Raw genomic sequence first — 56,353 nt, 5'->3', positions numbered from 1 at the left:
GAGGATCGGCACCCGTCCGCTCGTGCTCGTCGGCGGTGCGCTGCCGGTCGTCGGCATGCTGCTGGTCGCACTCCTGGCGCCCGCGCACCTCACGGCCGGGGTGTGGGTGGGTCTCTGGTGCATCGGCTTCGGCTGCGGCGCGGCGGAGATCGGACTCAACGTGGAGGCCGCCGCCGTCGAACGGCGGCTCGGTCGTCCGGTCGTGCCGGTCCTGCACGCCTGCTTCAGCCTGGGCACCGTGGTCGGCGGAGCGGCCGGCATCGGGCTGACGGCCCTGCGCACCCCGGTCACGGCGCACCTGCTCACCGCGACCGTGGTGATGGCGGGTCTGGCGGTGTACGCCGCGGCCAACCTCCGTCCCGAGCACCGCGTCGACCCGGCGGACCCCGTCGGCACGACTGCACCGGCCCCGCGCCTCCGCTCGGTCCTGACGGTGCAGGTCCTGCTCATCGGCGTCATCACGCTCGCGATGGCGTTCGCCGAGGGAGCCGCGTCCGACTGGCTGCCGCTCCTCATCACGACCGGGCACGACGCCCCCGAGGTCACGGGCTCGCTCGTCTTCACCGGGTTCGCCCTGGCGATGCTGGTCGGCCGCAGCGCGGGGACCCCGCTCGTGGCACGGTTCGGCCGTGCACCGGTGATCCGAGCGTGCGCGGTCATCGGGACCCTGGGTGTCCTGCTGGTCGTGACGGCGGCGACACCGGTCGTGACCGCGGTGGGTGCCGCGGTCTGGGGTCTCGGCATCGCGCTCGGGTTCCCGCTGGCCATCTCCGCCGCCGGCGACCACCCGACGGACGGGGACCGCCGGGTCTCCGTCGTCGCGACGGCCGGGTACGTGGCGTTCCTCGCGGGTCCGCCGTTGCTCGGGTTCCTCGGCGAGCACCTCGGGCTGCAGGCGGCGATGCTCGTTCCGGCCGGGCTGCTCGTGGTCTCCGCGTGCATCGCGTCCGCGACCAGGACTGCGCGATCCGGACAACGTTCGAGGCTCCCCGGATGACGCGCCAGGATGAGACGGTGCTCGTCTCCATCCTCTACATGAGCCGCGCGAACGTCCCCTTCGAGGACGGCGACATGCAGGAGCTCCTGACGGCGGCGCGGTTGCGCAACACCGCCCTCGGCGTCTCCGGGCTCCTGGTCGCGAAGGGCGGCCGGTTCATGCAGCTGCTCGAAGGACCCGCGTGGAGCGTCGACGACCGCTTCGCCGCGATCTCCCGTGATGCCCGGCACGGTGACGTGAAGTCGCTCGTCCGCGAGGACATCGACCGCCGACGCTTCGACGGCTGGGCGATGGCGTACCGCGCGCTCGAGGACGCCGACGTCGAGCAGCAGGAGGGGTTCAGCCCGTTCCTCACCAGCGACCTCGACTTCCCGCCCGAGTTCGACCGGACGAGCTCCGCCTGGCTGCTGAAGTGGTTCCGTTCGCGGGAACTCACCGACTCCTGACCGTCGCCGGCGGTCCGAGCGTCACCCACTCCTCGTCACGTCGGTACCCGAGCGCGGCGCAGGCGGCGATGATCGCCTGGTTGTTGTCCGAGCCTCCGGTCCGGAATCGGACGACGGCGTCGTCCTCGAGCAGGGCCAGCACGGACGCGGCCTTCACGGCCTGGCCGACGCCCGCGCCACGGTGCGTCCCGTCGACCACGGTGAACGCGGTCTCGACGGTGTCGCCCTCGACGTCGACGAACGTCATCCCGACGAGCTCCCCGTCCGGCGTCAGCGCGCCGAACGCCCGCCGAGCCGCCGTGGGTGTGGCCGAGGATCGGGTCAGGGCGGTGTGCTGCGTGGCGACGCTCCCCGGGTAGTCGTGCACGGTGGCGGCGTCGAGCCGGAGGACGGCGTCGAGGTCGGCCGTGCCGAGTTCGCGGACCACGACCGGCGCGATCCGGTCGACGAGCGCGGTGAGCCGCGGCCGGTCGACGTGTGCGGCGTCGAGCTGCGCCGCCCATGACCGCGCGGTGATCCGCCACCCGGCGTCGAGACGTGCGGCGACCTCCGCGTGGTCGGCCGGCAGGACGGTGGTCTCCCCCATGCACCGAGCCTAGGCGCCGACGGGCTGGTCGCCGAAGAGCTCCGCGACGACGCCGAGCAGCCGCTCGCGGTGACGCGGGGCCGCGATGCCGGCGATCACGATCCGCCACATCGCCGCGACCGCCGGGAAGAGGTCCTGGCGGCCGGTCCGCACGGCGGACACGAGCTGCACCCCGGTGAACATCGGCACGACGGTCGCGCCGAGTTCCTCCGCGGACAGGTCCGTCCGAAGTTCACCGGCCGCGATCGAGAGGCGGAACAGGTCGCTGATCCCGCCGATCCACTGCTCGTAGAAGGCCGCCGTCGCCGCACCGAACTCGCCGCGTTCGAGGGAGAGCCGGATGCCCGCGCTCACGACGGGGTCGGTGAGGAGCATCCCGGCGATGCCCCTCGACGCCGCGACGAGCGCCACGGTGGGCGACGAGTCGACGTGGCTCACGACGTCGAAGGTCCTGACGTTCTGCTCGTCGATGACGCCGAGCGCGAGGGACACCTTCGTGGGGAAGTGGAAGTGCAGCGTCCCCTGCGGAACACCCGCCTCGCGGGCGACCGCCGCGATGGTCGTGGCGGCGTAGCCGACGCGCTCGAACTCGCGGGCGGCGGCCTCCAGGATCAGTGCGCGGCGTTCCACGCCTCCAGTGTGCCGGTCTGGAGGCGCGGGTCGGGCCCGACCCGCGCCTCCAGTCCGAGGGGTGCTCACCTCAGCGTGTCAGCCGTGCAGGCTGTCGGTCCGCTCCGGCGGCGTCTCCGGCTCGAGCCACACCTTCACCACGGGACCGGAGTGCGGGCTCGTCGACCGCGGGACCTCGACCTCGAGGGCCTCCACGGTCTGCGTCCAGGCGGCCTCGCCGTCGACGCCGAGCACCTGCACGCTCCTGATGGGACGGGTGAGCAGGCCGGCACCGCTGCCGAAGGACCGGATCCGGGCCGTCCCGTCCGCGGGGTCGGCGAGGAGGACCGCGTGGACGTACTCGCCGGTGACGTCGGTGCGGCGGGTGAAGCGGACGTCCTCGGCGACGTACACTGGCAGGTCCGCGTCGACGAACGATCCCGCCTGCACGTGGGTCGGCCCCTCGCCCGACACGGTCCACGGGCGCGTGCCGTAGATCGCCTCCCCGTTCACGACGAGCCAGCGCCCGATGTCCTCGAGCAGCTGCTGCTCCGGTTCGGGGATGGTGCCGTCCGGCTTCGGGCCGATGTTGAGCAGGAGCACCCCGTTCTTCGCGACGACGTCGACGAGTTCCGCCACGAGGTCCCGCGCGGTCTTGTAGTCGTGCCCCTCCACCCAGCACCACGCGGTCTTCGACACCGCGGTGTCGTTCTGCCAGACGAACGGCGGGGTGGCGCCCATCGCGCCGCGCTCGATGTCGTAGACCGCCGAGCCCTCGGCGAACGCCTGCCACTTGTAGTTGATGACGACTTCGCGGCCCCACTCGGCGGCGCGGTCGTAGTAGTACGCGGCGAGGGTCCGGAGCCACGGCTCGAACGCGGGCTGCTCGATCCACCAGTCGAACCACAGCACCTGCGGCCGGTACTTGTCGATCACCTCGACCGTGCGGAGCAGCCAGTCCTCCAGGTGCCGTTCGTTCGGCGCGGTCTCCTCCCGTTGCGCCGGGCCGTAGAAGTCGATGAACCGTGGATCGAGCACGTCCGAGTCGAACCGGGTCCCCCCGTTCATGAAGAACCAGTGCTCGGCCCGGTGCGAAGACGCACCCCGGACCATGAACGCGTCGTCGACCGCGCCGAGGAGGTCACCGAACACGTCGCGCTCCGGTCCCATCCGGGCCGCGCTCCACCGGGAGCGGTCCGTGTCGTACATCGCGAACCCGTCGTGGTGCTCGGCGACCGGCACCACGAACTGCGCCCCGGCGCGACGGAAGAGGGCTGCCCAGGCGTGCGGGTCGAACCGCTCCATGGTGAAGGACGGGATGAAGTCCTTGTACCCGAACCCGGACTGCGGACCGTACGTCGCCACGTGGTGCTCGAACTCGGGCGTGCCCTCCCGGTACATGTCGCGCGAGTACCACTCGTTCCGGAACGCCGGCACGGAGTAGACGCCTCAGTGCAGGAAGACGCCGAACTTCGCGTCCTGGTACCAGCGCGGCGGCGTGTACCGCTGCAACGACTCCCAGGTCGCGTCGTACGGCCCCGCGGCGATCACCGCCCGGACCGCCGCCAGCGCCTCCGAGTTGTCGTGGACGTCGACCGGTTCCGGCAGGGTCTCCGGGTCGATGCGGGGCAGGTCGTGCGGTGCGGTCATCACTCCTCCTCGAGTTGCACGAAACGTTACGCTCCAGTCAGCCGGAGCGCTAGCCTGTGTCGTGACGGTCGACCCGAAACGTTCCGTCTTCTGTTCGGCTCGTCGTGCTCCGGGTCGTCCGACCCGTCGCCCCGCTCCCGAGAGGACCACCCATGGACACCGCGACCACACGCACCCTGCGGACCGGCGCGACGATCCCCGTGATCGGCCTCGGGACCTTCGGTTCCGACCGGTACGGGCCGGAGGAGGTCGCGGCCGCCGTGCGCGGCGGACTGGAGGCCGGGTACCGGCTCGTCGACTGCGCGGCGGTCTACGGCAACGAGGCCGCGGTGGGCAGGGCGATCGCGGCGAGCGGTGTCCCGCGCGACGACCTCTTCGTCATGTCGAAGGTCTGGAACGACGCGCACGACCCGGACGCTGCCGTCGCTTCGGTCCGTCGTTCACTCCGGGACCTCGGCACCGACCACCTCGACGCGGTGTTCGTGCACTGGCCGTTCCCGAACCACCACGCGCCGCACGCCTCGGTCGAGGACCGCGACCGGACGGCGCGCCCGTACGACCACGCCGCCTACACGGCGCTGTGGCGTGCGCTCGAGGGGCTCGTCGACGAGGGGGTCGTGCGGCACCTCGGGACCTCGAACACCACCGTCCCGAAGCTCCGGCTGCTGCTCCGGGACGCCCGCGTGCTGCCGTCCCTCAACGAGATGGAGCTGCACCCGACGTTCCAGCAACCCGAGCTGTTCGGGTTCTGCGTGGACAACGACATCCAGCCCGTCGGCTACTCGCCGCTCGGATCGCCGTCCCGCCCCGAGCGCGACCGCACCGACGACGATCCGGTGGACGTGGAGCACCCGACCGTCCTCCGGATCGCCGAGGCCCACGGCGTGCACCCGGCCGTGGTGTGCCTGCAGTGGGCCGTCGCCCGCGGGCAGGTCCCGATCCCGTTCTCGGTCAAGCCGGAGCAGTACCGGGCGAACCTCGAGGGTGCACTCGCCGACCCGCTGACTCCCGACGAGCTCCGGGCGATGGCGGCGGTCGACCGAGGAGCACGGCTCATCAAGGGACAGGTGTTCCTGTGGCCCGGCGCCACGAGCTGGCACGACCTGTGGGACGAGGACGGCACGATCCCGGGCGGCCTCGCGTGACGGCGACCTACAAGGACCTGCAGCGCGAGACCGGGCTGTCGCTCGCGACGATCTCGAAGTTCTACAACGGCGGGACGGTCCGGGCGGAGAACGCCCGCGCCATCGAGCGTGCGGCGACGGCCCTCGGCTTCCTCCCGAACGCGTTCGCGCGGAGCCTGCGCTCCCGACGGTCCGGCACGATCGGGGTGCTCCTGCCCGCGCTCGACAACGACTTCCACCTGACGGTGATCGCCGGGGTCGAGAGCGCCCTCCGACCGACCGGCGGCAGCGTCATCGTGTCGTCGAGCCCGGACGCCGGGGCCGGAGCGGTCGACCTGCTGCGCAGCCGCATGGTCGACGGGATCATCGCCGTCCCCTCCCCGCACGACGTCGTCCCGCTCGCACGCGCCGCCGAGCACGTCCCCGTCGTGCAGATCGACTGGCGGGCGGACGGGCTCGAGACCGACGGGGTCTTCCTCGACAACGAGCGCGCCGGGGCCCTCGCCGCGCAGCACCTGGTCGACCACGGGCACCGGCGGCTCGGTGTGGTCGGTGGCGATCCCGCGGTGTCGACCATGCGCGGCCGGGTGCAGGGCTTCCGTGCCGCCGCCGCCCGGGCCGGGGTCGACCCGGCACCGGAGGCCGTGCTCACCGGTCCGCTCACGGTGGAGCACGGGCAGGCGGCGATGCAGCGGCTGCTCGTGCTGCCGGAGCGTCCGACGGCGGTCTTCTGCGCGAACCACGAGCTCACCATCGGGGCGGTGATCGCCCTGAACGAGTCCGGGCTGACCCTGGGTCGGGAGATGTCGGTCCTGGGGTTCGACGGCCGCGAGCTCGCGCAGGTGACGGTCCCGAAGCTCACCGTCATCGAACAGCCCACGCACGAACTCGCCGTACGGGCCGCCGACCGCATCCGGGAACGGCTCGCCGAGCGGACCGCCGGGGCCACTCCTCCGGCGCCGCCGGTCGACGTCGTGGTCGCACCGCGGCTCGTCGCCGGCGGGTCCGTCGCCCACCTCGGACCATCCACGACGACCCCGGAGGACTGATGCTGCGCTACACGCTGATCCACCGCCCGACCCTGAGCGCGCTGGCCTCGCTCGGCCACGGGTCGCGGGTGCTCGTCGCCGACGGGAACTACCCGTTCGCGACCGCGATGCACCCCCGGGCGGAGCTCGTGCACCTCAACTGGCGTCCGGGCGTGCTCGACGTCGACGAGGTCCTGACGACGCTCCTCGACGCCGTGCCCTTCGAGGCCGCGACCGTGATGACGGCGCCGCCGGACGCCCCGGTGACGGCGCACGACGGCTACCAGCGGATCCTCGGGCCGGACGTGCCGTTCGGGTCGCTCGACCGGTTCGCGTTCTACGACGCCGTCCGGGCGCCGGAGACCGGGCTCGTCATCGCCACGGGCGACCAGCGGTCACACGCGAACCTGCTGCTCGAGGTCGGCTTCGTCGCGACCGCCTGACCCCGTCGGCCGATCGCGCGGCGCCGCCGCTGTACGACGTCGCCGCTGTCGGACGACGACGGCACCGTCGCAGTCCCGCGTCCGCAACAGTCAGCGCCCGCAACGGACGACCCGGCCGCCGTCGTACGACGACGACGCTGTCGTCCGGCGGCGGCCGGAACTGAGCGTGCGAGCACCCGGCGCGCGCCGCGCACCCGGCCGCGGCCCCGATCAGGCGGCGTGCCTGCCCAGGGTGATCCGTTCCTCCCGGCCGGCGCCGAGGTCCCGACCACGGAACCACCGCAGCAGGAAGTCGGCGGAGGTCCCCGACAGCGACGCGGGCAGGCCCTCCCGGCGCTGCAGGAACCCGCTGAACCCGGGCTCGTCGAGGACGTCGGCGTCCGACGGCGAACCGAACGCCATCGCCCAGCCGTCGAACCGCCGGGACTCGATCTGCTCCCGCGACAGCGACTGCACCTCGGTGTGGCGCGGGTCGCGCTCGATGGCCGCGAAGCGGTCCTCGACGCTCCACGCCGGACCCTCCACCACCTGGAGGAAGCGGCCGTCCTTCGCGAGGAGCAGTCCGGAGACGCCGAGGGCGTCGTTGCGGAGCCGGGCCTCGCGGAGCATGGCGACGAGGTCGTGGTCGGTGAGCTCGTCGACGGCGACGGACATGTACACGAGGGAGGTGAGGGAGGTCATCGGCGCCAGTGTCGTTCCGGTCCGGAACATCCGTCAACGTGGTCGTCCACGGACCGCACCGGGCCCGTGGATGAACGCGTGTTCCGGACGGTCCGGGTCCCGGACGGTCCTGGTCGCGACCGGTGCAGGTCCCGTCCTTGCCCTTCCAGAGCTGCGTGAGGCCGGACTGGCAGTCGTCGTCCCGGAGGACGTCGCGATCGTCTCCTTCGACGGCGCCGCCGAGGCGGACTACACGAACCCCCAGCTCACGACCGTCCGGCAGCCGATCGAGGCGATGGCCCGCGCCGCCGTCGACCGCGTCCTCGGGATCGACGACACGGACGGCGGACACGGCGGCCTCATGCCGCCGGAGTTCGTCCTCGGCGCGAGCTGCGGCTGCAGCGTGCGTCGCTGACGCACCCACCCGACGGCCGGGAGGCCCGTGGCGGGCCCGCCACGGGCCTCCCGGCCGTCATCTGGTCACGCTGCGCCAGCGCGGCCGGTCGGCCCGCCCGGGGTGGACGCCGCGGCGGACCCCCGCCGGGTCAGACGCCCCGGACGGCGAGCCGGTCGAGCGGGACCGGCCGCCCGGTCGCAGCGACCACGGCTGCCGGCACGACCACCTCGTCCGTCTCGCGGTCCACGATCGCGAGGTCCGACGGCCGCGCGGACGGGTGGTGCCGGTCCGCCCACGCACCCAGTGCGAGCAGGACCGGGGCGAGGTCGCGGCCAGCGTCGGTGAGGACGTACTCCTCCCGTCCGCGTACGTTCGGGGCGTGCGCGCCGATCGAACCCCCGTCCAGCGAGCACGGTCGCGGACCGGTCGTGCTCAGATGCTGGAATCGCTCCTGCGGATCCCGGCACTGGCCGGCGGGGTCGGCGCCGGGTACCTCTTCGCGACGGCCGACGGGAACGGCTGGCTGATCGGCCTCGGCATCTTCGCCGCCGCGGTGTGCGTGGCGTCCTTCATCGGAGGTTGGGCCGCCGCCGATGCCGAGAAGGACCGGACCCTGGACGAGGCGATCGCGCGCAAGGACGAGTGGGAGCAGCAGCACGACGAGGACCGGGCGCGGGAGCGCTGACCGTCAGCCAGCCCGGGCGAGCACGGCGCACCCGACGGGACGCGCACTGCCACACCAGGGACGCTCTACATCTTGTAGAGTCTCCCTCCGTGCGGCACGAGGTCGCGCCCGACACCGGAGAGCCCCGATGCCGCACGCCCCCGCAGCCACGCGCACGCCCACGCCAGCACCGTCACGGCCACCCGCCAGCGCGGGTTGGTTCCCCCAACTCCTGCTGCGCCTGCACTTCCTCGCCGGACTGTTCGTCGGCCCGTTCATCCTCGTGGCGGCCCTCAGCGGTGCCGTGTACGCCGTCGCCCCGTCGATCGAGCGCGTGGCGTACGCCCACGAGCTCACCGCGCCGGAGTCCGCGACCACACTCCCCCTCGCCGACCAGGTGTCCGCCGCCGAGCAGTACGTCGAGCGCCACCACCCGGGCGACACGGTCACCGAGGTCCGCCCGGCCCCGGCGAGCGGTACGACCACCCGCGTGATGTTCACCGAGGAGGGCCTCGCCGAGTCCACGACCCGCGCGGTCTTCGTCGACCCGGGCACCGCCGAGGTCCGCGGCGACCTGCCGGTGTACGGCACGTCCGGCTCCCTGCCGTTCCGCACCTGGGTGAGCACGGTGCACCGCAGCCTGCTGCTCGGCGACGTCGGCCGGCTCTACAGCGAGACGGCGGCGTCGTGGCTCGGCATCGTGTCCCTCGCCGGCATCGCGCTGTGGGCGACCCGGATCCGTCGAGCTCGTCGCAAGCGCGAGCTCGTCGTGCCGGACAACCGCGCGCGCGGGTACCGGCGGACGTTCTCGTGGCACGCCGCGACCGGCGTCTGGGTGCTCCTCGGCGCGCTCTTCCTCTCGGCGACGGGCATCACGTGGTCGCACTTCGCGGGCGACAACGTGACCGCGATCCGGTCGGCACTGAGCTGGCAGGCGCCGGCGGTCGACACGGCCCTCGGCAGCGAGCCGACCACGAACGGCGCGACGAGCGGCGAGCACGCCGGCCACCACGGCGGCGCGGCCCCGACTGCTGCCGCGGCCGAGGTGACGCCGGACCAGTTCGACACCGTCCTCGCGGCTGCCCGTGGTGCGGACATCGACGCCGCCGAGCTCCGGATCCACGTCCCGACCGCCGCCGACCAGGCATGGCGCGTCGAGGAGAGCAAGCAGACCTGGCCCGTGGCGATGGACGCCGTCGCCGTCGACCCGCGCGATGCCCACGTCGTCTCGACCGTGCGCTGGGACGACTACCCGGTCATGGCGAAGGCCGCGAAGCTCGGCGTCAACACGCACATGGGCGTGCTGTTCGGGCTGCCGAACCAGATCGTGCTCGTGCTCGCCGCGCTCGGCATCGCCGCGATGGTCGTCTTCGGGTACGTGATGTGGTGGCAGCGACGCCCCACCGGCGCTCGCGTCGGCCGGGCTCCCGCCGCGGGTGCGCTCGCGCGGACACCGGGCTGGGGACTGGTCACGGTCGGCCTGGTCGCGGCCACGATCGGGATCCTGCTCCCGACGGTCGGTGTCACCCTGCTCGGGTTCCTGCTCGTCGATGCACTGGTCGTCACGGTGGGGGCGGCCCGCCGACGCTGAGCGTGCGAGACTCGATCAGTGCACCACCCACCGATCGCGGTCGTCATCGCCGCCATGAGCGAGGAGGTCTCCGCGTTCGCGGGACTCCTCGGCGGCACCCCCATCCTCGACGGTCCGGTCGGGGGTCATGACGAACACCACCTGCTCGACGTCGGCGGCGCGACCGTCGCGGTCCGTCGCAGCGGGATCGGGTTCACGAACGCCACCGCGGCGGTCGCGCACGCGTTCCACGACTTCGGCTCCGGCATCCCGGTGATCAGCGTCGGCACCGCCGGCGGCCTCATGCACGGGGTCGCGATCGGCGACGTCGTGGTCGGCGACCGCTACGTGAACCTCAACGCCGACGCGACGGCCTTCGGCTACGCGCTCGGCCAGGTGCCCGGGATGCCGACGGGCTACGAGCCGGACCAGCGGCTGGTCGACCTCGCGCTCGCCGCCGACACCGGCTCCCTGATGCGCGCCGCGACGATCGGGTCGAGCGAGATCTTCGTGACGGAGGGTCGCGCACGCCTGCTCCGCGACGCCTTCCCGACGGTCGCCGCGGTCGACATGGAGTCGGCGGCGATCGCGCAGTTCGCGCACGTGCACGACATGCCGTTCGTGTCGATCCGCTGCATCAGCGACCTCTGCGCCCCCGACGGGGACGAGTTCAAGGAGCACCTCGACGACGCGGCGGCGCGTGCCGCGCGCGTGGTCCACGACGTGGTGACGGGACTCGTCGGCTGACGTCGTGCCGTGGTCGCGACCACGGCACGGCCGGGAGGCGCGGTGCCAGCTGGCACCGCGCCTCCCGTCCGTCCCTCGGTGAGGACTACGCCGCTGCGGACGCCGTGATCGCGTCGCGCAGGGCGGACGCCGCAGCGGCGACGTCGTCGGCGCTGTAGATCGCACTGCCGGCCACGGCGACCCGCGCGCCCGATGCCTGGACGGCGGCGATCGTGTCGGTGGTGATGCCACCCGCGACGGAGAAGTCGACGCCCGAGACCTCGCCGTCGCGCAGGAGCGTCTCGAAGGTGAAGCCCTCCTCGGCCTGCTCGTCGAGGCCCGCGTGCATCTCGACGAACTCGGCGCCGAGCGCGGTGACCTCCTTCGCGCGGGCTGCCTTGTCCGGCACGCCGATGAGGTCGACGACGATCCCCTTGCCGTGCTGCTTCGCGGCCTTGACGGCACCCGCGATCGTGCTGTCGCCGGCGACGCCGAGGACGGTGACGAGGTCGGCTCCGGCCTTGAAGGCGATGTCGGCCTCGAGCTCCCCGGCGTCCATCGTCTTGAGGTCGGCGAAGACGATCTTGTCGGGGTGGGCGTCCTTGACCGCGGTGATCGCGGAGAGGCCGGCGCTCTTGATGAGCGGGGTTCCGAGCTCGATGACGTCGACGTACGGCGCGGCCTTTCCGGCGAGTTCGAGGGCGTGCTCGGTGGTCAGGGTGTCCATGGCGAACTGGAGCTGCATGGTGGTGTCCTTCCGGTGGTGGGTCATTCGAGGTTGGCGTGGCGGGGCCACAGGTCGTCCGCGGAGTGCCCGCTGCGCTGCCAGAGCGCGTGGAACAGGGCGTCCCCGAGCAGGGCGACGGCCTGCTCGAAGAGGCTCCCGGCGTACTGCGCGGACGCGGTGCCGGAGCGGTCGGTCTTCGTCGCAGCCGGGACCACGAGCGTGGTGTCGGCTGCCGTCGACAGCGACGAGTCGGCCCTCGTGCTCACGGCGAGGACCCGGGCGCCGACCTCCGCAGCGGTCTCGGCCGCGCGGACGATCCCGCCCGTCGTGCCGGAGCCGCTCGCGACGAGGAGCACGTCGCCCTCGCGGATGGCGGGGGTCGTCACCTCGCCGACCACGTGGACATCGAGCCCGAGGTGCATGAGGCGCATCGCGGTCATCCGGAGCGCGAGGCCCGAGCGTCCGGCACCGTGCACGAAGACGCGGTCGGCGTCGGTCAGCAGCGTCAGTGCACGCTCGAACGGTGCCGGGTCGGCCGCGCGGACGGCGGCGACGAGGTCCTGCAGTTCGCTCCCGATCGTGCCGAGGGCGTCCGCGACGGTGGTGGTGGGCATGGCTCCGATGCTGCCGTGGTGTCGGTCGACGCGGTGCCGCCCGGGCGCACGGTCGTCCCGTCCGATCGGGTGGGACGATCCGTCCGGGTGGGACGGGTAGGTTCGGTGCGTGGGATCGAGGTCACCGGGTGCACCGGCCGCTCCGGCGTCCAGCCGGACAGCGGCCGCACCGGCGTCCAGCCGCACGGCCGCCGCCGAGCACGCCCGGACGGTGGCCGAGACGGCGGACCGCCACGCTCTCACGCTCGAGTCCGTCCTCGCTGCCCTCCGCTCCGGCCGGCTCTCCGACGCCGCCGCCCGCGCCGAGGCCGTCGAGATCGCCTCGGCCGCACTCGTCGAGCTGCGCACGTCGAGCGACCGGCAGCGGAGCACGCTCCTCGAGCCCGTGACCGGCGCGTTCTCCCGTCTCCGAGCCGACCTCCGGCCGCTCGTCCGCTTCGGCGACCTCGACGTGCAGTTCGTCGAGCCGCCCGCCACCGGCCGTGCCCTGCCCGGGGACGTCGCCCACAGCGCCCGCGCGATCGTCCGCACCGCGGTCCTCGCGCTCGTGGACGACGGCGCCGCCCACCGAGTCCGCATCCAGTGGGACTGCGACGGACGGAACCTGCTCATGCAGCTCCGCGACGACGGCGCCGGGACCCTCGACGTGCACGACGACGCCGTCCGGCCCATCGCCGAGCGGGTCGTCGCCCTGGACGGCACCCTCGCGGTCGACTCGACGCCCGGGTGGGGATCGACGCTCGACATCGCGCTGCCGCTCGACCCCTCCCCCGCGACGCTCGACGTGCCGGACGACGCGGACCTCACCGAGCGGGAGCGCGACGTGCTGCGGCTCGTGGCGACCGGCGTCGGGAACCGGGAGATCGCGGACGGACTCGGCATCAGTGTCAACACGGTCAAGTACCACGTGGCGAACCTGCTCCGGAAGCACGGGGCCCGGACGCGGGCGGAGCTCGCGGCGTTCAGCGTGCGGGGCTGACCGGGCTCGCTCGGGCGGGTTCGTGAGCGCCCTCTCATGCACTTCACGCACGAGGCCCGGTGTCCGCAGCCGTTCGGCGGGCATCGTGGTTCGATCACATCGGGCACGAGCGGTGTCCGTCCGAGCACGACGACCGAAGGGCCACGAGATGCCGTCGAGATCGTCCGGAGTGCTCCGTCGCCGCCTCGCGGGGTGGGCGTTCGTCGTCGTCGGGTGCGCGGTGGTGTTCCTCGCCGAGGCGGTGGGCCGCGCGGTCACACTGGGCGAGATCGTCGTCACCGAACCGGTCGAGACGGCTGCGCCGGCGGAGGTGTCGGCGGACTAGCCGCGACCCCGGTGGCGGAGGGTGTGGGATTCGAACCCACGAGACATCACTGCCCACCTGTTTTCAAGACAGGCTCCATCGGCCGCTCGGACAACCCTCCAGTGACGCGACCACGTGGCGAGACGTGACCGCGTCCCGGGAAGTCTAGCGGGCCTCCCGGCTGGCGACCGATGGTGCGAGGTTCCACGCACGGTGGGACGTCTGGTGACCCGCACCGTGTGGGGAACCTCGCACGCTGCGGGCGGCGCCAGCCGGGCCTCGCACGGTGCGAGGCGTCTGAGCGCCCGCGCGCCCGCGCGCCCGCGCGCCCGCGCGCCCGCGCGCCCGCGCGCCCGCGCCGGCCCTACCGCGGCAGCGTGTCGAGCGCCGCAGCGAGCCCGTCGTCGGTGACGCCGCCGGTCACCTCGTTGCCGGCCTCGATGACGTCCACCGGGGCCTGCCCCATCGCGACCCCACGACCGGACGTCGACGCCCACCGGAGCATGTCGATGTCGTTCCGACCGTCGCCCGCGGCGAACACCCGGGAGCGCGGGATGTCGAGCCACTCGCGCACCCGCTCCATCGCGGTGGCCTTCGTCACGCCCTCGGGAGCGATGTCGAGCCACGAGGTCCAGCCGACCGAGTACGAGACCTTGTGCAGCCCCATCTGCTCGACGACCTGCAGGAAGTCTTCGGTGTCGTGCCCGGGCGAGATCACGACCACACGGGTGGCCTCGACGCCGAGCAGCTGCTCGAACGGCACGTGCTCGCCCCGCACGGTCATGGTGTCGTCGGGGAAGTTGCCGGAGAGCAGGAAGTGGCCGTCCTCGTCCTCGACGCCGAACGCAGCGTCGGCCAGGGCGCCGTGGATCGTCCGGAGCACCTCGGTCGGGTCGAACTGTTCGACGTGGGCGTGCTCGTACGAGCCGTCCTCGCGACGGCGGAGCGTGAGGGCGCCGTTCGCGGTGACGAGGTACTTCGGGTGGATGCCGAGCGTCTCGAGCAGCGGCACCGTCATGCTCTCGCTGCGGCCGGTGGAGAGCATGACCTCGTGCCCGGCGGCCTCGGCGTCGCGGACGGCGGCGATCACCGTGTCGGTGATGACGCCGTCCTCGCGCATGGTGGTGCCGTCGATGTCGAGCGCGACGAGCCAGCGCTTCGTCCGCGCGGGCGCCGCAGCGGCAGCACCGGTCGCGGGACCGGCCGAGGCACCACCGGCAGCAGCGCCACCAGCGGCAGCCCCGCCGCCTCGTGTCCCGTCGACGAACCGCTCGTGCGAGGTCATCGGGGCTCGATCACCTCGACACCGCCGAGGTACGGGCGGAGCACCTCGGGCACGACGACCGACCCGTCGGCCTGCTGATGGGTCTCGAGGATCGCGACGATCCACCGCGTGGTGGCGAGCGTGCCGTTGAGGGTCGCGACGGGCGCGGTCTTGCCGGACTCGGTGCGGTACCGGATGTCGAGGCGACGGGCCTGGAACGTCGTGCAGTTCGAGGTCGAAGTGAGCTCGCGGAAGGTGCCCTGCGTCGGCACCCACGCCTCGATGTCGAACTTCCGCGCGGCGCTCGTGCCGAGGTCACCGCCGGCGACGTCGATCACGCGGTAGTGCAGCCCGAGGTCCTGGAGCATCGACTCCTGGTACCCGACGAGCTTCTCGTGCTCGGCCTCGGCCTCGTCGGGGTGCACGTAGGAGAACATCTCGAGCTTGTTGAACTGGTGCACGCGGAGGATGCCGCGGTTGTCCTTGCCCGCGGACCCGGCCTCGCGGCGGTAGCAGGTCGACCAGCCGGCGTATCGGTGCGCCTCGCCCTCCGCGAGCGGCAGGATCTCGTCGGCGTGGAACCCGGCGAGGGCCACCTCGCTCGTGCCGGTCAAGTAGAGGTCGTCGGCCTCGAGGCGGTAGACCTCGGCCGCGTGCTCGCCGAGGAAGCCGGTGCCGGCCATCGTCTCGGGCCGGACGAGCGTCGGCGTGATGAGCGGCTCGAACCCGGCGGCGACGGCACGGTCGAGGCCGAGCGACATGAGCGCGATCTCGAGTCGGGCGCCGAGGCCGAGGAGGAAGTAGAAGCGGGAGCCGGAGACCTTGACTCCGCGCGGGATGTCGATGATCCCGAGGTGCTCGCCGAGGTCGGCGTGGTCCTTCGGCTCGAAGTCGAACTCGGGCTTCGTGCCGACGGTGCGGAGGGTGACGAAGTCGTCCTCGCCGCCCTTCGGCACGTCGGGCAGCACGACGTTCGGGATCGACCGGACGACCTGGTCGAAGGCGTCCTCGGCCTCCGTGACGGTGGCCTGCGCCTCCTTCACCTTCGCCGCGAGCGCCTGCGCCTGCTGCACGAGCGCCGCCTTCTCGTCCTTCGGCGCCTTCGCGACGGTCTTCCCGAAGGCGTTCTGCTCGGCGCGGAGGGACTCGAACGAGGTGATCGCGCTCCGCCGGGCCGCGTCCGCGGCGACGGCGTCGTCGACGACGTCGACGGAGGCGCCACGCGCCTCCTGCGAGGCCTTGATGACGTCGGGGTTGTCGCGCAGGAGCTGGGGATCGATCACCGGATCATCCTAAAGGGGCGGCCTGGAGGCCCGTGGCGGGCCCGCCCCGCGCCTCCCGGCCGGTCCCTGGTCGCGCCCGCGTCCCTTCGCAGCGTGCGGTCGGTACCGTTGCAGCATGTCGACCCCTTCGGAGACCGCGCCCACGGATGACGCCCTCCAGACCGAGCAGCGGACGGCCGCGGTGGTCTACAACCCGGTCAAGGTGCACCTGCCGACCCTCAAGCAGACCATCGAACGGCACCAGCGCGATGCCGGCTGGGCCGAGACCCTGTGGTTCGAGACCTCCGAGGAGGACCCGGGCGGCGGCATGACCCGCGAAGCGCTCGAGGCCGGTGCGGACGTGGTCGCGGCGGCCGGCGGCGACGGGACGGTCCGCGCCGTGGCCGAGGTGGTGCACGGGTCCGACGCCGCCCTCGCCCTGCTGCCGAGCGGGACGGGCAACCTGCTCGCCCGCAACATGAAGCTGCCGCTCGACGACCTGGAGGCGAGCGCGCGCACGATCTTCCACGGGGACGACCGTCCGATCGACTTCGGCACCCTCACCGTCGAGCGCGACGGCGGCGAGCGCGAGCAGCTCGGCTTCCTCGTGATGGCGGGGCTCGGGCTCGACGCCCGGATGCTCGCGAACACCCGGCCCGAGCTGAAGAAGCGCGTCGGGTGGCTCGCGTACGTGGACTCGCTGTTCCGCTCGGTCCGCGACGCCGACGCGTTCGAGTTCCGCTACCAGCTCGACGACGACGGCAACCATTCGGCGCGGGCACACTCGCTCATCGTCGGGAACTGCGGGCAGCTCCAGGCCGGGGCGATCCTGCTGCCGGACGCCGAGATCGACGACGGCGTGTTCGACATCGCCGTGATGCGGCCGCGCGGGTTCCTCGGGTGGGTGCGGATCGGGGCGCGGGTGTTCTGGGAGAACGGGATCCTCCGCACCTTCCGGCGGTCGTCGCTCGCGAACACCGCGGTGGGCAAGAAGATCGTGTCGGCCTCGCGGGAGGAGCGTCCGCTGCGGTACCTGCGCGGACAGGAGTTCACGGCGCGGCTCGAGCATGCGGACGAGTTCGAGGTCGACGGCGACCCCGTGGGCAAGGTCGTCGCGTTCCGGTCGCGCATCGATCCGCTCGGCCTCCGGGTCCGCGTGCCGAAGCCGGGCGACGATCGCCACGGCTCGCGTCAGGTCCCGTAGCCCGGCCTGCAGCCCGCGGTACGGGGTCTCGGCCCCGGCCCTCGGTCCCCGGCCCCCGGTCCCCGGCCTGCGACGCGTCGCGGGCCGTGCTGACCGATGGTGCGAGGTCACGCGCATGGTGCGAGGCCCACGGCGTCGCACGGTGCGCGAAACCTCGCACGGCGCGGGCGCTGCCTCGCACCGTGCGAGGCCGCGGCCGCACGTGGTGGCGACCGGCGGTCCCGAGCGGTGGTGCGAGCGGTGCCGAGCGGTGGTGCGAGCGGTCCCGACGGATGGTGCGAGGTCACGCGCATGGTGCGATGCCCACGACGTCGCACGGTGCGCGAAACCTCGCACGGCGCGGGCGCTTCCTCGCACCGTGCGAGGCCGCGCGTGCGCGGCCGCAGTCGCGCGCGGTGAGGGGCGCTGCCTCGCACCGTGCGAGGCCGCGCGTGCGCGGCCCCGGCCGCGCGCGCTCTACTGCGCCCCGGGCGCGCCCGAGACGATCGCGCGGAGCCAGTCCCGCGCCTCGACGAACGCCTCGTCCGAGTACCGCGCCGGCACCTCGGGTCGGAAGCCGTCCGCCCGCGGGTACGACCCGAGGAACGTCACACGGGGGCTGAACCGGCGCAGGCCGAGCAGGGCGTCCGCGACGCGTTCGTCGCGGACGTGCCCGTCGAGGTCGATGACGAACCGGTAGCGTCCGAGCTCGTCACCGATCGGCCGCGAGGACAGCAGCCCCATGTTGATCCCCCGGGTCGCGAACTGCTCGAGCATGTCGACCAGGGCACCGGGGTGGTCGGCGGGGAGCTCCACGATGACGCTCGTCTTGTCCGCGCCGGTCGGCTCGGGCAGCGCGAGCGTCCTTGACACGAGCACGAACCGCGTCACCGCCGAGGCGTTGTCCCCGATCGAGGACGCCAGCACCGCGAGGTCGTGGTGGTCGGTGATGCCGGGCGGGGCCACGGCTGCGTCCGCGGTCGGGTGGTCGTCGAGCAGCGACACCGCGGCGGCGACGTTCGAGGACGCCGGGATGTGCCCGTGCCCGGGGATGTTCGCCTCGAGCCAGTTGTGCGTCTGCGCGTACGCGACCGGGTGGGCATTCACGGTCCGGACGTCGGCGAGCGCGGTGCCGTGCCGGGCGACGAGGACGAAGTCGACGGGGACGAGGTACTCCCCCACGATCCGCACGCCGGGGATGCGCGCGAGGGCGTCCTGGGTGGCGCTGACGCCGCCGTCGACGCTGTTCTCGATCGCGATCACGGCGCCGACCGAACGACCGCTGACGACGTCGTCGAGCGCCTCGCCGACGTTGTTGACGCTCCGCCAGGGCTTCCCGGCCGCGGCGTCGACGAGCTTGAGGGCGGCCTCGGTGAACGTGCCGGCCGGTCCGAGGTAGGAGTACGTGTCGGAGGGCTCGGCGGGCGCGTTCATGCGGCGAGCCTATTGCAGCGCGTGGGCCGGATGACGCGCCACCGACCGGGCGTCAGCGCAGCGACCCGCGCGCCTGTTCCTGCCCCGTGAGCCGGGCCTCGCAGATCGCCGGGTCGTCCTCCTCGCGCGGGTACGACACGGCGGCGAAGCGCCCCTCCGGGTCGAGCCGGCCGAGCAGCGCCTTCGTGATGCCGTCGAGCTGTGTGACCTGCTCCTCGGTGAGGGCGTCGATCACGAACGCGCGGGCGGTCCGGACGTGCTGCGGGGCGGCCTCGACGATGGCGTCCCAGCCGGCGTCGGTGAGCCGGACGTCGGTGGCCCGGCGGTCGTCCGAGGACGGGCAGCGGCCGACGAGGCCCCGCTCCTCGAGCCGGGACACGACGTGCGAGAGCCGGGGCAGGGACGCGTTCGTCGCCGCGGCGAGCGCGGACATCCGGAGCGTCCGGGACTCGGTCTCGGAGAGCATCGCGACGACCATGTAGTCGAAGTGCGTGAGGTCCGCGTCACGCTGCAGCTGCTGGTCGAGCGCCGCGGGCAGGAGCTCCATGACCGCGACGAGCTTCATCCACGCGCGGAGCTGCGCGCGGTCGAGCCACGGGGTGTCGTCGGTCGGCTCGGGCATGACGCCAGTCTAGCGATTGGTTGTCGGTTCAACCAGTGGATTCGGACGATTCCGCGACACCAGACCGCCGACCAGCAGGACCCCGAGCACGACGACGAGCAGGACGCCCTCGACGAGGACGAGCCGCAGCCCGTAGTCGAACGGCAGCACGGTGGGGTTCTTCTGCCCGTGTGCCTTCGCCGCGATCTCCGGGAGCACCACGAGCGCGAGCACACTCCCGAGGACGACCGCGCACTGCACGACGACGAGCATCCACGGCCGCACCGCGCGCCCGGTCCGGCGGAGCAGCAGTCCGGCCCCGACCACGAACGGCGACAGCACGACGTCGTGCAGGACCACCGCGCCGAGCAACCACGTCGCCAGGCCCCAGATCCGGTTCGGTCGGACGGTCGTCACGAGGACGTACGCCCCGAACGCCATCACCAGGACGCCGAGCACGACGAGCACGATCCGTGCGGCCCTCATGCGATCACCTCGATCCGCTCGATCCACTTCGTCTGGAGCACACCCGGCCGTCCCGGAGCGATGATCCGCGCCGGGAACCCGTGGTCGAGGTCGAGCGTCGCGCCGTTCAGCTCGAGCGCGACGAGGGTGGTCGGGTCCTCCGCGTACTCCGGACCCATCTCCATCACCCGGTAGCCGCCGTGCTGCTCGAGGCTGGTCACACGCACCCGGGACCCGGGCTCCGCCTGCACCGCCAGCAGCAGGTCACGCATCCGGACCCCGCGCCACGTCGCCATCTGGCTCCAGCCCTCCACGCAGGCGATGGGCAGGTCGGCCTCGGCCGTCCCGAGCGCGACGAGCTCCGCCCGGGAGAACGTGCGCGAGACGGCGGGGCCCGCGACCGTGAGGCTCCAGTCCGCCGCGGTCGCGGTCGCGAGGACCCCGGCCGCGCGGGCCGTGCGGTTGACCGGGAGGTCGCTCGGCCCCCGGTGCCGCTGACGCGCCCCGAAGACGTTGAACGGCTCCGCGAGGGACGACGACTGCCCGGCGGTCAGCGCGACGACCCCGACGGTCGCCGCCGCCACGCCGGCGAAGAAGCCGCGTCGGGTGATCCGCTCACGTCGGCCGGCGGTCGCCGCGACGGGCGGCCGGGAGGCACGGCTCGGCTCCGCCCCGAGACTCGCCTCGGGCGCCCCGAGACTCGCGCTCGGCGACACCTCTCGGGGCTCGGGCCCCGAGTTCGGTCGCCCAGCGCGAGACTCGGCCGCCGGGGCCGGCGCCGGCGGCGGCGCCGGCGCCGCCGCCGGGGCGCCGTCGACCCAGCGCAGGACGCGGCCGGTGAGGCCGCGGGGGTAGGCGGTGGCCGCCTGCGTGGCCGCAGCCGGCATGGCGGGGTCGAGCCGGGCCTCCCGGTCGGCCGACGGCGGCAACAGCTCGCTGCCCACCGTCGTGTCGGGCACGAACCGGCCCTGCTCGTCGTAGGAGTCCCGCGCCCGCCAGTACCGCACGATCACCCGCAGCTTCACCGCGACGTGCACGATCAGCGAACCGATGATCACGTAGGCGAGCGCGTTGTGCACCTGCTTGAACGGGAACGGGAACGGGTACCACTGGTACGTGTTGAGGAGCCCGGTCCCGACCTGCACGATCGCGGCGGACACGAGCACCGCGATGGAGAGGCGCTCCAGGAGGTGGAGGACACCCCGGACCGGCGGGACCTGCACGAGCGCGGGCATGACCGTGTTGAGCTTCGCCAGGAGCAGCGGGATGATCGCGATGCCGGCGGTGATGTGGAGCCCCTGCGTGAACTGGTACAGCTGCACCGGACGCGTGGGGAACCGCATGCCGGGGAACGGCTGCTGGAGGAGGTGGCTGTAGATCCCGGTGCCGAAGCAGACCAGGAACGCGATGCCGAGCAGCCGTCCCAGCACCACGGCGGAGCGGGCGTTCCGGTTCGGGGACGCCATCGCGGACCGTGCGTCCAGCAGCAGCCGCCGGACCGTCGCTAGCCTCGACCCACCATGAGTGATCGAACCCGCCCCGGCCGACCCCCGCAGCGCACCTCGGCGCCGACCGTGCTCGTGCCGACCGTGCTCGCCGTCGTCGGCGTGCTGGCCCTGGCGGGCGTCATCGCCTACGGCGTCACGCATCTGGGGTTCCTCCGAGCTGGTCATCGTTCCCCATTCGTCGCGTGGACCCTGATCGCTTGGACCGTGTTCGCCGGCGCGGTGCTCGCGCTCCGCTTCGTGCCCCGGCGGTGGACGACGTGGCTCGTCGTCGGTGGCGGCCTGGTGGTCGGGCTCGCCGCGCTCGCCGGACAACCCAACACCAGTACCGACTCTGCTCGCTACGCCTGGGACGGGATCGTGCAGCACGCCGGGATCTCACCGTACGCGCACACGCCGGACTCGGCCGCGCTGGCCGGACTGCGGCCCGACTGGCTCTTCCCCGACAAGGTGGACGGCACGTGCAAGCCGCTGCTGCCGCGGTACCACGGCCTCGGTGACGGCGCGGACGGGCACTGCGTGGCGATCAACCGGTCGGACGTCGTCACGATCTACCCGCCGATGGCGCAGCTCTGGTTCGGCCTGGTGCGCGCGTTCGTCCCGGCGACGGCGCAGTACATGCCCTTCCAGATCGCCGGGCTCCTGCTCTCGCTCGGCGTGACCGTCGGACTGGTCGCCGTCCTCCGGCGGACCGGTCGGCCGGTGTGGTGGGCAGCGCTCTGGGCGTGGTCGCCGCTCGTCGCCGCGGAGGCCGTGACCAACTCGCACGTCGACGCGCTCGGTGCGGCCCTGGCGACGGCGGGCGCGGTGCTCGTCGTGTTCGGTCGGCCGGTCTGGGGTGGCGTGCTGCTCGGTGCGGCCACCGCCTCGAAGCTCATCCCCGCCCTCGTGTACCCGCCGCTCCTCGGCCGCCGGCGGCACTGGTGGGCGATCCCGGTCGGCATCGCGGTGTTCGCGCTGCTCTACGTGCCCTACGTGCTCTCGACCGGGCCGAAGGTGCTCGGGTACCTGCCCGGCTACCTGTCGGAGGAGGGGTACGAGGACGGCTCCCGGTTCGCGCTCGTGTCGCTCGTGTTCCCGGGTGACGCCGGCACGGTGGTCGTCGGGCTGCTCGTGCTGCTCGCGGCCTTCGTGGCGTGGCGGCTCGCCGACCCGGCGAACCCCTGGTCCGGCGAGGTGCTGCTCATCGGCGTGACGTTCCTCGCGGTGACCCCGCGCTACCCCTGGTACGCGCTGCTCCTCATCCCGTTCGTGGCGCTCTCGGGACGCTGGGAGTGGCTGTCGATCGGGCTCGCCATCGCACTCCGCGGGGTGTGGCCGTCGACCGCGGCGTACCGCTGGTGGCTGGCGGCGGCCGTGCTCGTCGTGGTGGTCGGCACGCTCGCCCGGACGAGCCGGTCCGACTGGGCCCGGTGGCGCGACCGGCTGCTCTTCCGGGACGTCCGGGCACCGCACCCACCCGCGGCGGCGACAGGTGCGCGGTCCGCGGAGGACGTACGCTGACGGCATGGCTCCCGCGACCCTGCTCGGTTCGACCGGCGCTCCCTCGGCGGACGCACTGCTGGACCGCTTCGGCCGTCGTGCCGTCGACCTCCGGGTGTCGCTGACCGAGCGCTGCAACCTCCGCTGCACCTACTGCATGCCGGCAGCCGGGCTGCCCTTCGCCCCCGACGACGCCCTCATGACCGCGGCGGAGATCGAGCGGCTCGTGCGCATCGGCACGGCGCGCTTCGGCGTCCGCAAGGTCCGCTTCACCGGCGGCGAGCCGATGCTCCGGCACGACCTCGTCGACGTGATCGCCCGCTGCGCCTCGCTGCCGGACGCACCCGAGCTGTCCCTCACGACGAACGCGATCGGTCTGGCGCACCGGGCGTCGGCGCTGTACGCGGCCGGGCTCCGCCGGGTGAACGTCTCGCTCGACACGGTCGACCCGGACGTCTTCACCGAGGTCACCCGGCGGCCGTTCCTCGACAAGGTGATCGCCGGGTTGTCGGCCGCACACGACGCCGGGCTCGCGATCAAGGTCAACGCGGTGCTGCTCCGCGGGGTGAACGACCACCTCGCCCCCGACCTGCTGCACTGGTGCCTCGAGCGCGGGTACGAGCTCCGCTTCATCGAGCAGATGCCCCTCGACCCCGACCACGCGTGGGACCGCACGTCGATGGTGACCGCCGCCGAGACCCGTGCCGCACTGTCGCGGACGGTGCGGCTCGAGCCGGACGAGGCCCCGCGCGACGGCGCCCCGGCCGAACGCTTCCGCGTGCTCTCCCGGGACGGAGCGCTGCTCGGCACGATCGGCATCATCGCCAGCATCACGGAGTCGTTCTGCGCGGACTGCACCCGCACCCGGCTGACCGCGGACGGGCACGTCCGGAGCTGCCTGTTCTCCGACGACGAGACCGACGTGCTCGGGCCGATGCGCGCGGGTGCCGCGGACGATGAGGTCGCCGACCTCTGGCAGCGGGCGATGTGGGCCAAGCCCCGCGACCACGGGGACGACACGGACGACCTCGTGCACCCCACGCGGGGCATGAGCGCGATCGGGGGATGACGGTGACGACGGTGCGGTTCTTCGCGGCGGCTCGGGCCGCGGTGGGCACGGACGAGGTCGCGGTCGACGTCGACGCGATGGACGTGGCCTCGCTCGACGCGGCGCTGGCCGGGATCGAGGCGGCGGACCCGGAGCGGTGGTCGGCGCTGGTGGAGCGGTGCTCCTACCTGGTCGACGGCGTGAGCACGAGGGACCGTGCGACCTCGCTCGTCGGGGTCGGCACGGTCGACGTCATGCCGCCCTTCGCCGGGGGCTGACGGGGACCGCGTTCGCCGGGACCACCGGGCTGCGCCCGGCACCAACAGGGGGACGCCCGGGACCACCAGGCCTCCCGCGCAACGGCCCCGCCCACGCCCACGCCCACGCGGCCCTACGGCGCGATCGACAGCACGATGAACGCGGCGAAGACCACCAGGTGCACCCCGCCCTGCAGCCGTGTCGCGCGCCCCGGGAGCACGGTCAGCACCGCGGCGACGATCGTGAGCGCCAGCAGCACGATCTGCGCCGATCCGAGGCCGAGCAGCAGCGTCCCGGGCATGAACAGGGATGCCACGGCGATGGACGGGATCGTCAGGCCGATCGACGCCATCGCCGACCCCATCGCCAGGTTGAGGCTCGTCTGGATCCGGTCCCGGGCCGCCGCCTTCGACGCCGCGATGCCCTCGGGCAGCAGGATGAGCAGCGCGATCACGACACCGACGAACGACGGCGGGAAGCCGACCGCTGCGACCCCCGCCTCGATGGCGGGCGACTCGACCTTGGCGAGCCCGACCACCGCGACGAGCGCGAGCAGCAGCAACCCGAGCGACACGAGCGTCTGGCGTCCGGTCGGGGTGGCGGCGTGCGCGGTCTCGTTCGGGACCGACGCCGGACCCGCAGCCGACCCGTGACCGGCCGGCCCCGACCCGGCCGGCCCCGACCCGGCCGGCCCCGACCCGGCCGACCCGCGGCCGACCGGCAGGAAGAAGTCCCGGTGCGCGATCGTCTGCGTGAACACGAACAACCCGTACAGCGCGAGGGACGCGATCGCCACGAACACGAGCTGCACGCCCGTGAACGAGGCGTTGTCGGTGCCGGTGGTGAAGGTCGGCAGCACGAGGGTCAGGACCGCGAGGGCCGCGACCGTCATCGTCGCCGCCGAGGCCCCCTCCTGGTTGAACCGCACGGTGTGGTGCCGGATCGTCCCGATGAGGATCGCCAACCCGACGAGTCCGTTCATGGTGATCATCATCGCGGAGAACACCGTGTCCCGGGCGAGGGTCTCGGCCTTCGCGCCGCCCGAGCTCGACAGCGCGATGATGAGCGCCACCTCGATGATCGTGACGGCGACCGCGAGCACGAGCGACCCGAACGGCTCCCCCACGCGGTGCGCGACGACCTCCGCGTGGTGCACGGCTGCGAGGACCGTCGCCGCGAGCACGACCGCGACGAGCACGACGACCACGGTCCCGAGGTCGTGCCGACCGAACGACAGCGCCAGCACGACCGCTGCGACGATGGGGACCCCCACGGGCCAGGCCTTGCCGATCCAGGAGGTCATCCCCCGATCCTCCCACCCCCCGGCTCGTAGACCACCACCTCGTCCGCCGGGACCGAGATGCGGCAGGTGTCGCCGATCGCCAACCCGAGTGCGGCGAAGCGGGTCAGGGTGACGTCGGCGACGAGCTCCCCGGCCCGGACGCGGACCAGGCCGTCCCGCGGTTCGACCGCGTCCACGCGCCGCCCGGCTCCGTCGTCGTCCCGCGTCAGGCACGCGGCCGTCGGGTGGTACGCGGCGAGCGCGGCCCGGCCGGGAGGCACGGTGTGCGCCGCCGCCGACAGCTCACCACCCTCGGCGGTCACCACCCCACCCGTCGTCGCCGTCCCCGACACGGTCACCAGCCCCGAGAACCGGGCCGCGAAGGCGCTGCGGGGACGACCGAGCACCTCGGCCGGGGTGCCCTGCTCGACGACCCGACCGGCCTCGAGCACGACGACGCGGTCGGCGAGCGCCGCGACCTCGACGGGATCGTGCGACACGAGCAGCGTCGGACGACCGGCGGACGCCGCCGCGAGCGCGGCCCGGACCTCCTGCCGTGCGGTGACGTCGAGCGCCGATGTCGGCTCGTCGAGGAGGAGCACCGCCGGGTCGGTGGCGAGGGCGCGGGCGATCGCGACCCGCTGCGCCTGTCCACCCGAGAGCGTCCCCGGCGCGCGGTCCGCCAGCGCGACCGCCCCGACGGCGGCCAGCGCCTCACGGGCGCGGCCACGGGCCTCCCGGCCGGACGCACCGGCCGCGCGCGGACCGAAGGCGACGTTCGCGAGCACGGACCGGTGCGGGAAGAGGTCGGGGCGCTGCGCGACCAGGCCGGTGCGTCGGCGGTGGGTCGGGACGGCGCGCCCGTCGCCGGCGAGCGTGCGGCCGTCGACGACGACGCTGCCGCCGTCCGGACGGACGAGCCCCGCGAGTACGTCCACGACGGTCGACTTGCCGGCGCCGTTCGGACCGATGAGCGCCACGCACTCGTCGGCCCCGACCGAGAGCGCGACGTCGACGCTCCGCGGGTCGACGACGATCCGGGCCTCCAGACCGCTCATGCGAGCACGCTCCGGCGCCGCACCGACGACACCCCGATCACGACGACGGCGACGACGACGAGCACGAGCGACAGCGCGACCGCGGTGTCGGGGTCGATCTCACGCTGCAGGTAGATCTCGAGCGGCAGGGTCCTCGTGACGCCCTGCAGGCTGCCCGCGAACGTGAGGGTGGCTCCGAACTCGCCGAGCGCACGGGCGAAGCAGAGGACGAGCCCGGACACGATGCCGGGGAGGACCCGCGGGGTGGTGACGGTCAGGAACGTCCGGGTCGGACCGGCGCCGAGCGTCGCCGCCACCCGTTCGTACCGGTCACCACCGACGCGGAGGGCGCCCTCGACGGAGGACACCAGGAACGGCATCGAGACGAACGTCTGCGCGATGACGACCGCGGTCGTGGTGAAGGCGATCCGCAGCCCGTGTTCGTCGAGGAACGCCCCGACGGGCCCGAGGCGCCCGAACGCCGCGAGGAGCGCCAGTCCGCCGACGACGGGCGGCAGCACGAGGGGCAGCAGCACGACCGCCCGGGCGGCGCCGGTCCACCGGGACGTCGACCGGGCGAACAGGACGGCGAGCGGGTAGCCGAGGACGAACGCGATCCCGGTCGTCGCGGCGGCCGTACCGAGGCTCAGCCCGAGGGCGCTGCGGGAAGCGGGCAACGTCACGAGCGCGACGAACGACCCCCAGTCGACGCGGCCCACCATCGCGAGCACGGGCACGACGACGAAGAGGCCGCCGAGGGCCGCGGGGACGGGGAGCCACCACGGCACGGGACGTCGGACCGGCCGGTCGGCGGGCCAGGCCCGGTCAGCGGGCCAGGCCCGGTCGGCGGGCCGTGGCCGGTCGCCGCGCACCGCTCAGGGCTTCCCGAAGCCGGCGTCGGCGAGCACCCGCTGCCCCGCGTCGGACAGGACGTACGCGGTGAACGCGGACGCGAGCGCGGGGTCCGCGGACTGCCGCAGCACGCCGATCGGGTAGGTGTTCACCGCCTTCGCGGCCTCGTCGAAGCGGACCCCGTCGACCTTCCCGCCGGCCCCCTCGACGTCGGTGACGTAGACGAGCCCGGCGTCCGCCTGGCCGGACTCGACCTTGCCGAGGACGTCCGTGACCGACTGCTCCTCGCTGACCGGACGCAGGTCCACACCCGTGGCACGCTCGACCTTCGCCGTCGCCGCTCCGCACGGCACCGGGGTGGCGCACGTCACGACCTGGAGGCCCGTGCGGGTGAGGTCGTCGAACCCGCTGACCCGCTCGGGGTTGCCGGGTGCGACCGCGATCTCGAGCTCGTTCGTCGCGAAGTCGCGCGGGGACCCGGAGGCGAGGTCCGTCCGGGCGAGCTTGCCCATGTTCGCCTCGTCGGCGGAGGCGAACACGTCGGCGGGAGCGCCGTTCTCGATCTGCGTCACGAGGTCGCTCGAGCCCGCGAACGAGAACGCGATCGAGGTGCCGGGGTGCTGTTGCTCGAAGCGGTCACCGAGCGTCGTGAAGGTCTTCTGGAGCGAGGCGGCGGCGAAGACCGTGATCTTCCCGGTCAGTGCCCCGCCGGTCGCGGACGCCGTACTGCTCGCGGCCGGGGCGGCCTGCGTCGAACACCCGGTGAGCGCGAGCGCCGTCACGGCCCCGATCGCGAGGATGACCAACCGGGATTTCCGCAAAGGCGTCTTCACCGGGACAGCGTATCCGCATCTGCGGGATCCGGCACCGTCGGGTGGCCCTCGGCGCGCCAGGCGGCGATCCCGCCGTCGAGGACCACGACCGGTCGGTCGAGCGTCCGTGCCCAGGCGGTGGCGCGGCGGCCGCTCGCGCAGACCGCCACGACGGTGCGGGCGTCGGGCTGCAGGTCCTCCGGTGGGATGCTGCCGACGATGACGCCCGACGCCCGTTCCTCCGGGGTGCGGACGTCGACGAGGACGAGGGACGCCGGGACGGACGGGTCGGCGGCAAGCGCCGCGGCGAGGGCGGACGGGGCGATCGTCTCCGGCTCGGCCTCAGCGGGGGCGACCGGCCGTCGGGAGTCCGGCCCGCGCCGCAGCGGGCTCTCGGTCCACCGCCACCGCCGGGCGTCGACCGTGAGGACCCGGCCGAGCAGCGGCTCGCCGAGGCCCGCGACGATCGCGGTCACCTGCGCCGCCATCACCGAGCCGACCGCGCCGCAGAGTGCCGGGAGCACGCCGTCGACCGCGCACGAGCCCTCGTCGGGGAGGACGTCCGGGTGGAGGTCGTGGAAGTCCACCGGCTCCGGTCCGGCGTCGTGGAACACCGACACCTGCCCGTCGTAGCCGAGGACCGTGCCCCAGACGAACGGGACGCCCGCCGCGGCGCACGCGTCCGAGACGGCCCGGGTCACGACGACGCTGTCGGCCGCGTCGACCACGACGTCGTGCCCTGCGACCTGTGCGGGGTCGAACCAGCCGGTGACCGCGACGACCTCGAGCTCCGGGTCCACCGCACGGAGGCGCTCCGCCGCCACCTCGGCCTTCGGGCGCCCGACGTCCGCGAGCCCGAACAACACCTGCCGGGCGAGGTTCGACGGGTCGACGACGTCGTGGTCCACCACCGTCACCCGACCGAGTCCGGCGCCCGCGAGGTACTGCAGGACCGGGGCGCCGAGCCCACCGGCGCCGACCACGAGGACCCGCGCCCGCGCCAGTGCCTCGAGCGCGCGGTCGCCGGCGCCCTGCAGCGCGGCCGCCCGCGCGGTCAGCGCCCGACGGACCGACGGCGTCGTCACTCGCGCACCGCCGTGGCGTCCGGGCCGGGCACCTCGACCGAGACCATCGTCGCCTTCACCGACGCCACGGCCACGGCGCCGACCTCGAGTCCGAGGTCCCGCACCGCCTCGGCACTCATGAGCGACACCACGCGGTGCGGCCCGCTCTGCAGTTCGACCTGCGCCATCACGCCGTCGACGACCAGGTCCGTCACGATGCCCACGAACCGGTTGCGGGCGGAGCTCCGGACGCCCGAGGGGTCCCCGAGCTGCGCGCCGCGCTGCCGGGCGTGGTCGGCGAGCTCCCGGCCGTCCACCACCGCTCGACCGGCCTCGTCGTCGTGCCGTGTGAAGGTGCCGCCGTCGACCAGGCGCCGGACGGTGTCGTCGCTCACCCCGAGGTACGTCGCCGCGTCGCGGATCCGGAGCATCGTCATGGTGCCTGACGATAGTCCGTACCCCGGCACCCGACGAGCATGTGAACTCTCAGTGGACGGCACGGTCCACCCCGGCGGTCGTCCAGACGCTGCGGCTACCGTGCAGGACGTGAGCTCCCCCCGTACCGACACCATCATGGTGCAGCCCGGCCTGAGCCCCGTCACGGTCCGGGAGCGTCTGCGTGCGGTCCCGAGCGGCGTACGCGTCGCGGTCGTCCGGACGCCGGAGCTCACCGTCGGCGCGATCGGGACGCTCGTCGCCGCCGCCTTCGCCTGGGTCCCGTCGCTCTGGTACGACGAGGCCGCCACCGTGACCAGCGCCCAACGGTCGTGGCCGCAGCTCTGGGCGGAGCTCCACAACGTCGACGCCGTGCACGGGCTGTACTACGCGCTCGTGCACGCCTGGTTCTGGCTCGTGGGGTACACCCCGTTCACGCTCCGGTTCCCCAGCGCACTCGCCGTCGGGATCGCAGCCGGTCTCGTCGTCGCGCTCGGCCGTCGGCTCGGCGGACGGCGCTTCGGCATCGCCGCCGGCCTCGTGTTCCTGGCGCTGCCGCGGGTGCAGTGGGCGGGCAGCGAAGGCCGTTCCTACGCCACGATCACCACCTTCGCGGTGTGCCTGACGCTCGTCGGCCTGACCGCGGTCCGTCGATCCCGATCCGGACGGAGCCTGCACTGGTGGGTCGCGTACGGGCTGCTGGCCGTCGTCGCGATCACCTTCAACGTCTACCTCGCGCTCGCCGTCGCCGCGCACGCCGTCACGTTCCTCTGGACGATGGCCGCTGATCGTCGGGCGCGTCGGTCCGACCCGACCGTCCGCGCCCTCGTCCCCGGTGGCTCGCTGCTCCGGTGGGCGATCGTCTCGGCGGTCGTCCTCGTCGCGGTGACCCCGTTCGTGGCTGCCGTCGCCAGCCAGTCGAAGCAGGTCGCGTGGCTGGGACCGATCGGCGACCGCACCTTCCCGCAGGTCTTCTCGACCGCGTGGTTCGGCGGCGTCGACGTCTACGCCGCCGTGGCCTGGGCGCTCATGGTCCTCGGGGTCGCATGGGCCCTCGTCGCCGCGCACCGCGCATCACCCACCGTCCGGTCGCTGTTCCGGGCGCAGGCCGTGCGCGTCGCCCTGCCGCTCGTGGTGCTCCCGACCCTGGCCCTGCTGGTCGCGACCGCGTTGGGTCGTCACCTCTACACGCCGAAGTACGCCAGTCTCAGCCTGCCGTTCGTGGCGATGCTCATCGCCCTCGGCATCACCGTCATCCGGCGCCGGGCGCTGCTCGGCGGCGCGCTCGTCGCCGCTCTGGTGCTCTCCGTCCCGACCGCGGTCGTCGTCAAGACACCCCGCTCGAAGCAGGACTCGACGTGGTCGGTGGCGTCGTCGATCATCAGCTCGGAGCGCGCGAAGCACCGCGACAGCGACGAAGGCGTGGTGTTCGGCAGCGTCTACGGGCACCCCGGCACCACGGCGGACATCATCCGCGTGGCGTACCCGTCCGCGTTCGCGGGCATGACGGACCTCGCCGTGCGGAAGGACGGCGCCGCGTCCGGCGTGCTCTGGAACCAGAACGGCGACCTCTCGTCGACCATCCCGAGCCGGCTCGCGGACATCGACACCGTGTGGTTCGTCGGCGGGACCCCGAAGGCGCGCAACATCCAGCCGGAGACGACCCAGGTGCTGGCGGAGCACGGCTTCACGGCCGTGCGGCACTGGAAGACCGGCGAGGTCGTCATCACCGAGTTCCGCCGCAGCTGAGCCCGGACCCGCGTCGCACCCGAGCACGGCACCGAGGCGGACACCGGGCGCGCCGCGTCTCGGTTCAGTGCACCACGCGCGCGCCGTGTACCGGCCCCGTGGCCCGGACGGCGACGATGCCGGCGGCGCTGAGTTCGACCTGCACCTCGAGTGCGGCGTCCCGGTCGGCCACGAGGAACGCGACCGTCGGTCCACTCCCGGACACGAGCCCGGCCAGTGCGCCCGCCTTCTCACCGATCTCGAGCGTCTCGGCGAGGGCCGGCTGCAACCGCATGGCCGGTGTCTGCAGGTCGTTGTGCAGGCAGTCCGCGAGGAGGTCCGGGTCGCCCGCTCGGAGCGCCTGCAGCACGTTCGCGTCCACCGTCGGGGTCGTCGGCGCCGGCGCGATGTCGGCCCGGTAGCGCTCCCGGTGCTCGTCGAGCGCGCGGTACACCGCGGGGGTCGACAGCCCGGCGTCGCTCAGGGCCAGCACCCACCGGAACTCGCCCTTCGCGAGCGCGGGGCTGAGCTCGTCGCCACGGCCCGTCCCGACCGCGGTCCCGCCGGCGAACGCGAACGGCACGTCCGCGCCGAGCTGCGCCGCGAGCCGGAGGAGTTCGTCCCGCCCCAAGGCGGTCCCCCAGAGGGTGTCGACCGCGAGCAGGGTGGCCGCGGCGTCCGCCGAGCCGCCCCCCATGCCGCCCGCGACCGGGACCTGCTTGTCGATCGTGAGACGGACCCCGCCGCGGTGACCGGCGGCGTCCGCCACGAGGCGGGCCGCACGGATCGCGAGGTTCGACTCGTCCGTCGGGACGCCCGACGAGTCGATCGGACCGGTGAAGGTCACCGAGAAGTCGTCGGCCGGCTCCGCGGTGACGTCCTCGTACAGCGAGACCGCCTGGTAGGCCGTCGCGACGTCGTGGTAGCCGTCGTCCTGCAGCGCGCCGACCGACAGGAACACGTTGATCTTGCCGGGGGCGCGCACCCGCACGCGGGTCGGAGCGGCCAGCGAGGTCATGGCTCCAACCTATCCCGCGGCCGGACCCCGTTCCTGCGCGTGACGACTCTCCGCGTCAGGCTCGGGCAGCCGCGAACCCGCGCTCGAGATCGGCCAGCACGTCGTCGACGTGCTCGAGGCCGATCGACAGGCGGATGAGCCCCTCGCCGACACCCGCCGCGGCACGCTCGCTCGGGGTCATCTGCACGTGCGTGGTCGACGCGGGATGGACCACGAGCGACCGGACGTCGCCGATGTTCGAGACGTGGTCGAACAGCTCGAGGGCACCGACGAACCGGCGACCGGCCTCGAGCCCGCCGTCGAGGTCGAACGCGAGCACCGCCGACGGCCCCTTCGGCACGTACCGCTGGGCGAGCGCGTGCCACGGCGACGAGGGCAGTCCGGCGTAGTGCACGCCGAGGACCTGGTCGTGCGCGTCGAGCCACGACGCCACCGCGGCCGCGTTCGACACGTGCCGTTCCATCCGCAGGGACAGCGTCTGGATGCCCTGCAGCACGAGGAACGCGGTGAACGGGGCGATCGCCGGTCCGAGGTCCGCGGACAGCTTCGACCGGGTGCGCTGGATGAACGCTCGCGGTCCGAACTTCGCGGCGAAGTCGGTGCCCGCGAACCCGGAGTGCTCGACGCTCGTCAGCTGCGGGTACTTGTCCGGGTACGCCGCCCAGTCGAACCGGCCGCTGTCGACGATCAGGCCGGCGATGGCGCTGCCGTGTCCGGCGAGGTACTTCGTCGCGGAGTGCACGACGATGTCCGCCCCGTGCTCGATCGGTCGGACGAGCCACGGCGTCGCGATGGTGTTGTCGACGATGAGCGGGACCCCGGCCTCGTGCGCCACCCCGGCCACACCGGCGAAGTCGAGGACGTCGCCGCGGGGGTTCGGGATCGACTCGCCGAAGAACGCCCGGGTCTCGGGACGGACCGCGGCCCGCCACGCGTCGAGGTCGGTCGGGTCCTGCACGAACGTGAAGGTGATGCCGAGGTCGCGGAGCGTCGAGGCGAAGAGGGTGTAGGTCGCCCCGTACAGCGACGCGCTCGACACGACGTGGTCGCCGGCACGGGCGACACCGAGCACCGCGAGCGACGTCGCGGCCTGCCCGGACGCGAGCGCGAGCGCTCCGACGCCGCCCTCGAGGTCCGCGATGCGCCGCTCGAGCGCGGCGGCCGACGGGTTGTTCACGCGCGAGTAGGTGTGACCAGGGGCGTCGAGCATGAACCGGGCTGCCGCGTCCTCACCCGACGGGTAGACGAACGCGGCGCTCTGCGCGATCGGCGGGACGTTCGCGCCCCAGCCCGGGTCGGCCTTGAACCCGGCCCGGATCTGGCGGGTCTCGAAGGCCCAGTCGTCCTCGGGTGCGGCCATCAGGCGGCCGTCCCGCTCGGGACCGCCGCGGAGGACCGGACGAGCGGGATGACCTGCTCCCCGAAGCGCTCCATCTCCTCCGCCTGCGGCGAGAACTGCAGCAGGAGGGTGTCCACCCCGGCGTCCTCGAACTCCCGGATGCGGGCCGCGACCTGCTCGGGGGTGCCGACGAACCCGGGACGCAGGCCGCGGTTCGACACCGAGTAGTCCTCGAGCGACGGGACGTGCTCGAGCTGCGACTTCGAGATGAAGTCCTGGTAGGACTCGTAGGCCTTGCCGTGCTGCACGTCGGTGATGCGTGCGAGCTCGGCCTGCGCCTCCGCCTCGGTGTCGCGCACGATCACGTACGCGGCCATGCCGAACGCCTCGAACGGCTCGGCTCCGGCGTCGGCGCGACGACGACGCATCTCGTCGATCTTCGTGCGGAGCTCGTCCACGGTGCCGCCGTGGGTCAGGTAGGCGTCAGCGAACCTCGTGATGGACGACTTGCCCGCCTCGCTCTCGCCGCCGGCGTAGATGCGCGGGGTCACGCGCGGCTTCGGCTCGAGGTGGCTGTTCGCGATGTCGTAGTACTCGCCGGAGAAGGAGAACGGCGTCTCACGCCACAGCCCCTTGAGGATCGCGACGAACTCCTCGGTGCGCTTGTACCGGTCGTCGTGCTCGGAGAAGATCCCGCCGTACTGGCGCGCCTCTTCCGCCCACCACGCGCTCACGACGTTGAACGTGAACCGGCCGCCGGAGATGTCGTCGATGGTCGCCGCCTGCTTCGCCGTGACCGCCGGCAGGTGGTACCCGGGCCGCATCGCCGCCATGATCTCGAGCCGCTCGGTCGTCGCCGCGATGGCCGCGGCGAGGGCCCACGCTTCCAACGACGGCGCCGCCGTCCCCTTGATGTCGTTGAGGTTGAGCTCCGGCACGAGCGTCAGGTCGAAGCCGATGCGCTCGGCTCGCTGCGCGAGCCGCTTCACGTAGTCGAAGGTGACGGGCATCGCCTCGTCCTCGACGTTGCGCAGCCAGCCGCCGAAGAGCGGGGTCCAGTATCCGAATCGCACGGGTGGGTTCCTTGGTGGTGAGTACCGGCCTGGAGGCGCGGTGCGGGCCCGCACCGTGCCTCCAGGCCGGAGGGTGGTGTGGTCCTCAGACCGCAGCGGTCTGGTACTGCGCGGCCAGCAGGCCGCCGGTGAAGCGCGCGATCGCGCGCGGACCGGAGACCGGCGCGGACGCCTCGACCGCCGGGTTGTAGTTCGTGTTCGTGTTGATGTCGTAGACGACGTGGCGACCGTCGGTGGTCTCCATGAACTCGACCCCGGCGATCGGGATGCGCTGCTCGGCGAGGAACGCGCGCAGCTGCTGGACGAGCGGGTGCGCCGCGGTGACGTCCTCGCGCACGCTGAACGCGCTCGGCGCGTCGGAGCCCGGAACCTCGCAGACGGCGCCGGCGATGGTCTGTGACCCCGGAGCGGGCACCTCGCACGCGTCCGCCGGGCAGAGCTCGAAGCTGCCGGCGCTGGTGTCGACGCGGACGGCGTAGACGAACTCACCGCCGACGAACTCGATCCGGGTGATGAACGGCTCGCGCGCGGTGAGGTACTCCTGCAGGAGCGTGATGCCGTCGACCGGGGCCTCGAACTCGGGGCTGTCGACGTACGCGTCGAACTCGGCGAGCGAGTCGAAACGCCGGACGCCGAGGCCCTTGCCGCCCTGGTTGTGCTTCGTGATGAACGGCACGTCCTGGCCGTCGGTGAAGGTGCGGGCGGCGTCCTTGAGCTGCGCGGAGCCGAAGACGGCCGTCGTGCGGGGGACGTCGAACCCGGCGTCGCGGAGCAGACCGTGCTGCGCCACCTTGGACACCTCGAGCTCGAGCACGTGGCTGCCGTTCACGACCGTGCGGCCGGCGCGCTCGAGCCAGCCGAGGAGCGCACGGGTGTACTCCTTGCTGTGCTCGTGCCCGCGGGTGTGGCTCGACGCGGACATCCGGCTCCAGTAGACGCCCGGCGCCGGTTCCGCGGAGAGGTCGATCTGCCCGTCGGTGAGGAGGATCTCCTCGACGGGGACCCCCTCGGCCTCGAAGGCGGCGGCGAGCGGCGGGAACCACTCGGGGTTCTCGTGGATGACGTACACGCGCGGAGAGCTCACGCGCCCACCCTAGGCACGAGGGGTGACAGACGGCCAGGTGTGTGACGCGGCGCTACCTCGTTCGCCGGCCTGCGCGTCGTCGAACTGCTGCGTGCCGACGACGCCGAGGAGCTCGAGCTCCTGCGCGTCGTCGCTCCCGGGCGGCGAGCGTGGCCGAACGCCGTACTCGCGTTCGCGTTCGCGTTCGCGTTCGCGTTCGCACAACCAAGATCAAACGGCACCGCGCGGATCCCTGGTGCCGATCGACTTCGGTCGGGCGAACGCGATCGGCACAGCCCGCGCGGCGACCTGACGCTCAGTCGGTCGCGGGTCCCGCTCCGCCGTTGCGTCCTTCCCGTCGGCGCACCCAGCGGTCGACCGCGCGGTTCACGAGCAACAGGGCCACGACGCTCCCGACGGCCACGAGCGACGAATCGACCGGACGGCCGATGAGACGGGCGGCGACGTACCCGGCGAGGAGCGCGATCGCCCAACTCAACCGGGCGAGGGGCGCGCCCAGGAGGCCGCCGGAGCGAGCTTCCTCGTCGTCCTCGTCGTCGGGGCTGTCGTCAGCGCTCATCCGGGCGAACGTGACGCCCCAGCCGACGAGGAGGACGCCGAGCGGGATCGCGACCCACGCGGCGTCGCTCGTCGGGTCGTGCACGATCGCGATGAACGCGAGCGCGGCGACCACGACGCCGCCCAGCACGAACGACGCGGTGATCGCACGAGCGAACTTGGAGGGACGTTGCGGCACCCGGTGAGCGTAGCGCCGCCCGGGGCGTCCGAGGGATCCCTCTTCGGGGGCGTACTTCCGGACGCGTTCCCGGATCACGGCGACCCGCTCGGCCTGTGGCGCGGGCTCGGTTCGAGCATCGTTCCTCCTCGGCTGGTCTCGGAGGAACTCCGGACTTCGCGGATCGGTCACCGATCATCTGAGATGTGCGGTGGGCCACGGTCAGCCTGCCGCGAGCACCGTCCGCGCCAGCCGGACGAAGTCGTCGACCCCGATCACCTCGCCACGCGCCGTCGGGTCGATGCCCGCGGCGGTGAGGACCTCGGCCGCACGGGCGCTCCCGCCGAGCACGCCGGAGAGGCTCTGGCGGAGCATCTTCCGCCGCTGCTGGAAGGCCGCGTCGACGAGCACGAACACGCGGGACCGGAGGGCCTCGTCACCCGGCTGCTCGCCGCGGTCGAACCCGACGAGCACGCTGTCGACGTTCGGCACCGGCCAGAACACCTGGCGGCTCACCTGTCCGGCGATCGACCATGACCCGTACCACGCGGCCTTGACACTCGGCGCTCCGTAGACCTTGTTGCCCGGGTCGGCGGCCAGCCGGTACCCGACCTCGGCCTGCACCATGACGAGCGCCCGCTCGATGGACGGGAAGGTGGCCAACAGGTGCAGCAGCACCGGCACCGAGACGTTGTACGGGAGGTTCGCCACGACGTGCGTCGGTGCCTCCGGCAGGTCGGACGCGGCGACGGTCAGCGCGTCCTGGTGCACGACACGCAACCGTGCCTCGGGCTGCATCGCGGCGACGGTCGCGGGCAGCTGCGCGGCCAGGCGTCCGTCGATCTCGACCGCCGTGACCGAGGCACCGGTCTCGGTCAGCCCGAGCGTGAGGGACCCGAGGCCGGGCCCGATCTCGAGCACGCGGGAGTCCGCGTCGACGCGCCCCGAGGCCACGATGCGGCGGACGGTGTTCGCGTCGTGCACGAAGTTCTGCCCGAGCTTCTTCGTCGGGGTGACGTCGAGCTTCGCGGCGAGGTCGCGGATCTCCGCCGGCCCGAGCAACGCACCCACGACTACTCCGCCACCGTGACGGGCTCGGCGTCCCACGCGCCGTACACGGTCTCGGTGTTCGACGCGATCTGGGCGGCCAGCATCGAGACGTCGGTGCCGAGGGTGTCCGCCATCGCACGCAGCGTGAGCGGGATGAGGTACGGCGCGTTCGGCCGGCCCCGGTAGGGCGTCGGCGTGAGGAACGGCGCGTCCGTCTCGACCATGATCAGGTGCCGCGGGGCGACCTCGAGTGCATCGCGGAGGTTCTGCGCGTTCTTGAACGTGACCGTTCCGGCGAAGGACATGTACCAGCCGCGCTCGGCGCAGAGCCGCGCGAAGTCCGGTCCGCCGGAGAAGCAGTGGAACACCGTGCGCTCGGGAGCACCGACGCGGTCGAGGACCTCCACCACGGCATCGTGCGCGTCGCGGTCGTGGATCGTCAGCGCGAGGTCGTGCTCCTTCGCGATGCGGATGTGCTCCTCGAATGAGCGGACCTGGGCAGCACGACCGTCCTCGCCGGTGCGGAAGAAGTCGAGTCCGGTCTCACCGATCGCACGGACCCGCGGGAGCGCGGCGAGCTCGGCGATCCCGGCGAGGTGCTCGTCGAGGGTGCCGGCGGCGTCGAGCACCGGGGCCTCGTTCGGGTGCAGCGCGACGGCGGCCAGGACCCGGGGTTCACGGGCCGCGATCGACGCCGACCACTGCGAGGTCGCGAGGTCGGTGCCGACCTGCACGACGCCACGGACGCCGACGCTCGAGGCGCGGTCGAGGTGCTCGCGGTACTCGAGCGGGCCGTCGCCGCCGTCGCCGATGCCGTCGGCGATCTCCATGTGGGTGTGGTTGTCGTACACCCCGACGACGAGGGCCTGGGGCAGCGGCGGGTAGGTCAGGTCGCGCTTCGACGAACCCGACCCGCCGCCCTCGCCCCGGGAGCGGACGTGCGCGGCGTCGGTCACGCTGCGCCCTGCTCCGGCTGCTGCTCGATGCGCGGGAACAGCCCGGACTCGAGCGGCACGACCTGCGCGGCGCCCTGCCACTCCCACGCTCGGTCGATGCGCTGCTCGGCGATGGACCCGCCTGCACCGATCGACGCCCAGAGCTTCTGCGTGGCCTTCGGCATGACCGGCGACACGAGGACCGCGACGGTCCCGAGACCACGGAGCGCGGTGACGAGCACGGTCGCGAGGCGCTCGCGCTTCGCGTCGTCCTTCGCGAGCGCCCACGGCTCCTGCTCGGTGATGTACCCGTTGAGGGCGTCGACGAGCTCCCACACGGTGGCGATCGCGTCGTGTGGCGCGAAGTCGCCGACGGCGGCATCGGCCCGCTCGGTCACGGACTTCGCGAGCGCGTCGATCGCGGCGTCGGCGTCGGTCGGCGCCCCCGCTGCCGGCACCACGCCGTCGAAGTAGCGTCCGATCATCGCGACGATGCGCGAGGCCAGGTTGCCGAAGCCGTTGGCGAGCTCGGCCTGGTAGCGCGCGGAGATGTCTTCCCAGCTGAAGTTGCCGTCCTGGCCGAACGTGATCGCGCGGAGGAAGTAGTACCGGAAGGCATCAGACCCGAAGGTGTCGGTGATCTCCGACGGCGCGATGCCGGTCAGCTTCGACTTCGACATCTTCTCGCCGCCGACGAGCAGCCAGCCGTGCCCGAAGACGCGCTTCGGGACCGGCAGGCCCGCGGCCATGAGCATGGCCGGCCAGATGACCGCGTGGAACCGGGCGATGTCCTTGCCGACGATGTGCACGCTCGGCCAGAGGCGCTGGAACGCTTCGTCGTCGTCGGACCCGTACCCGAGTGCGGTCACGTAGTTCAGGAGCGCGTCGAACCACACGTAGAGCACGTGGTCGTGGTCCCACGGGATCTGGATGCCCCAGTCGAAGCTCGACCGCGAGATCGAGAGGTCGCGCAGCCCCTGCTTCACGAACGAGACGATCTCGTTGCGGACGCTCTCGGGCTGGATGAACTCGGGGTTCGACTCGTAGAGGTCGAGCAGGCGCTGCTCGAAGTCGGACATCCGGAAGAAGTAGTTGCGCTCGGCGAGGACCTCGACGGGGATCGAGTGGATCGCGCACACCTGCTGGCCCTCGTACGCGCCGGTGCCCGCCACGAGGTCGCTCGGCTGCTTGTACTCCTCACACCCGACGCAGTAGAAGCCCTCGAACTCGCCCGCGTAGATGAAGCCGTCGTCGTACAGCTTCTGCAGGAACGCGGTCACCCCGCGCTCGTGCCGCTCGTCGGTCGTGCGGATGAAGTCGTCGTTCGCGATGTCGACCGTGTCGAGCAGCGGCTTCCAGGCGTCGGTGACGAGTCGGTCCGCCCACTCCTTCGGGGTGACGTCGTTCGCCGACGCGGTGCGCAGGATCTTCTGCCCGTGCTCGTCGGTGCCGGTCAGCAGCCAGGTGTCGTCCCCGCGCTGCCGGTGCCAGCGCGCGAGCACGTCCGCGGCGACCTCGGTGTACGCGTGCCCGATGTGCGGCACGTCGTTCACGTAGAAGATCGGCGTGGTGATGCTGAAGGAGGACCCGTCGGACATGCCGACCATCCTACGGGCGCGCGGAGCGCGCATGACGCGCCTGTGGACAAGTCGGACTGGAGGCACGTGGCGGGCCCGCCCCGCGCCTCCAGGCCGCTGATCGGCACGTTACTTCGCGGCCAGCGCGCCCTCGTAGAGGTCCCGCTTGGACAGGCCGGTCGCGTCCGCGACCGCGGTCGCTGCCTCCTTCATCCGGGCCCCGGCGGCGACCCGTTCGAGCACGAGGCGGACCCCGTCCTCGATGCTCGTGACGTCGAGTGCGCCGGTCGAGCCCTCGACGACGATGCAGATCTCGCCGCGGACCCCGTCGGCCGCCCACGCGGCGAGCGCGGCGAGCGAGTCGCGGCGGACCTCCTCGTGCAGCTTCGTGAGCTCGCGGCAGACGACCGCACGGCGCTCGTCGCCGAAGCCCGCCGCCATGTCCGCCAGCGTGTCGGCGAGCCGGTGCGGCGACTCGAAGAAGACCATCGTCCGCTGCTCGCCCGCGAGGGACGCGAACAGGCGGCGTCGCTCGCCGCCCTTGCGCGTCGGGAACCCCTCGAAACTGAAGCGGTCGGTCGGCAGCCCGGACACCGCGAGCGCCATGAGCACGGCCGACGGACCGGGCAGGGCGGTGACCGTGACGCCGGCGGCTGCCGCGGCCTCGACCAGGGGGAAGCCCGGATCGCTGATGGCGGGCATGCCGGCGTCGGTGAGGACCACGACGTCCTCGTCCCGTGCGAGTTCGACGACCTCGGCGGCCTTCGCTCGCTCGTTGTGCTCGTGGAGGGCGATGAGCCGCGGTCGGTTCTCGATGCCGAGCGCCCGCATGAGGTGGATCGCGGTGCGGGTGTCCTCCGCAGCGACGACCGTGGCGTTCGAGAGGGTCTCGACGAGACGGCGTGACGCGTCTCCGAGGTTGCCGATGGGGGTGGCTGCGAGGACGATCACCTCCCCATTGTCGCCGCAGTGTCGCCGTCCGGTGGTCGCAGCGGGGTCATGGGACGCGTCCGTAGGATGTGCGCGATGACCAGCGAGCTGACCGACGACCGCCGGGACGTGACGGAACACCCGACCGGCTCGCGCCTCGACGACTGGTGGGCGCACGTGCTCCGCACCGGGACCCGTGTCGCGGTGTGGCGCTGGACCGGCCCGCTCGCCGTGACCCTGCTCGCCGCCGTCCTCCGTCTGGTCGGACTGGGACACCCGCACTCGCTCGTGTTCGACGAGACCTACTACGTCAAGGACGGCTGGTCGATCGTCCACCTCGGGTACGAGGGCACCTGGCCGGCGAACCCGTCCGGCGACGGCGCACCGACGACGGACCAGCGGTTCGCGGACGGCCAGACCGGCATCTTCTCGAGCGCCGCCGAGTTCATCGCGCATCCGCCGCTCGGCAAGTACCTCATCGGGCTCGGCATGCTGCTGTTCGGGGCGGACGACTCGTTCGGCTGGCGCTTCACCGTCGCCGTGCTCGGCATCGCGACCGTGTTCCTGACCGCGGTGATCGCCCGCTCGCTGTTCCGTTCCACCCTGATCGGCACGCTCGCCGGCTTCCTGCTCGCGATCGACGGCCAGGCGATCGTGCTGTCGCGCGTGACCCTGCTCGACGGCATCGTGACGTTCTTCGTCGTGCTCGGGTTCGGCGCGCTGCTCCTCGACCGCCGATGGACCGAGCGGCGGCTGGACGCCTGGATCGCGCGACGGACCGCCGCCGGGCGGGACACGCTCTGGGGGCCGTTCCTCTGGTGGCGGCCGTGGCTGATCGCGATGGGACTCGCGCTCGGGCTCGCGACCGCGACGAAGTGGTCGGGGATGTTCTTCCTGGCGTTCTTCGCGGTGTACTCGGTGCTCAGCGACATGATGATGCGGCGGCGAGCGGGCGTCGAGTTCTGGTCGTCGAGCGCGTTCCTGCAACAGGCACCGGTGTCGTTCCTCCTCACCGTGCCCATCGCCGCCGCCACGTACCTGGCGTCGTGGACGGGCTGGTTCGTGTCGAAGGACGGGTGGGACCGGGACTGGATCGGCTCCGAGGGTGGGCAGCGCCGGACCGGTCCGCTCGCGTGGGTGCCGGACAGCCTGCAGAACTGGTGGCACTACCAGTCCGAGATCTACGGCTTCAACATCGGCCTGCACACCCCGCACTCGTACCAGGCGAACCCGCTGCTCTGGCTCGTCATGCAGCGCCCGACGTCGATGTACTACGTCGGGACGGACGCCGGACAGGCCGGCTGCACGGCCTCCCGGTGCGGCGAGGCCATCACGGGGATCGCGAACCCGTTCATCTGGTACGCCTCGGTCATCGCGGTGGTGGCGCTGCTCGTGCTCTGGTTGCTCCGCCGACGCTGGGAGTACGGCTTCGTCCTGCTCGGCGTCGCCGCGGGCTACCTGCCCTGGCTGATGTACGTGAACCGGACGGTGTTCCAGTTCTACACGATCGCCTTCGAGCCCTTCATGGTGATGGCGCTCGCGGCGGCGATCGGTCTGGTGCTCGGACGCCGGACGGACGAACGGTCACGTCGGACCCGGGCGATCGTCTGGGTCGGCGTGTACCTCGGCGTCGTCGTGCTCGCATCGGTGTACTGGTACCCGATGTGGACGGCGATCCAGATGCCGTGGGACTTCATCCGGTCGCACTACTGGATGCCGAGCTGGCTGTAGCCGTCCCGGCGCCGAGCCGCGCGTCAGCCGGTGGTGCTCAGTTCGCGGGCTGCATGGCCCGCTCGAGGGCTTCGCGGTCGAGCGGTGTGCCGAGCATCGGGTCGGCGTGCTCCGGCGGCATCACCCCGTCGATCAGCACCTGCGCGTACCGCCGCCACGCGTCGGGGTCGGTGGCGCGGGTGGTGTCCGCGACGACGCCGAGCATCTGGGTCAGCATCGGCAGGTCGCGGTAGTCGAAGCCGTCCCGCACGACACCGGCGGCCTTCGCACGCCCGATGATCTCGGAGACCTGGGTCTCGAGCCGGTTGCGCTCCTCGATGATCGACGGCCGGGCCTTGCCGGCGCGGACGATGGCGTCGGCGAGGGCACGGTCACGTGCCCGGAACTCGAACACGCCCATCAGGTACACGCGGAGGGACTCGCGCGGGTCGAGCTCTCCGGCGGCGCGCGCCGCCGCGCCGTTCATCGCCTCGAACTTGGTGGCGAGCAGCGCCTCGATCAGGGAGTCCTTGTCGGCGAAGCGGCGGTACACGGTGCCCACGCCGACGCCCGCTTCGTGCGCGATGTCGTTGAGCGTGACCGAGAGCCCGCGCTCCGCGAAGCACCGACGCGCCGTCTGCAGGATCAGTTCGCGGTTGCGTGCCGCGTCCGCGCGCAGGGGGCGATCGACGTCGGTGGTGCTCACGACGGCCACCGTAGTTGAACTTTCTGGGAATAAGCGGATGCAGGGCTTCCGTTTCGGTCTACACTGGTCGCAAGCGGATGCAGGGCATCCGTTTCACCCCCGGTCGATCCGACCACCTCATCCCCCTCCACCTTCCAGAAGGAGGCTGCCCGTGACGGCAGAACAGACGGCGCCGACCCCGACCGGGTCAGCGCCCACCCAGACTCCCCGGCAGACCGGCACCCCCGCCCGCTCCGACCACCGCTGGATCGCCCTGGCGGTCATCGCACTCGCGCAGCTGATGGTCGTGCTCGACGCCACGATCGTGAACATCGCGCTGCCGTCGGCACAGGCGGACCTCGACTTCGGCACCGACCAGCGGCAGTGGATCGTCACCGCCTACTCGCTCGCGTTCGGCTCGCTCCTGCTGCTCGGCGGACGCCTGGGCGACTTGTTCGGGCGCAAGAACACGTTCATCATCGGCCTCGTCGGCTTCGCGGTCGCCTCGGTCCTCGGCGGCCTCGCCGACTCTTTCGGGCTCCTGGTCGCCGCCCGGGCGCTCCAGGGCGTCTTCGGCGCCCTGCTCGCTCCGTCGGCGCTCGGCATGCTGACGACGACCTTCCGCGACCCGAAGGAGCGCGGTCGCGCGTTCGGCATCTTCGGCTCGATCGCCGGGTCCGGTGCCGCACTCGGGCTGCTGCTCGGCGGCGTGCTCACCGAGTACGCCTCGTGGCGCTGGTGCCTCTACGTCAACGTGGTCTTCGCGGTGCTCGGCGTGATCGGTGCGCTGGTGTTCATGGCGAAGCCGCCGAAGGTCGACCGGCCCCGCATCGACGTCGCCGGTGTGGTCGCCATCACGGCGGGCCTCGTCGGGATCGTCTACGGGTTCTCGAACGCCGAGACCAACGGCTGGGACGACCCGGTCACGATCGTCATGCTCGCAGCCGGCGTGCTGCTGGTCGCCGCGTTCGTGTTCATCGAGACCCGGGTGGCGCACCCGCTGCTGCCCCTGAGGGTCGTCCTCGACCGCGATCGCGGCGGGTCCTACGTTGCGATCGGCCTCGTGGCGATCGGCATGTTCGGGATCTTCCTGTTCCTCACGTACTACCTCGAGCAGACCCTCGGGTTCAGCTCGCTGCAGACCGGTCTGGCGTTCCTGCCCATGCCGCTCTCGATCATCGTGTCGTCGACCCAAGTAGGTGGCCGACTCCTGCCGCGAGTGGGGCCGAAGGTGTTGGTCTTCGCCGGTGGGCTCGTCGCGGCGACCGGCCTCCTCCTGCTCCTGCGCACCGACCTCGACAGCACCTACGCGGGCACCGTGCTGCCGGCGCTCGTCGTGATCGGGCTCGGCATGGGCACGATCTTCTCGTCCGCGATCAACACGGCGACGACCGGGGTCGCCCGGGCCGACGCGGGGGTGGCGTCCGCGACCGTCAACACGATGCAGCAGATCGGCGGCTCGATCGGGACGGCACTGCTCTCGACGATCTTCGCCGACGTCGTGAAGAACAGCTTGTCGGGGCTCTCCGCGGCACCCACCAAGGTGCAGCAGGCGCAGGCGGTGCTCGACGGCTACCACGTCGCGTTCGGCATCTCGGCCGGCGTCCTCGTGCTGGTCGCCCTCGCGGGGGGACTGCTCATCAACCGGCAGTCCGTCCGGCTGGCGAAGCTCGAGCACGCGGCGGCGACCGCGACGGGGAGCATCGCGGCCGCGGCGCACTAGGGCTGCGGCCCACCGTCGCGGTGGCGCGGGCAGGCTCCGACGGCCGTTGGCCGCAGCGCCAGCGCCTGCGCAACTGGTCATCGAACGACCCGCTCGGCGATCTGCCGGGCGGGTCGTTCGCGTCGTGTGCGGTGTTCGGCGTGTGCTGCCGCGGGGGTCCGGGTCGCCGCCGTCGAACGACGTCACCGCTGTCGTCCGGCGCGCCGCTGTCGAACGACGCCACCGCTGCCGAACGACGCCACCGCTGTCGGACGACGACGGCGGGGTCGTTCCGCAGCGACCGGCGCCGCGGGGGTCCGGCGCGCCGCTGTCGAACGACGACGCCGCTGTCGGACGACACGGTCGCCGTGGAACGACGCCACCGCCGTCGAACGACACCACCGCCGTCACACGACACCACCGCTGTCGGACGACGACCGCGCGGTCGTTCCGCAGCGACCGACGCCGCGGGCGTCCGGCGCGCCGCTGTCGGACGACACCACCGCCGTCGAACGACACCACCGCTGTCGAACGACGACTGCGCGGTCGTTCCGCAGCGACCTCGATCCGAATCACGCGGCACCGATGAGGCTGCGATTGCGCACTGTTGCGGTTCCCCTCGCAGGCGTCAGGGGTCGTCGTTATCGTGTGCCGCATGGCCCCCGTCCTGACCTCGCCGCTCGTGTCGACGCAGTGGCTCGCAGACCACCTCGGTGCTGACGAGCTCATCGTGCTCGACGCCTCGGTGCGTTCGACGGGGACCGGCCTCGACACCACGTGGGCTCCGGCGGCGGACGCCTACGAGCGGCGCGGACACGTCCCGGGAGCGCGGTACGCCGACCTCCTGGGTGACTTCTCCGCTCCCGACACCGCCGTCCCCTTCACCCGGCCGGACGCAGAACGCTTCGAGTCCGCGGCGCGACAGCTCGGCGTCACGAACACCGCGACGGTCGTGGTCTACGACGACGGCGTCGGGCAGTGGTCGGCCCGACTCTGGTGGATCTTCCGCTCGTTCGGCTTCGACGCGGTGGCGGTGCTCGACGGCGGCTTCACGAAGTGGCGGGACGAGGGCCGTCCGGTCCGCATCGGCTCGCTCGCGACCGCCGCTGCCGCGGAACGGGATGCGTTCCTCGCAGCAGAGGAGCGCCCGCTCTGGGTCGACCACGATCGCGTCCTCCGCGCCGCGACGGGGACGGAGCCGGCAGCGCTGGTCCTCGCTGCCGACGAGTCCGCCCTCGGCGCCGGTCACGCTCCGGTGATCCCCGGCTCCACGGCGATCCCGGTCGGTTCCCTCGTCGACCCCGACACGAACGCCTACCGGAAGGGTCCTGCGCTCGCGGCGGCGTTCGCCGAGGTCATCGACGCCGAGGAGATCGTCACCTACTGCGGCGTCGGGACGGCAGCGTGCGTCGACGCCCTCGCGCTCACCGTCCTCGGGCACGACCGCGTGCAGGTGTACGACGGATCGCTGCTCGACTGGTGGCGCCGCGAGCCGGAGGCCGTCGCGTCCTGACGGCGCCCAGCGCGGGAACGCCGCGCCGCACGCGGGCTGCGCGACGGGCGAGACCGACGAGACGGACCGGCCGCACTACCGTTGCACCATGAGCACCAGACGAGCGGTCGTCCTCGGCGGCACCGGCGGTATCGGCTCCGCCGTGGCGCAGTACCTGCTCGACTCCCCCGACGACTGGCAGGTCGAGGTCGTCTCCCGCCGCGGCGGCCCCGTCGCCGACGCCCTCGTGGCCGACGGCGCCACCTCGACGCTCGGCGACCGACGGGACACCGCGCTGCTCCGGGCGCTCCTCCGCCCCGGCGCCGACCTCGTCGTGGACACTGTGGGACGCACCCGGGACGACGCCCTCCAGCTGCGGCCGTTCCTCGACGACGCGGGTTCGACGGTGTTCATCTCGTCGAAGGCCGTCTACGTCGACGACCAGGGTCGACACGGCAACTCGGTGGAGCGTCCGGTGTTCGCGGGTCCGGTGTCGGAACTGCAGCCGACGGTCGTGCCGAACGACGCCGACCCGACCAGCCGTGACGGCTACGGCGCAGCGAAGGTCGCCGCCGAGCAGGTGCTCCTCGACCACGGTGCACCGGTCACCGTGCTGCGGCCCTCGAAGGTGCACGGCCCGCACATCGGGCGGCCGCGGGAGTGGTTCGTCGTCCGTCGAGCGCTCGACGGTCGGGAGCGGATCCTGCTCGCCGACCACGGCCGCGGCGTCGACCACACGACGGCGGCGAACGGCATCGCCAGCCTGGTCGGGCTCGTCGCCGAGCAGCCCGACCGGCGGATCCTCAACGTGGCGGACGACACCGCTCCGAGCGTGCTCGAGATCGTCCGGACGGTCGCCGGACACCTCGACCACGCGTTCGACGAGGTCCTCCTCGACGAGGACGCGCCGGCGTTCGTCGGCGTGACGCCCTGGTCGTCGGCGACGCCGTTCGTCCTCGACACGTCGGCCGCGCGGGCGCTCGGGTGGCAGCCGCCCGCGTTCGGGTCGGCGGTGGTGCCCGAGTTGGACTGGTTGGTCGACACGGCGCACCGGGTCCCGGCCGGGGGCGACGTGCCCTGGGCCGACGACCCGTTCTGGGAGCGGATGTTCGACTACGGCCCGGAGGACGCGGCGCTCGCGCTCCTCATGCTCGGCCGGGGCTGACCACGTGACACGGTCCGAGGTCCTCTTCGTCGGCGGCCGATCCGGGGTCGGGAAGTCCACGGCCGCGGAGGCCCTGCACGACCTCCTCGTCGCCGGCGACGTCCGTCACGTCGTGATCGAGGGGGACGCCCTGGATCTCGCGCACCCGGCGCCCCACGTCGAGCACCCCGAGGCGCACCTCGCGGAGCGCAACCTCGCGACCATGTGGAGCCGGTACCGGGAGCTCGGACACCACCGGCTCATCTTCACGAACACGGTCGCGGTCCTCGAGCAAAACGCACTCGCACGGGCGATGGGCGACGATCCGGTCGTGACCGCCGTGCTCCTCCGAGCGGGCGACGAAGCCACAGCGGGCCGCCTGCGTCGACGGTCAGGGGGTCGCCTCCCCGAAGCGCAGATGGCGCACAGCGCCAGGACGGCCGGGAGGCTCGACACGGCCGCCCGGGACGACGTCACCCGGGTGGACACCGACGACCTGACCCCGGAGGACGTCGCGCGCCGGCTCGCGGTGCTCACGGGTTGGCTCCTCCCCCAGCAGGGTGTGGACGACGCTGATCCGTCCACAGCCGACGGCTGAAGCTGTGCTGCACAGGCCGGGCGGGGCAGGCTGGCCCCATGAGCGACAACCGCCTCGACTCCGCAGTCAGCCCCTACCTGCGCCAGCACGCCGACAACCCGGTCGACTGGCGTGAGTGGGGCCCCGAGGCCTTCGCGGAGGCACGCGAGCGAGACGTGCCGGTCCTCGTGTCGATCGGATACGCCACTTGCCACTGGTGCCACGTCATGGCGCGGGAGAGCTTCTCCGACCCGGCGGTGGCCGAGCTCCTGCGGCAGGACTTCGTCGCCGTGAAGGTCGACCGGGAGGAACGCCCCGACGTCGACGCCAGCATGATGGCCGCGGCGAGCGCCTTCACCGGGCAGCTCGGCTGGCCGCTGACCGTCTTCACCACGCCGGACGCGCACGTGTTCTCCGCTGGGACCTACTTCCCGCCGGAGCCCGTGCAGCAGGTCCCGTCGTTCCGCCAGGTGGTCGGCGCCGTGCTCGACGCGTGGCGTGACCGGCGGGACGAGGTCGACGCGAACTCGTCCGCCATCGCGACGGCGATCCGGCAGGGGGCCGAGGCCGACGCGACCGCTTCCGGAGGTGCCGGGTCGGACGGAGACGAGCCGGGCCTCCCGTCCGTCGATGCGGTCCGGGGTGTCCTCGACCAGCTGCTCCAGGCGGAGGACACCACGTACGGCGGTTTCGGAGGTGCCCCGAAGTTCCCGAGTGCCCCGCTCCTGGAACTGCTCGGCGACCTCGCTGCCGACGGTGCGGAGGGGGCCGGCGGCCTCCTCGAGCGCACGCTCGCCGTGATCGGCCGGTCGGAGCTCACCGACGAGGACGGCGGCGTCTTCCGCTACGCGACGCGGCGCGACTGGAGCGTGCCGCACTACGAACGGATGCTCTACGACAACGCCGGACTGCTGGCCGTGGCCGGTGCCGAGCAGGCCCGGGGCATCGCGTCCTTCCTCCGCGACACGCTCCGCCGACCCGACGGCGCGTTCGTGGCGGCACAGGACAGCGAGTCCACGATCGACGGGCGTCGGGTCGAGGGCGAGTGGTACCGACGGCCCGTCGCCGAGCGCGCGACGCTCGACCCGCCGCCGCTCGACGACCAGGTGCTCACGGGGTGGAACGGGCTCGCGGTCAGGGGCCTGGCGATCGCCGGCGCCCGGCACGACGACGACGCGATGATCGCCCTGGCCCGGGGAGCAGCCGACGCGGTCCTCGACGTCCACGTGCGGGACGGTCACGTCGCCGTCCGGTCGAGCTCGTCGCGCGGGGTCTCGACCGCTCCGCCGACGGTGGAGGACGTCGGGCTCCTCGCCGAGGGGCTCCTCGAGCTGGCGCTCGTCACCGGCGAGGTGTCGTACGCGTCCGTCGCGCGCGGCCTCGTCGACGACGGCCTGGCCGGGCGGTTCGCGGTGGACCCGGTCCTCGACGCCGCCGGGACCGCGACCGGTGAGCAGCCGCAGACCGCCCTCCGTTCGGGCACGGTGGGCCTGGCGTCCGCCGCGGCGACGCTCGCCGCGCTGACCGGGGAGCACTCGTACCGCGCCGCGGCGGAGCGGCTCGTGGCGGACCGAGCAGCCTCCGGCACCGAACGACCCCTGGGGTACGCGGACGCCCTCGGGCTCGCGCTGTCGCTCGGCCGGGCGTCGCGGGAGGTCGTGGTGGTCGCCTCCGACGGTGCCCACCCGATGCGGCAGACCGCTCGCGCGGCCCGGCTGCCCGGTACCGTCACCGCCACGGTCACGCCCGCGCAGGCCGAGGCGTGGGCTGCGGCCGGCTTCGCGCTGTTCGCGTCGCGGAGCGGGCTCGACCCGGCCGCGTACGTCTGCCACGACCGCGTGTGCGCGCTGCCCGCACGCACGGCCGACGACCTCGTCGGCCAGCTCGGCCGGTGAGCACCGTGTCCGGCGGAGGCGGCGGGTCCCTCGAGAGCGCACCGGCCAGGTATCCTGGAATGCTCATGTCCGACATGCCCGTCATCACGTACCCGCCCGAGCTGCCCGTCTCGCAGCGGCGGGACGACATCGCTGCTGCGATCCGCGATCACCAGGTCGTGATCGTCGCCGGTGCCACGGGTTCCGGCAAGACGACGCAGCTGCCGAAGATCTGCCTCGAGCTCGGACGCGGGTCGATCGGGCACACGCAGCCCCGGCGCATCGCCGCCCGCACGATCGCTGAGCGGGTGTCCGAAGAGCTCGGCGGTGAGCTCGGCGACCTCGTCGGGTACCAGGTCCGCTTCACGGACAAGGTGTCGGCGAACACGAAGATCAAGCTGATGACGGACGGGATCCTCCTCAACGAGATCCACTTCGACCGTGACCTGAAGCGCTACGACACGATCATCATCGACGAGGCGCACGAACGCTCGCTGACGATCGACTTCCTGCTCGGCTACCTCAAGCGACTGCTGCCGCGTCGCCCGGACCTCAAGGTCATCATCACCAGCGCGACGATCGACCCCGAGTCGTTCTCGCAGCACTTCGGCGGCGCCCCGATCATCGAGGTGTCCGGTCGCACCTACCCGGTCGAGGTGCGCTACCGACCGCTCGTGGCGGAGGACACCGACGACCGCGACGGTCGCGACGACGACGAGGACGACCCGCGGACCGACGACCACGGCTCCGGCGGTTCCCCCGACGACCGCGACGTCCTCCAGGGCATCACCGATGCGCTCGACGAACTCGCGCGCGAAGACCCGGGCGACGTGCTCGTGTTCCTCTCCGGCGAGAACGAGATCCGCGACGCGCAGGAGGCCATCGAGGGCAAGCGCTACCCGGGCACCGAGGTCCTCCCCCTCTACGGCCGACTGTCCGCCGCCGACCAGCACCGGGTGTTCGAGCGACGCAGCACGCCGGGCGTCCGACGCCGCGTGGTGCTCGCCACGAACGTCGCCGAGACCTCCCTGACCGTGCCCGGCATCAAGTACGTCGTCGACACGGGGACCGCCCGCATCTCGCGCTACTCCCCGCGTGCGAAGGTCCAGCGCCTCCCGATCGAGGCGATCAGCCAGGCCAGCGCCAACCAGCGCTCCGGTCGTGCCGGCCGCACGAGCGCGGGCATCGCGATCCGCCTGTACTCCGAGGACGACTTCGATCGGCGGCCGGAGTTCACCGACCCCGAGATCCTCCGCACGAACCTCGCCGCGGTGATCCTGCAGATGATCTCGCTCGGCTTCGGCGACATCGAGCGGTTCCCGTTCCTCCAGCCGCCGGACTCACGGGGCGTGAAGGACGGCCTCGACCTGCTCCGTGAGCTGCGCGCGGTGGACGGGGACGGCCGCATCACGAAGACCGGCCGCCAGCTGACCCGGCTGCCGATCGACCCGCGCCTCGGTCGGATGGTGCTCGAGGCCGGCCGGCAGGGCGTCGGCCGCGAGGTCATCGCCGTCGTCAGTGCCCTCAGCATCCAGGACCCGCGCGAACGTCCGCTCGAGAAGCGTGCCCACGCCGACCAGCTGCACGCCCGCTTCGCCGACCCGACGAGCGACTTCCTCACGCTGCTGAACCTCTGGAACCACATCGAGGACAAGCAGGACGAGCTGTCGTCCAGCGCGTTCCGCCGACTCTGCAAGGCCGAGTTCCTGAACCACCTCCGCATCCGCGAGTGGCAGGACCTGTACCGGCAGCTCGTCCGCGCCGCGAAGCAGGTCGACGTGCGCGTGGCCCAGTCACGCAGTGAGGACGGCGACGCGGTGCACCGGTCCCTCCTCGCCGGACTCCTCAGCCAGATCGGTCTCCGCGACCGCGAGAAGCGCGACTACCTCGGCTCCCGCAACGTCCGGTTCGTGGTGTTCCCGGGCAGCGTCCTCGCCAAGAAGCAGCCCGACGCCGTGATGGCCGCCGAACTCGTCGAGACGAGCCGGCTCTTCGCCCGCACGGTCGGGAAGATCGACCCCGCCTGGGTGGAGCCGCTCGCCGGCGACCTCCTGAAGCGCACCTACGGTGAGCCGCACTGGGAGAAGAAGCAGGGCGCGGTGGTCGCGTACGAGCGCGTGACCCTCTTCGGCGTCCCCGTCGTGCAGCGTCGCCGCGTCCAGTACAAGCGGGTCGACCCCGAGCACTCCCGCGAACTCTTCATCCGGCACGCCCTCGTCGAGGGAGAGTGGGACTCGCAGCAGGCGTTCGACCGCGAGAACCGGCGACTCCGGAAGGAACTCGAGCAGCTCGAGGAGCGCACACGCCGGCGCGACATCCTCTTCGACGACGAGAAGATCGTCGACTTCTACGACGCCCGCATCCCCGCGGACGTCGCGACCACGCGCGACTTCGAGGGGTGGTGGCGGCAGGCGAGGCGCGACCAACCGGACCTGCTCACGATGCGCAGGTCGGACCTCCTGGCCGAGGACGCGGCGGAAGCCGCGCAGGACCAGCAGGAGTACCCGACCCAGTGGCGGTCGGGTGACCAGCGTCTCGCGATCAAGTACCGGTTCGAGCCGGGCGCACAGGACGACGGCGTCAGCGTGCAGGTGCCGCTCGCGCTGCTCCCGCGCATGCGCGAGGAGGGCTTCGACTGGCAGGTCCGTGGCCTCCGCAAGGAGCTCGTGACCGCGCTCATCAAGTCGCTGCCGAAGCAGATCCGCAAGAACATCGTGCCCGCTGCCGACTGGGCCGAGAAGATCGTCGCCGAGCTGCCCGACGACGCACCGACGGAGCCGACCGAGTCGTTCCGCTCGACCCTCGCGAAGACGATCCAGCGCATGACCTACGTGCCGGTGTCCGAGTCGGACTTCGACCTGGGCCGCGTCCCGCAGCACCTCCTGCCCACGTGGGCGGTCGTCGACGAGCGCGGTCGGCGGGTCGAGTCGGGCAAGGACCTCGCTGCGCTGCAGACGAAGCTCAAGGACCGGACCCAGCAGAGTGTCGCCTCCGCCACGGCGAAGGCGAACCGGCCGGGAGGCCCGTTCCGCGTCGCGCAGGCCGGTTCCGACCTCGAGCGGTCGGGTCTCACCGCCTGGCCGGGGGGCGACCTGCCCCGCGTCCTCGACACGAAGCAGTCCGGCGGTGTCATCCGCGCCTACCCCGCCCTGGTCGAGGAGGGCTCCGGTCCCAAGGCCACCGTCGCCGTGCGCCTGCTCGCCACCGAACGCGACCGCGCGGTCGAGATGCCCGCCGGCGTCCGACGGCTCGTGATGCTCGCGGTGCCCTCCCCCGTGTCGTACATCCAGCAGCACCTGACCGCGCAGGAGAAGCTCGCGCTCGCCGCCTCGCCCTACCCGTCGACCCAGGCGCTGTTCGACGACGTCCTCGCTGCGGTCGTCGACGCCGGCATCCGGCAGCCGCACCCCGACGGCCTCGTGTTCGAGCAGGCGGCGTTCGAGCAGGTCCGCGACCGCGTCTCCGCGACCGTCGTCGACACGATGTTCACCGCGGTGTCCGAGGTCGCCGCGGTCCTCACCGCACACCGGAACGCCGAGCGGGCGATCAAGCAGGCGAACGCGATGACGCTCCTGGGCGCGCTGACGGACATGCGGCAGCAGCTCGAACGGCTCGTGTTCCCCGGGTTCGTCGCGGTCGCAGGCCTCGATCGGCTCCGACGGATCCGCGTGTACCTGCAGGGCATCGAGGCCCGGGTGCAGAAGCTCCTGCAGAACCCGGGGCGCGATGCCGCATGGATGCGCGAGGTCACCGTCGCCACGGACCGGTACACGGACGCCGGCGGCACGTTCCCACCGGCGGTCGGTGCCCACCCCGAGCTCGTGCACGCCCGATGGATGCTCGAGGAGTTCCGGCTGAGTCTCTTCGCGCAGGAGCTCGGGACCGCTGAGACGGTGTCGCTGCAGCGGATCACGAAGACGCTGGCCGCCGCGCGCTGACCGGGCTAGCGTGGCCGCCATGATCGGCACCCTCGACGTCGTCGTCCTCGATTGCCCCGACCCCCGTGCCCTGGCGCGCTTCTACGTCGGGCTCCTCGGCGGCGAGATCGTCGCCTTCGACGAGGACTGGGCGGAGATCGCCCTCCCGTTCACCGACCACCGGCCGATCCTCGCGTTCCAGCAGGTGGCGGACTACCGCGCTCCGGAGTGGCCCGGGCAGGACGTCCCGCAGCAGAGCCACCTCGACGTGAAGGTCGACGACCTCGACGAGGGCGAGGCGGCCGTCCTGGCGATCGGCGCGACGGCGACCGGTTCGGGGACGGACACCTTCCGGGTGTACCTCGACCCGGCAGGGCACCCCTTCTGCCTCATCCGCCCGAACGACTGACCGGGTCGGTCGCCAGCCGGGCGTAGACGCAGAGGTCGTGGCGGACGCCGTCGATCGGGTACGCCTCTCGCAGGGTGCCCTCGAGGGTGAACCCGGGCCGTTCGGCAACAGCGCGGCTCGGCTGGTTGTCCGCAGCGGTCCGGATCTCGACACGGTGGACCCCGTCCGCGAACAGCTCCGCGACCAGCGCCCGGACGGCCCGGGTCATCACTCCGCGACCTCCCGCGCTCGACGCCAGCCAGTAGCCGACCTCGGCCTTCGTCGACGCGGGCGGGCACCGGGCGGCGAGCGCACCGACGACCGCCCCGTCGAGCACGATCGCCGTCGGGACACCGGAACCCTCGGCCCAGCCGGTGAGGCCCGGGGTGAGGTACGCACGGACGTCGTCGACCGTGAGGCCCGGTCGAGCAAGCTCCTCCCACGGCCGCAGGTGGTCGAGGTCGTCCAGCACGAGGTCGCGGTAGGTCTCGGCCACGGAGTCGTCGGCGAGGACGAGCGTCACGTGCTCGTCGACGACGATCGGCAGCCGGACGGTCACGCTCCGGACTCCGACGGCGCCGTCGGTTCGGTGGCCGCCGTCGGCTCGGTGGCCAGACCGTCGACGACCTGGACGTGCGGCAGCCCCGCGAGGACGGCGCCGGGCAGGAACAGCTTCGCGCCACGGACTCCGGCGCCGATGACGACCTCGGGAGCATTCTGCACGCGGGAGTCCACGAAGACCGGCCACGACGACGGGAGACCGATCGGGGTGATGCCGCCGTACTCCATCCCGGTCAGTTCGACGGCCTGGTCCATCGGGGCGAAGCTCGCCTTGCGGACGTCGAGGAGCTTCTTGACGACGCGGTTCACGTCGAGCCGGGTGTGCGCGAGCACGATGCACGCGGCGTAGCGGACGTCGTCCCCGCGCTTGCCCGCGACGACGATGCAGTTCGCGCCGCCTTCGACCGGGAAGCCGTAGGCCTCCGAGAACGCTGCCGTGTCCGCGAGGTCCGGGTCGATCGGGGCTGCTTCGATCCGCCCGAGGACGTCGGCGGGCAGCGCCACGAGGGCCTCGGCGACCGGGATCGCCAGCTGGCTGGAGGCGACGAGGGCCGGGACGCGCTGCAGTGTCGGCATGGCTCCACCCTAGGGACCGGGGCCAGACTGGCACCCATGACCGCGCTCCGCCCGATCGACCTCGCCACCTGGCCCCGCCGCGAGCACTTCGAGCACTACCGCGACCGGGTGCCGTGCACGTGGGAGATGACGGTCGAGCTCGACGTCACCGACTTCGCGGAGACGGTCAGGCGGACGGACCGTCGCACGTACGCCTCACAGCTGTGGGCGATCGCGTCGGTGGTGAACCGGCACGCCGAGTTCCGCATGCAGCTCCTCGAGGACGGCTCCCCCGCGGTCTGGGACGTCGTGCACCCGATGTTCACCGTGTTCCACCCGGACACCGAGACGTTCTCCGTGTTGTTCGTGCCGTACGACGACGACCCGGCACGGTTCCACGAGGCCGCCGTCACGACGATGGAGCGGTACCGGGACGACCACCGGATGTTCCCCCAGGTGGACCGTCCGGAGAACGTGTTCGACGTCTCGACGTTGCCCGGGGCGTCGTTCACCGGGTTCGCGCTGCACGTCAAGGACGGCTTCGACCACCTGCTGCCGATCTTCACGATCGGCCGGTACCGGTACGTCGAGGGGCGGACCGTGATGCCGATCGCGGTGCAGGTCAACCACGCGGCCGTGGACGGGTTCCACGGGTCGCGGCTGTTCACCGAGCTCCAGACGACCTTCGCCGAGGCCGGCTGGCTCCGCGGCTGAGGGCCGAGCAGCAGCACCGGCGCACGGGAGCACGGGTGCAGGCCGACGTGCCACGGGCCTCCCGTCCGGACGTCGCG

Annotated in this window: 55 protein-coding genes, 1 tRNA gene and 1 pseudogene (1 of these 57 cut by a window edge); 25 read left to right on the top strand and 32 right to left on the bottom strand. The window is 72.7% G+C overall.

Going from position 1 to position 56,353, the window contains the following annotated elements; genetic code table 11:
- A protein-coding gene (locus tag IEY20_RS13490) for an MFS transporter (protein ID WP_175328070.1) crosses the window boundary here: on the top strand, positions 1-997 show its 3' portion. It extends 191 nt beyond the left edge of the window; the window shows 997 of its 1,188 coding nt (coding positions 192-1,188); the start codon falls outside the window, past its left edge; it ends in the stop codon at positions 995-997.
- Positions 994-1,443, top strand: a complete 450-nt coding sequence (locus IEY20_RS13485) for a BLUF domain-containing protein (RefSeq protein WP_022902388.1) — start codon at positions 994-996, stop codon at positions 1,441-1,443. The genes IEY20_RS13490 and IEY20_RS13485 overlap by 4 nt, the downstream gene beginning before the upstream one ends.
- Here the strand turns inward: IEY20_RS13485 and IEY20_RS13480 are convergent.
- The 3 genes and pseudogenes from IEY20_RS13480 to IEY20_RS13470 form a co-directional block, all read right to left on the bottom strand.
- Positions 1,430-2,029, bottom strand: coding sequence for a GNAT family N-acetyltransferase (locus tag IEY20_RS13480; protein ID WP_175328069.1), 600 nt, complete (start codon positions 2,027-2,029; stop codon positions 1,430-1,432). The two genes, IEY20_RS13485 and IEY20_RS13480, sit on opposite strands and share 14 nt — an antisense overlap.
- 9 nt (positions 2,030-2,038) lie before the next feature.
- Positions 2,039-2,659 carry a ScbR family autoregulator-binding transcription factor gene (locus IEY20_RS13475; RefSeq protein WP_175328068.1) on the bottom strand — a complete coding sequence of 207 codons (621 nt, stop codon included), beginning with the start codon at positions 2,657-2,659 and terminating at the stop codon, positions 2,039-2,041.
- A 78-nt stretch (positions 2,660-2,737) separates the two neighbouring features.
- Positions 2,738-4,288, bottom strand: a pseudogene (locus tag IEY20_RS13470) (alpha-L-fucosidase).
- A 152-nt stretch (positions 4,289-4,440) separates the two neighbouring features.
- Here IEY20_RS13470 and IEY20_RS13465 point away from each other — a divergent pair.
- The 3 genes from IEY20_RS13465 to IEY20_RS13455 are packed head-to-tail and all read left to right on the top strand — an operon-like array spanning position 4,441 to position 6,883.
- Complete coding sequence (locus IEY20_RS13465; protein ID WP_175327247.1) at positions 4,441-5,433, top strand: aldo/keto reductase; 993 nt, start codon at positions 4,441-4,443, stop codon at positions 5,431-5,433.
- Entirely contained in the window at positions 5,430-6,461 is a 1,032-nt protein-coding gene (locus tag IEY20_RS13460; protein ID WP_022902392.1) for a LacI family DNA-binding transcriptional regulator, read from the top strand. Before IEY20_RS13465 ends, IEY20_RS13460 begins: the two co-directional genes overlap by 4 nt.
- On the top strand, positions 6,461-6,883 hold the full coding sequence (locus tag IEY20_RS13455; RefSeq protein WP_175327248.1) for an RbsD/FucU domain-containing protein: 423 nt from the start codon (positions 6,461-6,463) through the stop codon (positions 6,881-6,883). Before IEY20_RS13460 ends, IEY20_RS13455 begins: the two co-directional genes overlap by 1 nt.
- Positions 6,884-7,093: 210 nt before the next feature.
- On the opposite strand, the gene IEY20_RS13450 is transcribed toward IEY20_RS13455, so the two are convergent.
- Positions 7,094-7,564 carry a BLUF domain-containing protein gene (locus IEY20_RS13450; RefSeq protein ID WP_175327249.1) on the bottom strand — a complete coding sequence of 157 codons (471 nt, stop codon included), beginning with the start codon at positions 7,562-7,564 and terminating at the stop codon, positions 7,094-7,096.
- Here IEY20_RS13450 and IEY20_RS17165 point away from each other — a divergent pair.
- Positions 7,491-7,958, top strand: coding sequence for a substrate-binding domain-containing protein (locus tag IEY20_RS17165; RefSeq protein ID WP_308424202.1), 468 nt, complete (start codon positions 7,491-7,493; stop codon positions 7,956-7,958). The two genes, IEY20_RS13450 and IEY20_RS17165, sit on opposite strands and share 74 nt — an antisense overlap.
- A gap of 130 nt (positions 7,959-8,088) precedes the next feature.
- Here IEY20_RS17165 and IEY20_RS17490 read toward each other — a convergent pair whose 3' ends face one another.
- Positions 8,089-8,331: a winged helix-turn-helix transcriptional regulator gene (locus IEY20_RS17490; protein WP_506256339.1), complete on the bottom strand. Its 243-nt coding sequence runs from the start codon at positions 8,329-8,331 to the stop codon at positions 8,089-8,091.
- A gap of 45 nt (positions 8,332-8,376) precedes the next feature.
- Here IEY20_RS17490 and IEY20_RS17155 point away from each other — a divergent pair, with 45 nt between their 5' ends.
- The 3 genes from IEY20_RS17155 to mtnN all read left to right on the top strand — a co-directional run bounded on the left by IEY20_RS17155 (position 8,377) and on the right by mtnN (position 10,921).
- A complete protein-coding gene (locus IEY20_RS17155) occupies positions 8,377-8,625 on the top strand; it encodes a hypothetical protein (RefSeq protein WP_217504105.1) in 249 nt (82 codons plus the stop codon).
- Positions 8,626-8,752: 127 nt separating this feature from the next.
- Positions 8,753-10,195, top strand: a complete 1,443-nt coding sequence (locus tag IEY20_RS13435; protein ID WP_175327250.1) for a PepSY-associated TM helix domain-containing protein — start codon at positions 8,753-8,755, stop codon at positions 10,193-10,195.
- A gap of 18 nt (positions 10,196-10,213) precedes the next feature.
- Positions 10,214-10,921 (top strand): 5'-methylthioadenosine/S-adenosylhomocysteine nucleosidase, encoded by a 708-nt coding sequence (gene mtnN, locus IEY20_RS13430; protein ID WP_175327251.1) that lies wholly within the window; start codon positions 10,214-10,216, stop codon positions 10,919-10,921.
- An 85-nt stretch (positions 10,922-11,006) separates the two neighbouring features.
- On the opposite strand, the gene hxlA is transcribed toward mtnN, so the two are convergent.
- Together hxlA and hxlB are read right to left on the bottom strand one after the other, a co-directional pair.
- Positions 11,007-11,645, bottom strand: a complete 639-nt coding sequence (gene hxlA, locus IEY20_RS13425; RefSeq protein ID WP_188889216.1) for a 3-hexulose-6-phosphate synthase — start codon at positions 11,643-11,645, stop codon at positions 11,007-11,009.
- 23 nt (positions 11,646-11,668) lie between these two features.
- Positions 11,669-12,241: a 6-phospho-3-hexuloisomerase gene (hxlB, locus tag IEY20_RS13420; protein WP_175327253.1), complete on the bottom strand. Its 573-nt coding sequence runs from the start codon at positions 12,239-12,241 to the stop codon at positions 11,669-11,671.
- A 109-nt stretch (positions 12,242-12,350) separates the two neighbouring features.
- Between hxlB and IEY20_RS13415 the strand changes: the two genes are divergently transcribed.
- Together IEY20_RS13415 and IEY20_RS13410 are read left to right on the top strand one after the other, a co-directional pair.
- Positions 12,351-13,220 carry a helix-turn-helix transcriptional regulator gene (locus tag IEY20_RS13415; RefSeq protein WP_175327254.1) on the top strand — a complete coding sequence of 290 codons (870 nt, stop codon included), beginning with the start codon at positions 12,351-12,353 and terminating at the stop codon, positions 13,218-13,220.
- A gap of 148 nt (positions 13,221-13,368) precedes the next feature.
- Entirely contained in the window at positions 13,369-13,545 is a 177-nt protein-coding gene (locus tag IEY20_RS13410; protein WP_175327255.1) for a hypothetical protein, read from the top strand.
- A gap of 12 nt (positions 13,546-13,557) precedes the next feature.
- Here the strand turns inward: IEY20_RS13410 and IEY20_RS13405 are convergent.
- The 3 genes from IEY20_RS13405 to serS form a co-directional block, all read right to left on the bottom strand.
- Positions 13,558-13,645, bottom strand: a tRNA-Ser gene (locus IEY20_RS13405).
- Positions 13,646-13,888: 243 nt separating this feature from the next.
- On the bottom strand, positions 13,889-14,809 hold the full coding sequence (locus IEY20_RS13400) for an HAD family hydrolase (protein WP_175327256.1): 921 nt from the start codon (positions 14,807-14,809) through the stop codon (positions 13,889-13,891).
- The gene (gene serS, locus IEY20_RS13395) at positions 14,806-16,071 is read right to left on the bottom strand and encodes a serine--tRNA ligase (RefSeq protein ID WP_175327257.1); all 1,266 of its coding nucleotides are present in this window, start codon (positions 16,069-16,071) and stop codon (positions 14,806-14,808) included. The genes IEY20_RS13400 and serS overlap by 4 nt, the downstream gene beginning before the upstream one ends.
- Positions 16,072-16,186: 115 nt before the next feature.
- Here serS and IEY20_RS13390 point away from each other — a divergent pair, with 115 nt between their 5' ends.
- Entirely contained in the window at positions 16,187-17,254 is a 1,068-nt protein-coding gene (locus IEY20_RS13390) for a diacylglycerol/lipid kinase family protein (RefSeq protein ID WP_175327258.1), read from the top strand.
- Between the two features lie 456 nt (positions 17,255-17,710).
- On the opposite strand, the gene pheA is transcribed toward IEY20_RS13390, so the two are convergent.
- The 4 genes from pheA to IEY20_RS17150 are packed head-to-tail and all read right to left on the bottom strand — an operon-like array spanning position 17,711 to position 21,199.
- Entirely contained in the window at positions 17,711-18,667 is a 957-nt protein-coding gene (gene pheA / locus IEY20_RS13385) for a prephenate dehydratase (RefSeq protein WP_175327259.1), read from the bottom strand.
- Positions 18,668-18,719: 52 nt separating this feature from the next.
- Positions 18,720-19,289: a MarR family winged helix-turn-helix transcriptional regulator gene (locus tag IEY20_RS13380; RefSeq protein WP_175327260.1), complete on the bottom strand. Its 570-nt coding sequence runs from the start codon at positions 19,287-19,289 to the stop codon at positions 18,720-18,722.
- Between the two features lie 9 nt (positions 19,290-19,298).
- A complete protein-coding gene (locus IEY20_RS13375) occupies positions 19,299-19,754 on the bottom strand; it encodes a hypothetical protein (RefSeq protein ID WP_175327261.1) in 456 nt (151 codons plus the stop codon).
- The gene (locus IEY20_RS17150; RefSeq protein WP_204620553.1) at positions 19,751-21,199 is read right to left on the bottom strand and encodes a molybdopterin-dependent oxidoreductase; all 1,449 of its coding nucleotides are present in this window, start codon (positions 21,197-21,199) and stop codon (positions 19,751-19,753) included. The genes IEY20_RS13375 and IEY20_RS17150 overlap by 4 nt, the downstream gene beginning before the upstream one ends.
- 54 nt (positions 21,200-21,253) lie before the next feature.
- Between IEY20_RS17150 and IEY20_RS13365 the strand changes: the two genes are divergently transcribed.
- Genes IEY20_RS13365 through IEY20_RS13355 form a run of 3 tightly spaced genes read left to right on the top strand, consistent with a single transcriptional unit; the run spans position 21,254 to position 24,046 of the window.
- Positions 21,254-22,741, top strand: coding sequence for a glycosyltransferase family 87 protein (locus IEY20_RS13365; RefSeq protein ID WP_175328060.1), 1,488 nt, complete (start codon positions 21,254-21,256; stop codon positions 22,739-22,741).
- A 4-nt stretch (positions 22,742-22,745) separates the two neighbouring features.
- Complete coding sequence (moaA, locus tag IEY20_RS13360; protein WP_175328059.1) at positions 22,746-23,789, top strand: GTP 3',8-cyclase MoaA; 1,044 nt, start codon at positions 22,746-22,748, stop codon at positions 23,787-23,789.
- On the top strand, positions 23,786-24,046 hold the full coding sequence (locus IEY20_RS13355; protein ID WP_175328058.1) for a ubiquitin family protein: 261 nt from the start codon (positions 23,786-23,788) through the stop codon (positions 24,044-24,046). The genes moaA and IEY20_RS13355 overlap by 4 nt, the downstream gene beginning before the upstream one ends.
- Positions 24,047-24,159: 113 nt before the next feature.
- Here IEY20_RS13355 and IEY20_RS13350 read toward each other — a convergent pair whose 3' ends face one another.
- The 6 genes from IEY20_RS13350 to IEY20_RS13325 form a co-directional block, all read right to left on the bottom strand.
- Complete coding sequence (locus tag IEY20_RS13350; RefSeq protein WP_188889214.1) at positions 24,160-25,329, bottom strand: calcium:cation antiporter; 1,170 nt, start codon at positions 25,327-25,329, stop codon at positions 24,160-24,162.
- A complete protein-coding gene (locus tag IEY20_RS13345; protein ID WP_175328056.1) occupies positions 25,326-26,366 on the bottom strand; it encodes a sulfate/molybdate ABC transporter ATP-binding protein in 1,041 nt (346 codons plus the stop codon). The genes IEY20_RS13350 and IEY20_RS13345 overlap by 4 nt, the downstream gene beginning before the upstream one ends.
- Positions 26,363-27,133: an ABC transporter permease gene (locus IEY20_RS13340; RefSeq protein ID WP_175328055.1), complete on the bottom strand. Its 771-nt coding sequence runs from the start codon at positions 27,131-27,133 to the stop codon at positions 26,363-26,365. The genes IEY20_RS13345 and IEY20_RS13340 overlap by 4 nt, the downstream gene beginning before the upstream one ends.
- An 87-nt stretch (positions 27,134-27,220) precedes the next feature.
- The gene (modA, locus tag IEY20_RS13335; RefSeq protein ID WP_229728056.1) at positions 27,221-28,030 is read right to left on the bottom strand and encodes a molybdate ABC transporter substrate-binding protein; all 810 of its coding nucleotides are present in this window, start codon (positions 28,028-28,030) and stop codon (positions 27,221-27,223) included.
- Positions 28,027-29,094 (bottom strand): ThiF family adenylyltransferase, encoded by a 1,068-nt coding sequence (locus IEY20_RS13330; protein ID WP_175328054.1) that lies wholly within the window; start codon positions 29,092-29,094, stop codon positions 28,027-28,029. The genes modA and IEY20_RS13330 overlap by 4 nt, the downstream gene beginning before the upstream one ends.
- Entirely contained in the window at positions 29,091-29,510 is a 420-nt protein-coding gene (locus IEY20_RS13325) for a TOBE domain-containing protein (RefSeq protein ID WP_022905018.1), read from the bottom strand. The genes IEY20_RS13330 and IEY20_RS13325 overlap by 4 nt, the downstream gene beginning before the upstream one ends.
- Before the next feature lie 109 nt (positions 29,511-29,619).
- On the opposite strand from IEY20_RS13325, the gene IEY20_RS13320 reads away from it, so the two are divergent.
- Complete coding sequence (locus IEY20_RS13320; protein WP_175328053.1) at positions 29,620-31,257, top strand: glycosyltransferase family 39 protein; 1,638 nt, start codon at positions 29,620-29,622, stop codon at positions 31,255-31,257.
- Positions 31,258-31,321: 64 nt separating this feature from the next.
- On the opposite strand, the gene IEY20_RS13315 is transcribed toward IEY20_RS13320, so the two are convergent.
- From IEY20_RS13315 to rsmI, 9 genes are all read right to left on the bottom strand, one after another.
- On the bottom strand, positions 31,322-32,254 hold the full coding sequence (locus IEY20_RS13315) for a 4-(cytidine 5'-diphospho)-2-C-methyl-D-erythritol kinase (protein ID WP_175328052.1): 933 nt from the start codon (positions 32,252-32,254) through the stop codon (positions 31,322-31,324).
- 55 nt (positions 32,255-32,309) lie between these two features.
- Positions 32,310-33,614 (bottom strand): O-acetylhomoserine aminocarboxypropyltransferase/cysteine synthase family protein, encoded by a 1,305-nt coding sequence (locus IEY20_RS13310; protein ID WP_188889212.1) that lies wholly within the window; start codon positions 33,612-33,614, stop codon positions 32,310-32,312.
- A complete protein-coding gene (locus IEY20_RS13305; protein WP_022905013.1) occupies positions 33,614-34,666 on the bottom strand; it encodes an LLM class flavin-dependent oxidoreductase in 1,053 nt (350 codons plus the stop codon). The genes IEY20_RS13310 and IEY20_RS13305 overlap by 1 nt, the downstream gene beginning before the upstream one ends.
- A gap of 85 nt (positions 34,667-34,751) precedes the next feature.
- The gene (locus IEY20_RS13300; protein WP_175328050.1) at positions 34,752-35,750 is read right to left on the bottom strand and encodes an ATP-grasp domain-containing protein; all 999 of its coding nucleotides are present in this window, start codon (positions 35,748-35,750) and stop codon (positions 34,752-34,754) included.
- Between the two features lie 295 nt (positions 35,751-36,045).
- Positions 36,046-36,486: a hypothetical protein gene (locus IEY20_RS13295; RefSeq protein ID WP_175328049.1), complete on the bottom strand. Its 441-nt coding sequence runs from the start codon at positions 36,484-36,486 to the stop codon at positions 36,046-36,048.
- A 201-nt stretch (positions 36,487-36,687) separates the two neighbouring features.
- Positions 36,688-37,536 (bottom strand): 16S rRNA (adenine(1518)-N(6)/adenine(1519)-N(6))-dimethyltransferase RsmA, encoded by an 849-nt coding sequence (gene rsmA / locus IEY20_RS13290; RefSeq protein WP_022905009.1) that lies wholly within the window; start codon positions 37,534-37,536, stop codon positions 36,688-36,690.
- A gap of 2 nt (positions 37,537-37,538) precedes the next feature.
- The gene (locus tag IEY20_RS13285; RefSeq protein ID WP_175328048.1) at positions 37,539-38,471 is read right to left on the bottom strand and encodes a TatD family hydrolase; all 933 of its coding nucleotides are present in this window, start codon (positions 38,469-38,471) and stop codon (positions 37,539-37,541) included.
- Positions 38,468-40,048, bottom strand: a complete 1,581-nt coding sequence (gene metG, locus IEY20_RS13280) for a methionine--tRNA ligase (RefSeq protein WP_175328047.1) — start codon at positions 40,046-40,048, stop codon at positions 38,468-38,470. Before metG ends, IEY20_RS13285 begins: the two co-directional genes overlap by 4 nt.
- A 108-nt stretch (positions 40,049-40,156) precedes the next feature.
- Entirely contained in the window at positions 40,157-40,978 is an 822-nt protein-coding gene (gene rsmI, locus IEY20_RS13275; RefSeq protein WP_022904796.1) for a 16S rRNA (cytidine(1402)-2'-O)-methyltransferase, read from the bottom strand.
- A gap of 75 nt (positions 40,979-41,053) precedes the next feature.
- Between rsmI and IEY20_RS13270 the strand changes: the two genes are divergently transcribed.
- The gene (locus tag IEY20_RS13270) at positions 41,054-42,688 is read left to right on the top strand and encodes a dolichyl-phosphate-mannose--protein mannosyltransferase (RefSeq protein ID WP_175328046.1); all 1,635 of its coding nucleotides are present in this window, start codon (positions 41,054-41,056) and stop codon (positions 42,686-42,688) included.
- Between the two features lie 37 nt (positions 42,689-42,725).
- On the opposite strand, the gene IEY20_RS13265 is transcribed toward IEY20_RS13270, so the two are convergent.
- Complete coding sequence (locus IEY20_RS13265) at positions 42,726-43,373, bottom strand: TetR/AcrR family transcriptional regulator (protein ID WP_188889210.1); 648 nt, start codon at positions 43,371-43,373, stop codon at positions 42,726-42,728.
- 151 nt (positions 43,374-43,524) lie between these two features.
- On the opposite strand from IEY20_RS13265, the gene IEY20_RS13260 reads away from it, so the two are divergent.
- The 7 genes from IEY20_RS13260 (at position 43,525) to IEY20_RS13230 (ending at position 54,467) form a co-directional block, all read left to right on the top strand.
- The gene (locus IEY20_RS13260) at positions 43,525-45,075 is read left to right on the top strand and encodes an MFS transporter (RefSeq protein WP_022904793.1); all 1,551 of its coding nucleotides are present in this window, start codon (positions 43,525-43,527) and stop codon (positions 45,073-45,075) included.
- A gap of 634 nt (positions 45,076-45,709) precedes the next feature.
- Positions 45,710-46,567 carry a sulfurtransferase gene (locus IEY20_RS13255; RefSeq protein WP_175328045.1) on the top strand — a complete coding sequence of 286 codons (858 nt, stop codon included), beginning with the start codon at positions 45,710-45,712 and terminating at the stop codon, positions 46,565-46,567.
- An 88-nt stretch (positions 46,568-46,655) separates the two neighbouring features.
- On the top strand, positions 46,656-47,711 hold the full coding sequence (locus tag IEY20_RS13250; RefSeq protein WP_175328044.1) for an NAD-dependent epimerase/dehydratase family protein: 1,056 nt from the start codon (positions 46,656-46,658) through the stop codon (positions 47,709-47,711).
- Positions 47,712-47,715: 4 nt separating this feature from the next.
- Positions 47,716-48,288 carry an ATPase gene (locus IEY20_RS13245; RefSeq protein WP_188889208.1) on the top strand — a complete coding sequence of 191 codons (573 nt, stop codon included), beginning with the start codon at positions 47,716-47,718 and terminating at the stop codon, positions 48,286-48,288.
- Positions 48,289-48,326: 38 nt separating this feature from the next.
- Positions 48,327-50,162: a thioredoxin domain-containing protein gene (locus IEY20_RS13240; RefSeq protein WP_188889206.1), complete on the top strand. Its 1,836-nt coding sequence runs from the start codon at positions 48,327-48,329 to the stop codon at positions 50,160-50,162.
- A 65-nt stretch (positions 50,163-50,227) separates the two neighbouring features.
- On the top strand, positions 50,228-54,079 hold the full coding sequence (gene hrpA, locus IEY20_RS13235; RefSeq protein WP_204620555.1) for an ATP-dependent RNA helicase HrpA: 3,852 nt from the start codon (positions 50,228-50,230) through the stop codon (positions 54,077-54,079).
- 19 nt (positions 54,080-54,098) lie between these two features.
- Positions 54,099-54,467 carry a VOC family protein gene (locus IEY20_RS13230; protein ID WP_175328040.1) on the top strand — a complete coding sequence of 123 codons (369 nt, stop codon included), beginning with the start codon at positions 54,099-54,101 and terminating at the stop codon, positions 54,465-54,467.
- Here IEY20_RS13230 and IEY20_RS13225 read toward each other — a convergent pair.
- Entirely contained in the window at positions 54,448-55,005 is a 558-nt protein-coding gene (locus IEY20_RS13225; protein ID WP_175328039.1) for a GNAT family N-acetyltransferase, read from the bottom strand. The genes IEY20_RS13230 and IEY20_RS13225 overlap by 20 nt on opposite strands.
- Entirely contained in the window at positions 55,002-55,583 is a 582-nt protein-coding gene (locus IEY20_RS13220; protein ID WP_175328038.1) for a YbaK/EbsC family protein, read from the bottom strand. The genes IEY20_RS13225 and IEY20_RS13220 overlap by 4 nt, the downstream gene beginning before the upstream one ends.
- A gap of 36 nt (positions 55,584-55,619) precedes the next feature.
- Here IEY20_RS13220 and IEY20_RS13215 point away from each other — a divergent pair, with 36 nt between their 5' ends.
- Positions 55,620-56,276 (top strand): CatA-like O-acetyltransferase, encoded by a 657-nt coding sequence (locus tag IEY20_RS13215; RefSeq protein ID WP_022904782.1) that lies wholly within the window; start codon positions 55,620-55,622, stop codon positions 56,274-56,276.
- Positions 56,277-56,353: the final 77 nt, after the last annotated feature.

Source organism: Curtobacterium luteum, assembly GCF_014646995.1.
GTDB lineage: Bacteria > Actinomycetota > Actinomycetes > Actinomycetales > Microbacteriaceae > Curtobacterium > Curtobacterium luteum.
This window is presented reverse-complemented; position numbering and strand designations above follow the sequence as displayed.

Coding starts and splice junctions, on each gene's coding strand:
- IEY20_RS13230 (WP_175328040.1), top strand. CDS start 54,099: ATGATCGGCACCCTCGACGTCGTCGTCCTCGATTGCCCCGACCCCCGT.
- IEY20_RS13355 (WP_175328058.1), top strand. CDS start 23,786: ATGACGGTGACGACGGTGCGGTTCTTCGCGGCGGCTCGGGCCGCGGTG.
- IEY20_RS17165 (WP_308424202.1), top strand. CDS start 7,491: ATGGCGACGAGGTCGTGGTCGGTGAGCTCGTCGACGGCGACGGACATG.
- IEY20_RS13365 (WP_175328060.1), top strand. CDS start 21,254: ATGAGTGATCGAACCCGCCCCGGCCGACCCCCGCAGCGCACCTCGGCG.
- IEY20_RS13465 (WP_175327247.1), top strand. CDS start 4,441: ATGGACACCGCGACCACACGCACCCTGCGGACCGGCGCGACGATCCCC.
- IEY20_RS13255 (WP_175328045.1), top strand. CDS start 45,710: ATGGCCCCCGTCCTGACCTCGCCGCTCGTGTCGACGCAGTGGCTCGCA.
- IEY20_RS13380 (WP_175327260.1), bottom strand. CDS start 19,289: ATGCCCGAGCCGACCGACGACACCCCGTGGCTCGACCGCGCGCAGCTC.
- IEY20_RS13390 (WP_175327258.1), top strand. CDS start 16,187: ATGTCGACCCCTTCGGAGACCGCGCCCACGGATGACGCCCTCCAGACC.
- IEY20_RS13435 (WP_175327250.1), top strand. CDS start 8,753: ATGCCGCACGCCCCCGCAGCCACGCGCACGCCCACGCCAGCACCGTCA.
- IEY20_RS13400 (WP_175327256.1), bottom strand. CDS start 14,809: ATGACCTCGCACGAGCGGTTCGTCGACGGGACACGAGGCGGCGGGGCT.
- IEY20_RS13455 (WP_175327248.1), top strand. CDS start 6,461: ATGCTGCGCTACACGCTGATCCACCGCCCGACCCTGAGCGCGCTGGCC.
- hxlB (WP_175327253.1), bottom strand. CDS start 12,241: ATGCCCACCACCACCGTCGCGGACGCCCTCGGCACGATCGGGAGCGAA.
- IEY20_RS13480 (WP_175328069.1), bottom strand. CDS start 2,029: ATGGGGGAGACCACCGTCCTGCCGGCCGACCACGCGGAGGTCGCCGCA.
- moaA (WP_175328059.1), top strand. CDS start 22,746: ATGGCTCCCGCGACCCTGCTCGGTTCGACCGGCGCTCCCTCGGCGGAC.
- IEY20_RS13270 (WP_175328046.1), top strand. CDS start 41,054: ATGACCAGCGAGCTGACCGACGACCGCCGGGACGTGACGGAACACCCG.
- IEY20_RS13310 (WP_188889212.1), bottom strand. CDS start 33,614: ATGGCCGCACCCGAGGACGACTGGGCCTTCGAGACCCGCCAGATCCGG.
- IEY20_RS13450 (WP_175327249.1), bottom strand. CDS start 7,564: ATGACCTCCCTCACCTCCCTCGTGTACATGTCCGTCGCCGTCGACGAG.
- IEY20_RS13220 (WP_175328038.1), bottom strand. CDS start 55,583: ATGCCGACACTGCAGCGCGTCCCGGCCCTCGTCGCCTCCAGCCAGCTG.
- IEY20_RS13350 (WP_188889214.1), bottom strand. CDS start 25,329: ATGACCTCCTGGATCGGCAAGGCCTGGCCCGTGGGGGTCCCCATCGTC.
- IEY20_RS13215 (WP_022904782.1), top strand. CDS start 55,620: ATGACCGCGCTCCGCCCGATCGACCTCGCCACCTGGCCCCGCCGCGAG.
- IEY20_RS17155 (WP_217504105.1), top strand. CDS start 8,377: ATGCTGGAATCGCTCCTGCGGATCCCGGCACTGGCCGGCGGGGTCGGC.
- IEY20_RS13345 (WP_175328056.1), bottom strand. CDS start 26,366: ATGAGCGGTCTGGAGGCCCGGATCGTCGTCGACCCGCGGAGCGTCGAC.
- pheA (WP_175327259.1), bottom strand. CDS start 18,667: ATGAACGCGCCCGCCGAGCCCTCCGACACGTACTCCTACCTCGGACCG.
- IEY20_RS13250 (WP_175328044.1), top strand. CDS start 46,656: ATGAGCACCAGACGAGCGGTCGTCCTCGGCGGCACCGGCGGTATCGGC.
- IEY20_RS13325 (WP_022905018.1), bottom strand. CDS start 29,510: ATGACGATGCTCCGGATCCGCGACGCGGCGACGTACCTCGGGGTGAGC.
- IEY20_RS13240 (WP_188889206.1), top strand. CDS start 48,327: ATGAGCGACAACCGCCTCGACTCCGCAGTCAGCCCCTACCTGCGCCAG.
- IEY20_RS13485 (WP_022902388.1), top strand. CDS start 994: ATGACGCGCCAGGATGAGACGGTGCTCGTCTCCATCCTCTACATGAGC.
- hxlA (WP_188889216.1), bottom strand. CDS start 11,645: ATGCAGCTCCAGTTCGCCATGGACACCCTGACCACCGAGCACGCCCTC.
- IEY20_RS17150 (WP_204620553.1), bottom strand. CDS start 21,199: ATGGCGTCCCCGAACCGGAACGCCCGCTCCGCCGTGGTGCTGGGACGG.
- IEY20_RS13410 (WP_175327255.1), top strand. CDS start 13,369: ATGCCGTCGAGATCGTCCGGAGTGCTCCGTCGCCGCCTCGCGGGGTGG.
- metG (WP_175328047.1), bottom strand. CDS start 40,048: ATGTCCGACGGGTCCTCCTTCAGCATCACCACGCCGATCTTCTACGTG.
- IEY20_RS13315 (WP_175328052.1), bottom strand. CDS start 32,254: ATGACCTCGCTGGCCGCTCCGACCCGCGTGCGGGTGCGCGCCCCCGGC.
- IEY20_RS13375 (WP_175327261.1), bottom strand. CDS start 19,754: ATGAGGGCCGCACGGATCGTGCTCGTCGTGCTCGGCGTCCTGGTGATG.
- hrpA (WP_204620555.1), top strand. CDS start 50,228: ATGTCCGACATGCCCGTCATCACGTACCCGCCCGAGCTGCCCGTCTCG.